Raw genomic sequence first — 57,671 nt, forward strand, 5'->3', positions numbered from 1 at the left:
GATGGGGAGATGGGGAGACGCGGGGAAAATTAATCATAGCTGATTGCTGGAATTGACATCTTTACAATCAAAGAAACCCGGATTTTGTTAGTCGTTACCCACCTTGAAAGGTATAATCTATGACTTTTGTCTTGACAGAATACTAATAATATGTTTGGTGCATATGTTCTGGCTTACAAAACAAAAGTCGTTAGTTCACAACAAAGACCAATAATCGCTAGACTAAATCATGTATTGTCAGCAAATATATTAACAATACAGCTAATTTTTAATGTGAGATAGCTCACTACTCCTATGGACGCAATTTTCATTCCGCAGCTAACTAAAGCACCTGAGCGGACAGAGGAAATTCAGGTTAGAGAGTTTCTGCCCGGATTGGATACCCTAACACCCGTGCGTGGTGTAATTCGGGTCAGACACTGTGGTAATTACTTGGAAGTCTTGGCAAATGCAGAAGCAATAATTACTTGTACTTGCAACCGTTGCTTGCAACAATTCAATCATCGCTTGGCTGTTGATACATCTGAGATTATTTGGCTGGATGAAACTGCCAACCAAGTTGAAGATTTACCCTTAGAACGGGAAGTGCCACTAGAAGACTTGGTAGAATCTCTATTGCCGCAAGGATATTTTCACCCCAGTGAATGGTTGTATGAGCAGATGTGTTTAGCAATACCCTTCAGACAATTGTGCGATCGCAATTGCCAGGGTATTGAAAGCACTGCTAACAATAAATCCGATAATTCTGCGGAGAAAACCGTGGATAAGCGTTGGGCTTCCCTGGAGGCATTAAAGAAACAATTACCAGGTTAGGTTAATACTTGACTGGGTGATACCAATTCTCCAAAAGAAAGTAACAGATGGTGACGCAAAGACGCGGAGATTTAGCTTATGTGTTGCCAGATTTTGGAGAAACGATATGAGGCGGGGATTGGCGGGACGGAGACTGACACCAGCAAATGCTTCATTCCATCTCCTACTCCCGCGTTTCTTCGCTTACACACCAAATATTTTATATCTCTGGTAGTACCCCATAAGCTGACGTGCAGCTAAATTGTATAAATGAAAAACATCAAGTTATTGTAGTGCGGGCATCTTGCCCGCGTCTAATATACAAGTTAAATGCGCCACAGCTTACCCCCAATGGGTATATGTAATTAGCACAATGTGGTAAATATTTTTATACTTTATATTAGTAGTATGAGGTAACATTTTAGTAATAGTGTCTCCTCACGCTTACCACCGTCAAAGGAATCGCGGTCAAGGAAAAAATGAGGTATATCTCTGGCAAACATTAAGTGAAATAGTATTACTTTTTACCCCCGGTCGCTAACTGGGGGTTTTTATGTTGGTGAATTAAATTAATTAAATTTAACGTGAGTTCTACATTTTTGTACTGCCTAAATTACGGCGAATGGGACTGATTTGTCACCAAATCGCCTATTCCTTTGGCTTCTATTTCTTCACCTGCGAGATTGTTGCTGACTGATGATGACACCCATTTTTCCAGAGCATCCTTAATAATACCTGCTACGGGTACAGCAATCAACAATCCTAATAAACCGCCAATGTAAGTGCCAACTAATAACGAAGTCAAAACCCAAATTGGGCGAAGTCCAGTAAAACTCCCCAAGAGACGAGGTGCGATCGCCTGGTCAATGAGTTGGTCGATAATAATAGATATGCTGAAAATTTTTATAGCTAACCAAATATCGTGGGAGGTAATAATTAAGCTGACAACAGTAAGACTAACAATATCGCCGAAAGGAATTAAACTACAAATGCCAATTCCTAAGCCGAAAATTAAACCGAATGGAACTCGTAAGATTAAAAAGAGAATTGTGAGGGAAGTACCCATTAGTAAAGCTATAATAACTTGACCAATCAGGTAATTTTGGAAATTTTTATGAAAGGATTTCTGGATTTTATCACTAATATTTACTGGTATTTTTTTAAATATCCCATTCCAAATTCTCTCACCATCTATGAGAATATAGAAAGTAAAAACTAAAATAACTAAAGCTTCGGAAACACTATCAAATGCCTCAATCAGAAAATCGATAATTTGATTACCGAAATACTGAAACTCATCAGGTAAACGGTCTGTTAACTGAGTGACTAAATGAGTCAAGTCGATTTTTAAACCATGAGTAGATGCCCAATTATTTAAATTCAATAATTTTTGTTCACTCGAATCAATCCAATGAGGGAGGACTTTTACCATTTCATTAAATTGCTCAAAAACAAGAGGTAAGATTGTAATACCGAGTGCGATCGCAATTATCAAAGTAGAGATAAAAACTAATCCAGTTGCATAACCTCGCTTCACACCACGTTGCTGGATTAATCTCACTGGATAGTTGAGTATAAATGCAAATAATGAAGCTAGGACAAAAGTTGTAATAATTGGTTGGAAATAATGAAAAAACTTGAATGCTAACCAGCCATTAAGAAATATCAAGGGAAACAAAATGACTATAATTAACCATTTTAGTAGTTGATTTAGTGAAGTTATCATAATTAAAATTCCAGCCAGCACACATATAAATTTACCCTAGCTTATTTATATTATAGGTTGTAAAAATATCAACACGTTATTTAAAGAAGCTTATTAATCAGAAACTTTTAGAGTCCAGCAAACCATTCGTAACCTTGGTCTTCCCAATAACCTTTGTACATAGATAAATTACTCACTAAAGTAATTCGAGTCACCCATTTACTTTGTTTGTAACCCAATTTTATTGGTGATGCTAATCGTAAAGGTGCGCCGTTATCTACTGGTAATGGTTCGCCATTTTTCTGATAGGCTAATAGAGTTTGTGGGTGTAGCGCTGACGCAATATCCCAACTCGAATAGTAATTGTCTCCCGATAAAAAATAAGCATATTTGACGCTGTCTTTTGGTTGAGCGAGTGCTACAATTTCGCGCAATCTAATACCTCCCCATTGTACGATCGCAGCCCAACCTTCAACGCATACATGACGGATAATCATTGAGGTGAAAGGTAATGCTTGAATTTCTGACATCTTCAAACTCAGAGGATTATTTACCTCACCATCAATTATTAAACGATATTTTTCTGTATCGATAATTGGTGTATCTCTAAAAGTATTAACAATTAATGCCTGGGGTTCGATTTCTGTAGCTGGAAATTCCGGGATTAATTTTTGCGGTTGCAAGATTAAGGATTCAACTTTTTGGTTGATTGGTTCGGAAAGTTTACCAACAACATCTTCAAATATTGGCGTACCACAACCAGTCAAAAGCAAGTTGATTCCTGATAAACCCGATATTTGTAAAAATTGACGACGTTTGAGTTGTAACGGTTTACGAATAATGCTCATAAAATTGCCAATTACCAAAACATTGACTCGGTTAGTTGCTCACCTCCAGCTTTCCAGCCAAGGTATGAGTGCAGTAGGGCAAAGATAATAACCATGGGAACTGTTGAAAAGTGGACAATGCGTAAGGCTTGCCAACTCCCAAAACAATCGACAATCCCCGGAAATTGTGCTGGCTTGTACATCCCTATACCTGTAAATATTGCCAGCAGCAAGATGGGAATAATGCTTGTATAAACGATACGATGCCATGCATAGACTAAGCGTTTGGGATTTTGGGTTTTTTGTAGCGCTTTGATGTCCTTTGTGCTGACAAATTTATGTCGCCAGCGACGAGTTACTAGTATGTAAATTCCATACCAAAGCAGGTTTAAGGAAAATGCCCACATAGCCGCAAAGTGCCAGTGTCTACCACCTGCTAACCATCCTCCTAATGTGAACAGGGGAAAAATATGTAAACCTTCACGCCCTCCAAATACTGGGTTTGCGTTATAAATTTGCAAGCCACTCGTAAGCATCACAAACAGACTAACGATGTTTACCCAGTGAAAAATTTTGGCTGCATAAGCAATTTTGGGAATTTTCTGAGTTTTGGGTGGAACTGTCAACATTAGGTACTGGGGGTTGGATATCCTGAAAAATTTATGAATTCGTCAGATGTGTCATTTGATCAGTTATATAGTCATAACTATGACAGAAATACTATGACAGAAATCAACATTTTATTGTCAGTTGATTTAGTTTTTTATTAAGCATTTCCTGAAATTATCAAAGCTGGGTTTAAACCCAGCTTTGTTTTCATAATAGATTTTGGGAATAAACCCACTAACGATAATTTATATTTTCAAATTGAAGATACATGAATTGATGAGTGGCAGCATCCCAGACTTTATTCGATAAAGAGAGAATAATCTTGCAAGACATAACTGTTCCCAGTTCATACTTCTCCGCAATTATTGACTCTATCGGTAGATCAAAAAGTGGGATGCACCCTGAATTAATTTACACCGGTTCTATCCATCTGGTAGTTATCTTTTAGCAATCTGATGTAAGTACGATAAGGGATATAGTGCAATGGATCATACCCGTTAAAACGGAGAATAAGCACGCAAGCCCAGGAATACTTACCTGCAATAATTGCTTTCAGAACTTCTTCAACTTGTTTATTATTCATGTCTTTTATATCTCGATATCGGGATTGTTTAATGTTTTGGTCATAGGGAACATTTTTATCTCAATTCACAGTTTATATATGGATTGGGATACTATTTCGCAATTTATTAAAAAAACTGTAAAGACTTCATAAAGTTTTTGTCAATTTATCATTAATATCGCTCTTTTATCTAAATAAAATTACTGATTAAAATAAGTATTCAAGTTATTTTTTTAATATCCGTTTCATTAGGGAATATTTTAATTGTTACATAGCTTACGCAAGCAATAAATGATGTTAATAAGCATCTTTATTGGAGATGGTAAATGGCAATTGTTTATAGAATTTACCTATTCAGAAAATATTATTTTTTTTCAAATTAAATTATTCTTTATTTAAAGATATGTTGCGTAATTACTGATACGAGCATGATGATTAATTCACTGAAAATCAATGTATTGCAGTAACATAAATGCTAGTTAGGACAATTCTTCTTTTCATTCCAATCAACTGATGACAGATGAATCTGAGATGGCAATTGCAAAAATGGCAGTCAAAATATGATGACTATTTATACTTTATGCTGACTGTATCATGCTAATCAGGAAAATCTTGAATAAATCTGATTTTGGAACTACTTAAAGTTAATAGCTGAATCAGTCTTTTGAGAAAATCATAGTTAAATAAAAAAGAGGGGTACAAGCCCTCTTTGAATTAGAATTGATATGACTATCTAATAGTAGAGTTTAAAAATATATATTTTTTAGTGCTAACAGCTTGCACGTTTTCTGAGATGAGAATATATCTTAGCTTCAGTGCCAATTTCAATCAAAAAATCACTACATTTGCCCAACTGTGATTTACAACTGAGTTTTCCGGGATGCTTAATTTCTAAACCCAAACCATTAGTTTTAGTGGCTGCTTTGGTGGTAAAAAAAGGTTCAAAGATGCGTCGTTGAATATGGGGCAGAATGCCTTTACCATTATCGGAAATGCGAACTAGAATTTTTTGTTTTTGAGGGATTTTTCCTTCCTTAGTCTTAACGTTAACTAAATCAACAATCAGTTCTCCTACCCCTCGTTCCATAATCCACTTCCAATCACCCGATTTTGTCGCAATTCTAAATTCAACTTCGTAAGTCGCTTCTATGTTTTCCAGAAACCTTTTTCTGACGTTAAGCAAATGTGGTAAGTCTTGTGGATGTATCAACCGTTCAAAAGCTTTATAGTTAGAGATTTCGGCATTTTCATCACCCAAAATACTTAGAGAGAGAGAATCATAATGGAAGTTGCCAGTCACAGGATTCCATTCCCACAAACCTAAACCATTTTTTTCTAACGCTATTCGTAACGCCGACTGCAATTGCTGCTTATCTTCAAGCATTTGAAGTGCAGATAATAGCCCTGGTTCTGTAGAGACTGGGGCGCATCGTTGTGAAGCATCAACCTCAAACTGTTGGGTAGCTGGTTCTTCGATGTGCATAGCTGCTGGTAGGATGGGAAAGATGTTATGTAGCTCTACGGGTCTTAGCACCCTGACAGTTAACAGGGAATATAGTGAAGAAAGTTAACCATTTGTTAACCAAAGCACAGTTTTTCCTGCATTTTAATGTCAGACACCAGAATCAATCGTGAACTGAAGTCACAAAAAGGTAAATGGACAAATGTAACTGTCTCGTTTTCTTAAATGTCAGGCTCAAACCCAAATAAGCTACATTACGTATATTCAAATTTGGAAATATCGGCAAACTATAGTATATAAATTAACAATATTCCTATTAATTTCTTGGTCTAGCAAGATTCAGTGAACGCTGAAATCGAGGCAATATAGATGTTTCATTGTTTAACTAAAAAGTCAAGGTTTTCTTGTAGTCTTTTGACAACAAGGACTAGTTTCCCAGTAATGCTGAGGCTACAGAACTGTTAATTGTTTTACTGCTGAACTTTTAGACAATCCGACAACAGAAAACCACAATAATAAGAACTAATGACTGATGACAATCGAAGAAGTCATATTGCTACTCAAAGCTAGCCTTCCAAATACTTTAACTCCACTTCAAGAGTTAGTTTTACGATCTTCATGGGAAGGTAAAACTTATACGAATATAGCTTTAGAAGCTCATTACGGTGAAGAAAGAGTTAGAAAAGTTGCCTCAAGTCTATGGCAATTCATGAGTGATTTTTGGCAGGAGCCAATCCAGAAATCAAATTTCCGCTATGTTCTCGAATCACGGAGTTTAAATAGAAGGCAGTATCAGTTGATTAAAGAGTTTAATCAAGCTACTAGTACGGTGTCATTAGAATTCCCTAGTGGTCCCGTATCAAAAGATTCTAACTTTTATGTATGTCGTCCGCCAATTGAAGAACTTGCTTGCAGTGAAATTACTGAGTTAGGTGGTGCTGTTTGTATTAAATCACCTAGAAAAACAGGAAAAAGCTCCTTACTTTTGAGGATTTTGGCACATGGGAATAATTTGGGTTACAGAACCGTGAGCTTGGATTTTCAGCAAGTTGATATCTCTATTTTTACTAACGCCAATACAGATAAATTTTTGCGTTGGTTTTGTGCTAACGTTAGTCGCGAGTTGGGCTTGGAGGCAAAACTTAACGATTATTGGGATGAAGATATGGGCAGCAAAGTTAGTTGTCTGATTTATTTTCAGGATTATTTACTGACATCGTTAGCAAATCCGTTAGTTTTAGCCTTAAATGAAATCGACGTAGTTTTAGAGCATCCAGAAATTGCCAGGGATTTTTTGACGCTGTTGCGTTCATGGTACGAGCAGGCAAAGTATCTAGAAATTTGGCAAAAGCTCAGGTTGGTAATGACTTATTCGAGTGAGATGTTGGTGCCTTCGCGGGTTACACATTCACCATTTAGTATTGGTTTGCCAATTAAGTTATTACCGTTTTCTCAAGCACAAGTAGAGGATTTAGCCCAGCGACATGGTTTAGATTGGCATGATGGGGATGAAGCCGATCGCTTAATGGCTATGGTGGGAGGGCATCCTTACTTAATTAGACTAGCGCTCTACTATCTAGTTAGCAAAGGGGGATTAGAAGGTAATTTGGAGCAACTATTGCAACAGGCACCTACGGAATCTGGTGTTTTTAATGAGTATTTACGAGAGTATGTTGTGCTTTTGCGTGGAGAACCTGAACTCGCAGCCGCTTTTTATGAAGTGATTACCGCCGATACTCCGGTAAAATTGGAAATACCGATCGCCCATCGCCTACAGAGTTTAGGGTTGGTGAATTTAGAAGCCGATTATGTTCACCCTGCTTGTGAGCTGTTTCGGCTTTATTTCCATGAACAGCTCAATTCTGGAGAATACGCTAGTCATGCTCGTATGGAGGAACTCCAACGCGAGAATCAGCGCTTACGGGTGCGGACAACTTTAGATGAACTGACACAACTGGCTAACCGTCGTTATTTCAATACCTATCTACAAATTGAGTGGCAACGTTATGCCCGCGAGAATGTCGCCAGATCATCGGAGGAACAAATCCCCATATCATTGATTTTGTGCGACATTGATTACTTTAAGATTTATAACAAAACCTACGGTGATATTGCTGGTGATGATTGTTTACGGAAAATTGCTAAAACTATTCAGAAATGTTTAAATCAGCGATTTGGGGGTAGTTTTTATGCCGCTAAAGGTAATTTGGATGCATCTAGTTCTGGGAGTATGGGAATGGAACATCAATCGGTACTGATTGCACGCTATAGTGGTGAACAGTTTGGAATAATTGTTCATGGTGATGCAAGTGTCGCAGTCAACACAGCGGAAAGTCTTCGCGAAGCTGTCAAAGAACTGGCAATTTTATGCGATTATCCAGGAATTGGTGGACTTCCTGCAACTGTGTTAACTATTAGTATTGGCGTTGCGAGTGTTATTCCCGATACTGATACTGAACCTGAGGCTATTACTATCGCAGCTGAAAAAGCCTTAAATTTAGCGAAACGTCGAGGACGCGATCGGGTTGTATTGGGTTAGGGATGAAGCAACTTTTTGATTGCCTCCTTCTTCTTGTATATTTACCTGTTTTTTGGAACACTAGCTTAGAGAAACATCAGTGGTGCGGAAAATTAAATCTTTATTTTTCCAGAAGGTAGATAAGTTAAGAATAAGTAACAATTATTACAGATTTAGGTTAAATATCTGTATTGACTATATGAGTACAGCATGATGTCAATCAAAGTAACTATTTCTGTTACTTGCTTTTGCTTGAAAGCCTGGCGATTCAAAAATTATTCATCTTGTCTGCTTGTACTTGTATGAATCTAATTGCTTCTTTTTTTTGATTACCTGCTGAACTTAAATTTTGCAGAATTATTATCGTACCACAATGAAATACCAGGTACTTGATCGTATTTTTAATAAACATCATACATCGCGTAAATTTGAGCGTTTAGAGATTGATGCAAATTTGCAGATTATTGATACTTCGGAACAAGTAGAGCGATTTGCGGATAATCCGATGGAAGTGATGTTAGGAAAAGATATCCGCTTAGGTTTTCCAGAATTTATTGGTTTAGAAGATGTTTTGATTTCCATCTTAGAAGGGAATCAAGATTTATTTGAATTGGAGGGAATCCGGCGCTGTTTAGATAATAAAGATGATTTATATATTGATATATATATTTTGAGAGAAACTAGTCACGAGGAAAAAGAAAATCGTCTGATTATTTTATTAGAAGATGTGACAGATATGATGCTCCTCAAGCAGAGAATTTCCCAAAAGTCCCATGAGACAAATCTGCTGTCGAGCGTTTTAGGATCATATAAAAATTATATGGATAAAGTTATCACTTCAATGGCAGATGCTTTGATAGTGACAACAAAATCTGGAGAAATTAAGAAAGTTAATCGGGCGACGCTGGAGTTATTTGGTTATAGTGAAGAAGAATTAATTAATCAATCTATTTCTATAATTATTGATGATAATCAACTCCTGCAAAAAGCTATTCAAAAATATACTGTGTTTCACAAATATTTCCAAAATGCAGAAGTAGTTTGTCGCACTAAAACCAAAGAGAAAGTTCTCGTTGCCTTTTCTTGTTCGGTAATTCCTAAAAAAATCGAAGGTTTAGAAGATATTGTTTATATTGGCAGGGATGTCACAACACGTAAACGTAGACAGCAGAGGCATTCTGCACAATATACAATTACAAGAATTTTATCAGAATCAACGAGCATAAAATTGGCGATGCCAGAAATTTTAAGGATTATTTGTGAAAGTTTAGGATGGGATTTAGGGGAACTTTGGACATCACATGAATATATTCCCAAATCAACATTACAAAATCACAGTTATCCCGTGCTTCGTTGTGTAGAAATGTGGTCTTCGCGTACCGTCTCTGTGCGAGAATTTAAGTTAGTTACTTGGAAAACTATATATCGTGCGGGCATGGGTTTACCTGGTAGAATTTGGACAATGGGTACGCCAATATGGGTAAGGGATGTCACAAACGATGTGGATGAGCGATCGCAATTTGCAGTCAAGGCGGGATTAAATGCTGCTTTCGGTTTTCCAATTTTAGACGATCGCCATACTTTTGGAGTCATGACTTTTTTTAGTCGGGAAGTACAACCCCCAGATATCGAATTACTACAAATGATGGTTTCTATTGGTAGTCAAATTGCAGAATTTATTAAACGGAAACATGCAGAGGAAGCGCTGTTAGAAAGCGAAGAAAGATATCGTGATTTGTTTGAAAATGCGAATGATTTAATTCAATCAGTCAATACCTATGGGGAAATTATCTATGTGAATCGTGCTTGGCGGGAAACATTAGGATATAGCGAACACGATATTGCGAATATGAATATTTTTGATATTATTCCTAGTGATTATCAAAAACATTGTCGCCAGATATTTTCCCGCGTTATCGCTGGTAAGAATTTTGAGTCACTACAAACGGCTTTTTTTACTAAAAATGGTGATAAAATTATTTTGGAAGGAAATATAAATTGTAAATTTGCAGATGGAAAACCTGTCGCCACACGTGGTATTTTCCGCAACATTACTCATCGCATCAGTGTGGAAAATGCCCTACGAGAACAACAAGAACAAACCGAACGTTTGCTACTGAATATTTTGCCGGAAACTATTGCCAATCGCCTCAAAATTCAACCTGGCAACATTGCCGAAGACTTTGCTAATGTATCAGTTTTATTTGCTGATATTGTGGGATTTACAGAGATATCATCCCAATTAGGAGCAATTCAACTCGTACAACTACTCAATAAAATTTTCTCAGCCTTTGACCGATTATGCGATCGCTATGGTTTGGAAAAGATTAAAACGATTGGTGATGCCTACATGGTAGTTGGTGGTTTACCGAACCGTAGTTCTAATCATGCCCAGGCAATTGCAAATATGGCAATCGAGATGCAAAATGCGATCGCCTGTTTCAACATGGAGAACCAACAAAATTTTAACATCCGCATTGGTATTCATAGCGGACCTGTGGTTGCTGGTGTCATTGGGATTAAAAAGTTTACCTATGACCTCTGGGGAGATACGGTCAATATTGCCAGTAGAATGGAGTCTCACGGGTTAGTTGGTCAAATTCAGGTGTCAGAAGATACATATAATCTCTTAGCTGATGAATTTACCTGGGAAAAACGGGGCGAAATTGAAGTTAAAGGTAAAGGGACAATGACAACCTATTTGTTGAAAGGAAGAGTTGCGAGTGGGGAAAAAGGAGAGTAAAGACTCCCCATTCCTCTATCTTTGATTCCTAACCAATTCCTAATTTCCCAGCTAAGGCAGGGGTTAGGGGTATTAGTGTTGCTACCATTAAAAATAATGCCAGCAAACCTAAAGCAGCGCGGGCATCATCCGGTTCACTAATCTCATTTAAGCTAGGACGCTCCAAATCCCTTTGCAAAAAGAATATCGCGATCGCCCAATACATTGCTAGAGGATTTCCCAAAGCAACTATCAACAATACCAGTAAGGTTGCAAAGGTAGTTCTACTAGCTATTTTACGTCCGTAAATTGCCTGAACAATACGTCCTCCATCCAATTGTCCTGCGGGCATTAAATTTAGTGCAGTGACAACTAAACCTAACCAACCAATCGCCACTAGCGGATGTATGCTAACTACCGATGCTTGTAAAGCGGAACCTAAAATAACTTTTGCCAAACTGCCAACTAAAATTGAACCTTGGAAAAATTGGCTCGGTAACTGAAACACACCACCTTGTGGTGATAGTAATAACCCCACTACCAACATAATTAGAGAAACAATTCCCCCGGTGGCTGGTCCCGCCAAGGAAATATCAAATAATACACTCCGATTCAGTAGTACGGATTCAAATCGGGTAATTGCTCCAAAGGAACCAATCTGTATAGCCGGGATAAAGAAAGGAAAACTCAAGCGCACTTGATAACGACGAGCAACCACCCAATGACCGATTTCGTGAGCTAAGAGGACACTAAATATACCAACTGCAATCGGTAGTGCTTGTTGGTAGCGTGAAGGTTCAGCGAAGAAATCAAAGCCCAGTAATAAACCTGAGGCTTCCACACAGGTGGCGACTGTGGCGATGAGTAATATCCCGGCAAATACCTTTTGTGGTAAGGTTGTCGCTAATGGGTCATTACGACTGGGGAGGACGATAACTACAGGTTTTCCTTCGCTACCCTCAACTAAAAACAAACGATATTTATCACCTAAACGTTCGTGCAAACTTTCAGTTAAGCGGTTGTGGATGGCTTCCGCTTCTCCTCGGAGATTGCCTTTGAAAATCGCACCTTCCTGGTAAGGTATGGTTTCCGTGGCAAAAAAGGTATCAATGCCAAAAATACCTTTGATTGCAGTCAAATCTGCATCGGGAATCGGAATCGGTTCCACTAAAACAGGGATAACAGCAGGTGAGTTCGGGTTTTCTGTAGTATCTGTTGCGGATGGATTATTTTCCGACAATCTGGCGGCTGCTTTTTGGCGCAAAATTGTCTCCTGCCCAGCCGCACGCAGTTGTCTGCCTAGGTAAACGTACAGCCCTGCGGAAGCAACCAGTAAAAACAGAATACCCACAATGTTTATATAAATCCCAGCTGCGAACAAGCCGAAGAATAACAGCCAGGGAGCCATTAATACAAGCGACTGCAACCAGGCTAAGATTCCTAGCTTACCAAAAGGTCTGGCGCGATAAAAGCCCCAACCCAAAATACCAACAGCGACAATCAAAACGATTGCGACTAAAGGAGTCTCTGACGTAGTAAACATCTTCCAAACCTTTGTTTTACAAGACTAAGCCTGAGTTAGTCATTTAATTAAAGACTATTAATTAATGTATGGCGAAACGGGGAAAGGGGGAAGGGGGAGAGGGAGAAATCGGAATGAATCATCGCAATCGAGAACTAACCGCTAGAATTGAAAATGGTGTTTTCTAGTGGGTAACGTGTCTGATTCTCTGTCATTGCGTGATAAGTATCTTGCTCTCATCGATGAAATCGTGGCGGCTACACTTCAGGGTAAGATTAGCTCTGCCGAACAGGTATATCAAATGCTGCTCAAGGGCGTGACTACCGATACGGGAGAGATTTTTGAGATGTTGTTGAGCGATCGCCTCAATTCGACTCAGCAACTGGTAAACTCAGAAAAGGATGAACTCAAACAAGCTAAGGCAACCCGTAGTCTGCGAGCGATTAAGACTATTCAAACCCAATGGCTGCGGGCTGAGGAAGAGAATAAAACCAGAGGAGCCATGGCTGCGGCGATTAGGGAAATTACGACTTCGGCTCCTGAAGAACAACTAGGGGTGTTTTTGCGGGTTATCGACCAAAATCACAAAAATCCTCTGAATTTACAACAAATTCAACAGCTAGCAAAATCTTTAAACCAGTACGCCCAGGCAGACTCTAATTTACAGCAAATTGCCAATGGAGTCATCCGTGGTGCTGCATCATGGCAGCGACTCCAAGAACATCTCGTCAGTTGGATGTACGAGCGTCAGGATACAATTGGATTTGGGGGAGTGCCAGGGGATAGTGGTCCTTGGGCAACTTGGGCAAAACAAGTCAAAAGCGAATTTCCAGAAGCCCTGTTTCGGACTTTGGCAAGGGAGGAATCGGTGATTGAATTTGCCGAGAGACAGCGTAATTTCAATATGGGTGATTGGGTAGAAGTTGCTATTATTTTGCAATATATTCAACGAGGTTTAGTGAATTGGTTTGACCAACAACCCTACAATATCAAGGCTGGTTCCAAACTATCAATATCCACCTTTTTGACATTTGCTGTCATTTGGAGCTATTTAGCAATTGGATTGCGAGCGATCGCGAATATCTATGGTGATGCCTCTTCGCAGGTAATGTTACAAATATTACGGACTTTTTCGCAAAAGCAGTATTTTCCCTTGTATGGTGGGTTATTTGCGTCATTTTCCGGCAGCTATTTGCGGAATGCCCTAGACTATCTCGATGAGCCATTACGTACAGCCGCAGGAACTCAAGAAAAAGCGAGGATTTTGACACTTTTAGGCTATTCACAACGGGCAATGGGACAATATGCCCGTGCCAAAGGATTTCACCAGCAAGCTTTGGAGATAGCCAGGAATGCGGGGGATAGAAGTTGCGAAATTGCTAACCTCAATCATCTCAGTCGCACCTGTGTCGAAGAGAGAGATTACAACGAAGCGATTGATTACAGTCAACGTGCTTTAATTTTCAGTCGTCAATCGGGAGATAAAACCGGGGAAGCGAATGCGCTGGTGAATTTGGGTTATAGCGAAGTCATGACAGCGCAGCAGCGAGAAGATGCGACAGCAGAAACCTATGAAATGGCGATTAATTATTTACAGCAAGGCTTGAAATTATCAGAACAGTTGGGTGATATTCAAAGTAAAGCTTTATGTTTGAGTAGTTTAGGAATTGCTTATCAAGTAGTCGGAGAATCACAAAAAGCGATTCAAAATTTAGAGAGTGCATTTAATACCGCACAGCTTTGTGGAGATTTATATTTGCAGGGTTTGAATTTAGCTAATTTAGCTGAAACAAATTACAGTCTGGCAAATTTTGAACGTGCGGTTTATACAGGTTGTTTAGGAATGTATCTACTCAATCAAATTTCTTCCCGCGAATGGCGTAAACCCGCTAGTTTATTAGCAATTTTAAAGGGGCAATTAGGAGAAGAAAGATTTCAAACAGCATTACAATCGAATCGTCAAAAAATGATTGCTGTAATTGGGGTAGATGGATATGATTATATTCCCCAATTATTGGAGATATTCCGCAATGAAATGTAGTTAAAATTATGATCAATAATGACTAATTTATATTATGATTTTAATGAGGCGATCGCATCAACTAATTCTTGGCGGGTATAGGGTTTTGTTAAATAAATATTCGCACCTTGTCGGATTCCCCATAAACGGTCAATTTTTTGATTTTTAGATGTACAAATAATAATCGAAATGTCTTTAGTTAATGGGTTTTTTCGTAACAACCGACATAACTCAAATCCGCTCATTTCCGGCATGACAACATCAGTAATGACGATATCCGGTGTTTCCGCAAATATAATTTTCACAGCCTCTTTAGCATTACCAGCTTTGAATATCTCGTAGCCAGTTCCATCCAAAAAATGGCTCATTAACTCCAACTGACTGGGAGAATCTTCGACAATCGCAATTTTCCCTAATAAAATCGCACTCATTTTTTATTAACCAAATTGCAGCAATGTTTTCTCACTAATTAGAACATAATCATCATTGACAATCAAATATCAACATCTAAATGACTAAAAATAATTTTGAGTAAATCAGCTTGTGTAAATGGTTTAGTTAAATATCCCGAAGCTCTGACAATTTTGGCTTTGGCTTTGTCAATTAAGCTGGTTCTGGCTGTCACCATAATTACTGGAGTATTTTGAAAATACGCATGTTTTCGCAACAGAGAACATAATTCATAACCATTTAAATTTGGCATTCCAATATCAAGTAGAATTAAATCAGGTTTAATCCGAATAGTCTGCATTAAAGCTTTCAAGGGATCATTAATACCAATAACATCAAAAAACTGATCATCTAAAAAATATTTAATCGCATTGATAATTGTCGGACTATCATCAATACACATCACTTTATAAATGCGTTGATTATTTGTTTTCCCTGATTGATGACTATTATTAGCATTATCTTTGGCATCATGCTGACTGTATGCAGGTGATTCTTCAGATTTATTTGCTGGAGTTCTGTAGTAACTAGGATTTTCTGTTCTTTGTTGGCATTTCTCAACTAAAGATTTTACGTCCAAATAACAAAACTTTGGCATTTTGCTAATAAAGCTTTCCCCCGTAAATTCATAACTACCTTCCGTTAAATTCAAGAATGCGGCGATGACTTCTAAAGATATTTCCTCTACAATTATTCCCGCTTGTATGGGAGTAATATATTTTTGATTTACTAACCAACAAATAGCTAAGTAATCTGGGTTTTCAATTGCTTGATTGTCAATTGCAGTCTCAAAGATTGTCCGTAGTTTTTTGTATGTTTCCCGATTGAGAGTCGGAATTTCTTCACTAAATAACTTTAATTTTTTATACAGTAAATCAAATGCCCTTTCCGAATAATTAGCATATACTAGTTTCCCTTTTTCAAAATATATCAGCCAAGATGTGGAAGCACTGAAAACTTGCAAGCAGCCAGTTTTTGGAGTGCTTGTCACCTGGTTTAAAATAAATAATGGCTGTATTTTCTGAAAAAATCTATATCTGCCAATTGGAAGTATTTGCATAGGAAAAAAGTATAGAAAAAGTTTTTTAAGAAAACCTAAATAGTTTTGTAGTTGATTTTAAATTCTGTTGGCAATTAATTTGCTTGATTTTATTGATATACATATCATCTCGCCATTAACTATTGCTTACATTCACATTACTACAAGTTATCAAAAAAAATAGCCAATAAGTGCAGATTCTGATGAAGAAGTCAATAACATTTTCACCTTCTTAATCAGTATTTGACTAAGAATTAATAGTAATAAATAAAACCTACAGTTACAAAAGTTGATATCTTTATATAAAAATTGATTATTCGAGAATGTAATTTATAAAACTTTCTGCAATTAATAGTTATTCTCTGAAAAGCTTAAGAATAGCTTGTTTTTCTTATTATTTATAGTACCCATACTGATTATAGATGTATAATATATAGATAGTGAGAATAAAAGAGATTGAGAAATTACTAGTAATAGCTGAAATGGCTGCATACCACCATTTTAAGGATTGAATTTGAGCTAGAATTGCCACAGTAATCTTAAATGCTACTTCTTGTATAAATATTGCCGTCCGCCTAGTTTTGGAAAATTAATTATAAATTTACACTCTCCTCTAAATATACTTCTATAGAAATGTCTTGAAGCTACAATTGTATAGACATATTCTGATACTACCAGATACGGTAGAATAAGTTGTTGCGTAATAACAGTGTATATTTCTTTTGCACAACTACTTAAATTCAGTGCTTTGCCAAAACAACGGGGAATGAGATTAGGATAACAGTGAACGAAATCAATTTATATGTAGAAGATAGTGGGGAAAGACTAGACCGTTATCTTGCCGACGAAATACCAGAGTTATCACGATCGCGCATTCAAAGTTTAATTGAACAAGGTTGTGTCCAAGTTAATCGCCAACCCTGTGCTTCCAAAAAAATCGCAGTTCAAGCAGGCGACTATATAGTTATCAATATTCCCGACGCAGAACCCCTCGAACTGCAACCGGAAAACATTCCCTTAGATATTCTCTACGAAGACGAACACTTAATCATCATCAACAAACCTGCGGGATTAGTTGTCCATCCTGCACCCGGACATCCTAACGGTACATTAGTGAATGCGGTGCTGGCTCATTGTCCCAACTTACCAGGAATTGGCGGCATCCAACGTCCGGGGATTGTCCATCGCTTAGATAAAGATACAACAGGTGCGATCGCAATTGCCAAAACTGAACAAGCACACCAACATCTGCAAGCACAACTCAAAGCCAAAACGGCACGCCGTGAATATCTCGGCATTGTTTATGGTGTACCCAAAACTGAAAGTGGCACAATTGATTTACCTATTGGTCGCCATCCAGTAGACCGTAAAAAAATGGCAATAATTCCCGTCGAAAAAGGTGGACGTGTTGCTGTCACCCACTGGCAAGTCAAGGAGCGTCTCGGAAACTATACCCTCATCCTATTTCAGCTAGAAACTGGACGTACTCATCAAATTCGCGTTCATAGTGCCCAGGATAATCATCCAATTGTCGGCGACCCTTTGTATAGTTCCGCACGTTCTCTGGGGGTAAATTTGTCAGGGCAAGCACTCCATGCCTGGCGATTGAGGTTGCAGCATCCCCTCACAGAAGAGTGGGTAGAAGCGATCGCACCACTACCGGAAGAATTTCTGAAATTGTTGGAAGTATTGCGGCGACGCAATAGTTAGGAAAATCCGGAAACATATCCAAGTTCTAAATCCCTTGTAAAACCTGGATTTCTTAATTGCGTAACTTGCTTCTCGCTCTGCGAGTATTGCGTAGCTTGCTTCTCGCTCTGCGAGTATTGCGAATTGCGAATTGCGAATTGCGAATTGGTATTAAGCCCTGGCGAGTAACGGAGCCGCCCCTAACAGCTTTTTCGTATATTCATGTTGGGGATTTTTGAAAATTTCCTTGGTATTACCAAGTTCGACGATTTTACCAGCATTCATCACCGCAATGCGATCGCACAAAAACCTCGCCAACCATAAATCATGGGTAATGAACAAGTAGGTTAACTCAAATTCCTCTTTTAATGCCAACATCAAGTCCAATACTTGCGACTGCACACTCGCATCTAACATACTTACAGGTTCGTCACAAATCAAGAGTTTGGGATGGGTAATCAAGGCGCGGGCAATGGCTACACGCTGCTGCTGCCCTCCAGAAAGTTCGGAGGCATAACGCTGATAGTAGGTTTCCGCAGGTACTAATCCCACCCGTTCCAACATCGCTAAAACTTGTTTTTTAGCTTCCTCCGGTGTCGCCATCCCATGAATTAATAAAGGATCACTTATATTTTGACCTACCGACATCGCCGGATTTAAACATGCATGGGGGTCTTGAAATATCATTTGGATTTGTCGTCGTGAGGCGCGCATATCTTGACGCGACAAATTCGTTAATTCTGTACCCAAAAATTCCACTTCACCACCAGTCGGGCGAATTAATTGCAGGATTGTCCGCGAGAGAGTGCTTTTACCACAACCGGACTCACCCACTAAGCCGAGAATTTCCCCCGGATACAATTCCAAATTAATGCCATCGACAGCTTTAATTGTTTGTCCTTCCGCCTTAAAGAAACGTTCAATCAAATTCGGCTCGATCGCATAATGTTGTTTGAGTTCCTTGACTCGGAGAATTGGCTGTGAGGATTGGGGCGTAATACCCTCTGCTTGCACAATATTGTCAGCGCTAACTTCATCAATCGATTGGATGTGTAATGCTGCTTTGAGTAGTGATTGTGTATATTCGTGTTGAGGATGGCGAAAGACAGAATCGGTAGCACCCGTTTCCACCATTTTCCCAAAATACATCACACCGATGCGATCGCAATATTCGGCAACCATCGCTAAGTCGTGGGAAATCAACAGCAAAGCCATATTCTCTTCGCTGCAAAGTCGGGTAAGCTCCTGCAAAATTTGTGCGGAAACTGTCACATCCAAACTTGTGGTCGGTTCATCGGCAATAATTAACTTTGGACTCAGTAGCAAAGCTAAAGCGATCGCTACCCGTTGTCGCATTCCCCCACTAAATTCATGGGGATACTGGTTCCAGCGATTTGCGGCGATGTTCACCTTTGCTAGCGTGGCGATTGCCTTCTCCTTTGTCTCCTTGGTTGATAACTCCGGTGCATGTGCCTTAAGAGTCTCCAAACAATGGTTGCCAATAGTCATCAACGGATCAAGTCTTGTCATCGGGTCTTGGAATACCAGTGCCGCTACCTCACCCCGAAATCTACGCATTTCATTGGGCGTTAAATCCAAAACCGACTTACCCTGAAAACTAATTTTCCCCTCAATCTGCGAATTCGCTGGCAGTAAGCGCATTACCGCCCGTCCTAGGGTTGACTTCCCACAACCCGACTCACCCACTAATCCCATTCTTTCACCGGGCTGTAGCGCAAAAGACACATTATCAACAGCCCAACTTGGTTCTTCGTGACTACGTTGGGGGTAAGCTATCCGTAAATTTTCAACACTAAATAATGGTTCTGGCATATTTGGTTAATGATTAATGGTTAATTATTAATGGGCATAGAGCATGATTGAGCATAGCTCATTGACTATTAGCCAAAAACAAAGAAGTAATTAATACTCAGTGCAATTGTTAAAATACTGTATCAGATTAGATTACAGATGTTGGCAATAATGGTAAAACTACACCATTGATTACTGTTCACTGCCTATGACAGCTTCGCAATATTTTATGAGAGTGATCATGCGATCGCCAATGATTTTTAATCTCGTATCAATAGTTGCAGGTTTACTAGCACCAGCTAAAAAATTAATATCAATCTCCAAAAGCCGCAATTGCTTGTTGATTTCGGTACAAAACATCTGTTCTCGCGATGCATTACTAACAAAAGGAACAATCTGTTCCTGAAAAAATTGTTGTAATAATACTAGACGCTGCCGAATTTCAGCTACAGTTATCTGATTAGTCGCAACATCTCGGCGTACTTCTGCAAGTAGCGTTGCCAGTGTATGATATTTATCCTGATTTAGAGACATCCAATGTTTATTGAGATAATATTAATGACAAGAAAAATTTTATTCCGCAATCATCTCTTATTTTTCCCCCAAAGTTAGATGCCTCAGAAACTAATTTTGGGGCACAGTTTCTTATTTATCAGGTAGCAAAACAATGATCCCCGATTCTCACACTGAATAATTGACTTTAAAACCGAATTAATATACCACAAAATCGCGACTACTTTGTTCTTTAAGGTAGAGACGCAGTTCATTATATTTATCTATCATCGGAAGCTACATCCCCTTGCTTCCTGCATCTATCCCAATCACCGATTTCCTCAAACCCGATTATATGAGTGGCTTACTAGTTAATACCCCTATCGATATCACCCTCCCGGATTGGCTAAAAGATTGTTTCAAAAAGGACTCATCCGCACCAAATCCAGAACCAGGAGAAGAGCGAAGGTCATGCGATACAGAATTAATCTGTAGTGCATTTAGATTTGCCTATGAATTGCATCAGGGTCAATATCGCAAATCGGGCGAACCTTATATTTGTCACCCCGTTGCAGTCGCCTGTTTATTGCGCGACCTTGGAGGTAGTGCTGCTATGATAGCAGCTGGATTTTTACATGATGTAGTGGAAGATACAGAAGTTACAATTGAGGAAATTGAACAGCGATTTGGTGCCGAAGTTAGACGTTTGGTTGAAGGTGTCACCAAGCTTTCAAAAATTAACTTTAAAAGCAAAACAGAGAGTCAAGCCGAAAATTTTCGACGCATGTTTTTGGCAATGGCGCAAGATATTCGCGTTATCGTTGTGAAGCTAGCCGATCGCTTGCATAATATGAGGACTTTGGAATTTATGTCCGAAGAAAGCCGTAGACGCAATGCTTTAGAAACCAGAGATATATTTGCTCCCCTAGCCAATAGACTGGGGATTTGGCGTTTTAAATGGGAATTAGAAGATTTAGCTTTTAAGTATTTAGAACCCGATGCTTTTCGCGAAATTCAACAGCATGTTGCCGAGAAGCGGGTGGCGCGAGTTGACCGATTGAAAAAGGTTTCCGATGATTTGCGATCGCGTTTAGTAGAAGCCGGAATTCAATGCACCGATATTAGCGGTAGACCAAAGCATCTTTACAGCATTTATCAAAAGATGCAACGTCAAAATAAAGAGTTTAATGAAATCTATGATTTAGCAGCTTTAAGAATTATCGTTAATACTAACGAAGAATGCTATCGTGCTTTAGCAGTGGTTCATGATGCCTTCCGTCCCATTCCCGGACGTTTTAAAGACTACATCGGCTTACCGAAGCCAAACCGCTATCAATCACTGCATACAGGCATTATTAGTCCTTGGGGCAAACCTTTAGAAGTACAAATTCGCACCTTGGAAATGCACCGCATCGCTGAGTACGGGATTGCCGCCCATTGGAAATACAAAGAAACAGGTGCTTCCACCAGCACTATCACCACATCTGATGAGAAGTTTACATGGTTGCGGCAGTTACTCGAATGGCAGCATGACCTCAAAGATGCTCAAGAATACCTCGACAGTATTAAAAATAATCTTTTCGAGGACGATATTTATGTTTTTACCCCCAAAGGTGATGTTGTTGCCTTAAGCCCAGGTTCAACAAGTGTCGATTTTGCCTACCGTATCCATACCGAAGTCGGTAATCACTGTGCTGGGGCAAGAGTCAACGGAAAAATGATGCCATTGTCAACACGCTTGCAAAACGGCGATATTGTTGTCATCATGACGCAAAAAAACAGCCATCCCAGCTTAGATTGGTTGAACTTTGTCGCCACATCCGCAGCCAAAAACAGAATTAAACAATGGTATAAGCGATCGCGACGCGAAGAAAACATTGCCCGGGGGCGGGAAATGTTGGAAAAAGAATTGGGGAAAGGCGGTTTGGACAACATGCTCAAATCTGAACCCATGCAAGCCGTAGCAGAAAAATGTAACTACCACAGCCCAGAAGATTTAGTTGCGGCTTTAGGTTATGGCGAAATCAATCTCAACCTGATCTTAAATCGCTGGCGAGAACTCATCAAGGGACAAGAACAGGTAGTTGTGCCAATGCCAAATCTGCCCACCAATGCCCCCAAAACCCGCGATATCACTCCCGCATCCTTCCGCCCTAGCGATTCCCCCATTGTTGGTGTTGAAGGCATGATGTATCACCTCGCAGGCTGTTGTACCCCCATCCCCGGAGAAGAAATCATCGGTGTTGTCACGCGGGGACGGGGAATTACAATTCACCGTCAAGGGTGCAGTAATTTAGATAGCATCGATTGCGATCGCCTCATTCCCGTCAGATGGAATGCAGGTATGGAATACAATAGTCGTCCGCAGACATACTCTGTCAACGTCCAAATAGAAGCACTAGACCGTGTTGGGGTACTCAAAGACATACTCTCCAGACTCAGCGACCAAGGTATTAACGTGCGTCACGCCAGTGTGAAAACGGCAACTAACCAGCCAGCGCTAATTGACTTGGGAATTGAAATTCGTGATAAAAACCAATTAGAGCATGTCTTCGTCCAGATTAAAAAAATGAGCGATATTTTGAATATTCGTCGTATCGGTCAAAATGACGAGTAAGTAAAGGGTAAAGGGTAAAAGGTAAGAAAACAGGATGTTTATCGTTCATTGCCCTATACCCATTACCTAAATTCCTAATTTGATAATTTCCTGCTTCCCGTATTTTCGAGATAGTGGGGAAAAATCTATTATCAATGGGTTTTTCCAGATTCAATAATGGTCTGCTTATTTCCGCCGCGCTGTACTAGCCAATCATTTGCTCACAATTATTAATCGTACATTTGTATTGTCATATTTATTTATCTAATTAATAGCATTTAGTATTAATACTATTTAAACTTCCAACACCACCCTTGTATGACGCTTGTTTACAACCCTTGTGTTTTAGTAATTGAAAGCGACGACAGTTTAGCAAATCAACTTTCTTTTGATTTGCAAGAAGCGGGATACGAAACAGTCATCGCCCATGATGCCCCAAGTGGCTTGCAGTACAGTCGTGAGCGCGAACCAGCTTTAATTGTAATTGACCGGATGTTATCTGGCGAATCAGGGCTTTCGTTATGCAAAAATATTCGCGGTACAGGAATGCGATCGCCTGTTTTAGTATTAATGGCACGGGATACAGTAGATGATCGCGTTGCTTGTCTCGAAGCAGGGGCTGACGACTATTTTCTCAAACCTTATCGTGCTGAAGATTTTTTAAATTTAGTTCGTCTGTATCTGAAACCCGAAGTTGATACCACCGAACAGTTACGCTTTGGTGACTTGGTTCTCGATATTGCCACCCGTCGCGCAATCCTCAACGGACGAGCAATTGATTTGACAATGAAAGAATTTGAACTGTTGAAGTTTTTAATGGAACACCCCCGCGAAGTCTTAACTCGTGAACAAATCCTGGAAAATGTCTGGGGTTATGACTTTATGGGCGAATCAAATGTCATCGAAGTTTATATTCGTTACTTGCGCCTCAAAATTGAAGATGAAGGTCAAAAACGTCTGATTCAAACTGTGCGTGGTGTCGGTTACGTTTTAAGGGATTCTTAAATTTGGACATGGGGTTTTGGCAGAGGCATAAGCTACAGGTCTGATTCGGTTACTTTGGCTTGCCCAGATAGTGGATATTGCTAATTACCCATCAGACCTCATACCCTTACATACCCATACCCCTACACCCTTTTGCCCCTAGTCCCTGTTGGCGACAATAAATTTACACTGCAAGCACAAATAATTACAAACAAAGATGTACAATCGAAATTCAAAATCATAACTTGAAAATCATGTCGCGCTTGTTACATTTGTTTCCTCTAATGTTAGTAGTTATGCTAGTTGGTTGTACAACCCCGACTACTGCCAATCCACCCACTACTACACCTAGTATTCAGCCCTCAGTCCCAGTGATAACAAATACTAATAGGGGTCAACAATTGCCAATTTCTGCTGTAGCAGTTATACCTAGTGGATTCACTATTCAATTAGAGGTAGCTAAAACACCCCAGCAACAAGCAATGGGTTTGATGTACCGACCGGCATTAGCAAATGACCGAGGTATGTTATTTAAGTTTCCCTCCCCACAGCCTGTTCGTTTCTGGATGAAGAATGTACCTGTTGCTTTAGACATGGTTTTCCTTTATCAAGGTGTCATACAGGATATTACAGCTGCGGCTCCTCCCTGTGCGAAAGAACCTTGTCCTACCTATGGACCTGATAAATTGGTTGACCAAGTGATTGAACTACGTGCTGGTCGTGCTGCCGAACTTAGCCTGAAAGCTGGCGATCGCATTGAGATCAAATATCTTACACTTAAATCAAAAAAGTAAAGACAAGGTTAAAAATACTGCATTCAACTACGGTGTTTCTCGGAGATATAAACATACCTATAAAATAGTCAAAAAGCTTTGTAGGAACTAAATTTTTCATCCAATACCTGAATTTTTCTCGGATAGCCTTGTAAAAAAGTTTATTTTATAGCTAAGATTTGATATACTTCTATTCATTCAAATCGAATCCAACTATTTTCAAGGCGAAGATTGTAAATCAAGCACTGAGTAGCAAAAAATCTTCCTTTTGGTGCACGAGTAACGAGTAACTAATAAGCGAAGATAATGCTATGAAATCTTTGATACTACAGATGAGATAGATTGAATAAGTTAATCTAATAATTTTAATAAGTTTTGCCTATATTGCGGCTGGCAAGCGTTATCTAATTTGTAAGAGTTAGGCAGTGCGCTTGTCCAAGTTCGGGTATAAATTTTGGACAACGTCAAAAGATTTATTTCCGTAATTTTTGCGGAATTTGCTTAAAGCCTTTGGTTTGATATAGATACATTAACTCTGTGGTGACAGATGAAATACTGGCAACTGAATCATGAATAAGAACAAGTTGATATATGACAATACACACGACCCAAGGAGGTGAGCTACAAATGTCATCAACGACATACTCTCGACTAATTCATTTTTTACAAGAAGATTTGGCGATTTCATCAGCATCTATTGCCGTCGCACTTCGTCATAGCCAGCAAGACCCAGGTCCATTACCGATGATTCTCTGGCAGTATGGTTTAATTACTCTCGAACAGTTAGAACAGGTTTACGATTGGCTGGAAACAGCCGCATAGCTTTGAACCAATAGATTTCCAAGAACACAAACCGCGATCGCGAAGTGGGTTGCAGAAATAGCACAGAGTCGTCATTTGACAATTTTCAATCCAAAAGATATCTCATCTGGAAAAGTTGACTTGATTTAGGAGGATTTAACCAATGTTGTATAGACTCCACCTTTGGCAACGACAGGTAGATTGGGGAATTAGTTGTAGAAGTTTAAGTTTCATTAAGAAAAAAGTAAAAAGCGGGTTGAAAAAATCAACCCGCTTTTTGAGTTTATTTTAGTTGTCCGATTATCCGCTTCACTGCATCTGTTTGTTGTATTCTAGTACAGCACAGCGTAAATAAGGCAACTATTAATTTGAAGGAAAAAGCTTATATCTCAAGATTTTGAGCCTTCTGCTTCCTGCCTTCTTACTTCTGCCTTCTTATACTAGGCATTTAGGCAACCTCATCTCATTCACTGCCAAGACCAGATACAAAATATAATTTTTCTATCGGAAAAAGCTGGTAATCACCCACAGCAATATGAAGGTAAACACAGTTGAAAATTGATTACCGGAAATGTGAAGTAAAGCAACTTGTGGTAAAAAGCTGACTAACAACCCACCAGCCACTAAACCAATCACTAACCCCGAAAAAGTCCATAAAACAGATCTACCGAGGCTATTTTCTTTACGATTTAAGAAAAATACGCTCACCCCAACTCCCACCACCAAAGCCAACTGTAAAGCTTGGTCTCCGCCTGCACGATAAAATAAGGCGATCGCACTCAAACCCAAATACCAAACCAAAGGCAAAACCACATCACCAGTTGTTGGCTTATCCAACATGCGAGCAAACCACTTAGATGATTGCTCATGACGCGGCAAACTTTCTTGTGGGGCAGACTGCACAAGACGCTCAGGAAAGCGAATACGTTCTGGCACCTTAATTTTGCCTTCTTGGCGCATCCGCAAGCGATCCATTAAAATCGCATCGTAGGCAATTTCAATTACCTCCAAGCGCTTAACATCACCGTTGTACTGTTCGAGAAGACGAGTACGATGATTTTGAATTTCTTCAAAGCTAGCGTCTTCCGACACCCCAAGTTGTTCGTAGGGATTTTGATCGCTCATGGGAATCAATCACTTTAGCCTTATTTTTTAGAGGCAATTAAATTTAAAAACAAAACGAATGTAGGAAATTTAGATTTTTATGACTCAAAAATCACTTTTAGCTAATGTTCAGAACCTTTAGTTTCGCTCTCAATATGAAAAAATCGCCTTAATCTCTAAGATGTTAAAGCTTGATTGTTTTTGCAAGTTGAAGACCTTACTTTGATCCTGAAACATAGTCATGCCCTAACTGGAATAGTAGCACGAGTCCATCCTGCCAGACTGGTGGTTCTAACTATAGCTACTTTAACATATTGCTATAACTCAGTGTATCCCCTCATGTCGTTGAGGGATTGGGGCTTTAATCTAGAATTTGAGATAACAATACCTAAAAGGTGAATATTGTGAAATATATATCTTTGATTTTTTCGGTATGGCTACTGACCGTACCTTAGTTAAACTTGAAAATAATAAACGTACTAATCATTTGTAGCATCGAGCTGCATATCGATTTAAAATTAAAGCGTTTTAAATTACCTAGTGACTAGAATAACCTACAGTGTTCTAGATTACTATGAAGATACAGTTAAGATTCGAGCATCCGCCAGATAAATTACATCTTGGTATTGCTCCTAAATCCAGATCATATCTAGAAATTATCTAGAAAATCAGGGATTTTGTGTCTTAGCCTTGTAGATTCTTATGACTCCAAAGCGAACATCGTTCCCATTGGTACGGTCAAATCGCGAACTTAATCCTATAATTTTTGTGCAAAGTGATGGTCATGGCTCCCGCCAAGATTCTTGTTGTTGATGACGACCCTGCGGTTCGGAATTTAATTCAACGCTTTCTCAGCAAGCAAAGCTACCAGGTAGAAGCAGCCGAAGACGGTAAGTCCGCACTTGCCTTGTTCGAGCAATTCAATCCCGATTTGGTCATTTTAGATGTAAATCTACCAGACGTGATTGGTTTCAACCTCTGCCAAGAGATGCAAAGCCGCAATGGTGTTTTTGTATTAATGCTGACTAGTCGCGCCGATGAAGCCGATAAAATTCGCGGTTTCTCTAAAGGTGCTGACGATTATCTCACCAAACCATTTGGCTTGGGAGAATTGGAGGTTCGGGTGGCTGCGATCTTAAAGCGCCAGCGAGTAGTTACTACTGCCGAACAAAAGCGGCTTGTATTTGAGAAGTTGATGATTGATCCTGTGAGACGTGAAGTGACTCTCAATACTCAGCCTGTACTTTTAACAGCTTTGGAATTTGACCTGTTACATTTTCTCGCCAGCCATCCTGGTCGTGTTTGGCGTAGAGCTGAACTGATTCAGGAAGTATGGGATTATGAATATGTTGGCGATCAACGGGTTGTTGATGTTCATATCGGTCAAATTCGCAAAAAAATTGAAGCTGATGCCAGCCAGCCAGCGTTAATCCAAACTGTACGTGGTGTTGGATATAAATTTGAATGTCCTGCTCAAGTACCGTCTGAAAAATCCGTTATTTAAGCATTGCAGTTGCAATTGTCGTCAATTTGCAATGCTAAATCTGGATTCAGTCAAAATAGTTACGTTCCATTCAATATTCTTGTGGTTCAGCCGCCGCAAACAAACAGCTTGTGAAAAACTTTTAATTCAAGTCTAGTTCTAACTACTTAGCAGAATTCACAGTCCTGTGCTCATCTTTTATCGTATAGAGTAAATTTCTATACAGATTCAAGAGCTAGGTTTTAGGGAATAGTTAAAGATAGCTATCATACCATCATCTACATAACTAGTTAGTCTCAGTTACTGATAGTTTTAACTACATTAAGTCTGACTGTAACCTGAATATTCTAGGCAAGTTTCCACAGAATTGGCTTTTCTTTCGGCTTGTGAGTAGTTGAATTCATATTCACACTCCAGGGTTGTTTTTGCTGCTGTTGTATGTGTCGGTTTTCAGGGTGCTATCTTGCTGGCGAGGAATTACATCGGTTAGTTACATCACCATAAAAGAAGATAATAATTATTATCGATTTAGATAAAAACACAAATGGGGTACTCTTGGGAGTGCCCCATTTTGATTTATTGATTGATTAGTTTATTGAAATTGAAGCAGCACCAACATTACGGAAAATCAAGCTAAAAATATAAAATTTAGCAAAGTCAACTAGATATTAGAAGTGCTGAATTAGGAACAGTGATTTAAGAATTGGCGGTATTTTAGGAGTGCTGAAACAGCGTTTCCAGATAGACGCGGGCGCAAGAGCGATCGCTTTCACCATTCTGAAGTAAAAACAGCGACAAAGCCGCCGTTAATACTCGGTTTTGATCCCAGTCAGGATGAGCATCAAGGTAAGTCTTGAGGGATTCGTGGAGGGTTTCCGGAATTTCTGTAAATAAGCTAACTGTTGCGTTCATACCAAGGTTCTCCATTGAAGTCCATCAACTTTTTGTTCCTTGCTTGTAGCCTGTTGTGTGGCAAAATCCAAACTTTCTTCCTCTGCGGTTTTTTGTGGCAACCGTAATCGTAAATTTACACAGCGACCCAACGGACTAAAAATGCAAGCCGATTTATTGTGCGGCAAGAGGGGGGAGGTTTGTCAATGCTGCGAAATGTTACAAGAGAATTTATAAAGAATAAATATTTACGTAACAATAAGCTCTTTAGCCCTATTTATTTTACTTTACTTTACAAAAACTCAGTATCTCGCAGCAAATACCTGTGGATGAGGGCAAATCCCCAGTAAGAGACAAACAGCCGATTGAACCGTAAAAAGGCTGTGGAAAACTATCAAATATCTGTGGAAATCTTGTGGAATGGGTGAGGAAAATTTGAGTAAATAATAAGAATTACAAAAACATAACTTTTATTTAACGTAGCCATAGTCAAACTTATATTTTCAGTAGCAAGTTGCGATCGCACTCAATTCACAACAACCGATTGTGAAGACTGATAACTAGATTCATGATTACTGTTTTCACGCAGATATATATATTACCAACTAATATCAGTAAACTGGCAAACAACTTCTCGTTCAAGGCAGCGTGTGAGGACTGGAAGAACAGCCAAACAAAATGTAGAAACGCGATCGCGTTTCTACAAATAATCTTTACACTTTGGCTGAGACGGCACGTTGCAGGTTCGCAAAGGCACGATTGTAATCCAAAATAGCTGTGACGCGATTACCTTGAGCGCGGGTGAGATCATTCTCCGCAGCGATGACATCGGTTTGCGTCCCAACTCCAGCTTGAAACCGTAGCCTTGCCAGTCGTAATGCTTCCTGTGCTTGCTCTACAGCTGCTGTTGCTGTTTGTACATTTTCTAAATTCGACTGCAACTGCGCGTAGTATTGTTCAACTTCAAAGCGAATTTGGTTACGTTGGTTAGTGAAATTACTTTCCGCGATCGCAATATTAGCTTTTGCTTGGGATGCTTGGGCTTTTGCTGCACCTCCATCGAAGATATTCCAGCGTGCTTTCACACCTACTGAATAACCATCGGTAACGCCAGTATTATCGTTATATTGGTCTAACACATCATAGGTTGCAACTAATGCTACTTGTGGTCCTAGTTGTGATAGAGCGAACTTGCGTCTTTGTTCACCGATATTGCGTTCAGCTAGCCTTTGTTGCAATTCCTGGCGATATTGGTAGGCATTGACAATGCTTTCCTCCAAGGATTGCTGCCACAACCCGGCAATTTTGACTGATTCGGCGGTACTGATATTGACTGTTTGTGGCAAATTTAACAGCGACACTAATTGTCTTTGGGAAATTTGCTGGCGGGAACGCGCATTGGTGTAATCTTGTTGGGAATTAGCTAAATTAACTTGCGATCGCAAAACATCAAATTTAGTGCCAACTCCCGCCCGTTCCAGTGCTTGAGCATCCCGTAAACTGGCTTGAGCATTCTCCACCGCCGCCGCCGAAATCCTTAGTTGTTCATCAGCAGCTTGTAAGTCATAGTAACGACTGGTGACGCTAAGACGTATTTCTTGAAACCTTGTCTCGACATCCAACTCGCTAATTTTCACTCTTTCTTTGGCTTCGCGAATACTTGCCGAACGACGACCAGATGTATAAATGTTGTAGTTAATCTCCGCCTGCCCGGTAAATGCAGTTCTGGCTTTATCACTACCAGGAGGAGCTATACCCGAATTAACAGATAAACTATCTTGAGCAGATTTACTTTCTGTGAGGCTACCATTTATACCAAAGGTTGGATAGAGTGCGGCTTCAGCTTCCTTTAAACCTGCACGACTACGTTCTAATTCTAAAATTGCAGTTTTTAATTGCGGGTTGCTGTTACGGGCAATTTCTAGTGCTTGTTCGAGAGTCAGAGGTTGATTTTCCTGAATTTGCACTTCTTCTGGTTTACTGGGAACCAGTAAAGGAGAGGAATTCCCTTCATGCCGATGTTTTTTATCGTGATAACCAGATTTTTTCTCAGAATTGCGAGAAGGCTGCAATTTGATTGGTTGCTTTTTCGGCTGTAACTTCTCTCCCTCAACATGAGAATTTTTTTCGGCATCGGGAGAATTTTTGAGTTCTAATACCTCTCTTTGAGAAGGAGATTTTTCGTGAGGGGGTTTTTCTGGTTGCTTAGTCGCATTGGCAACAGACAAAGAAGCAGGAGGAACTGGAATTACGACAGGTAGTAAATCTGCCGCTTTGCCTGGGGATGTAGTGTTGGCAGGGTTTTCCCCTAAGTTCTTCTGCACCACCGATAAATTCTTAGCCTCAGCCCCTTGAGCTGATGTGGGGATACAAATTGCGATCGCAATACTCCAAAATAGAAACTGGGGAGCAAATGCAATCCTAGAAGAATGCAGAAGAAATCTAGAAAAATTCATATCTGGTGCTTTGTAGAGGTATGTCAGCAATTGGTGCAAAACAGATTTGAACGAACTTCAAGGAATGCAAAATTTTTCCAAGCAACGACAAACTTGGAAAATCAAATCAAAAAAATTACATCAATCTGTTAACTGGTTTGGAGCGATGCACAAACAAGAGGCGACAAATAATAAGCTAATGTCAACTGATATGCTTAACTGTTAACCATTAACCATTAAGCATTGTTGCTATTTTGCTTGATATTAGCTAGCGCATTTTGTGGATATCAACACACATAGCTAAATTTATTTAAGTCTATATTTAGCAAAGCCAGACTTTCCATTAAATTTTTACTGTGAGAAAGAATGGAAATTAGTGATTGCAGAAGATACGCAGAAGTAATACCAATTTTCCAAAAGAAAGTAACAGACGGTGATGCGGGGACGCGGAGATACGGGGACGCGGAGATGGAGAGACGAGAAGATGGAGAGACGCGGAGATTTAGTTTATGTGTTGCTAGATTTTGGAGAAATAATATAACAATTATCTTTTCCCTGCTGTCATTACGTCTTCATCTTCACCAGATATGTAACATTTTGCTGTCGTCAATAGCTGAGATAGTTTAAGCTAGCTGAAAGATTGTTTGATTTTGTGGCAATAGAGGGGGTACTGTGTCAAAAAAAACTGGTTTAATTTCTCTCTTGGTTGTCTGTAGCTTGTGGGTGATGCCGAAAACAGCTTCCGCACAAGCACTGATACCTCATACCGTGCAACTAGATGCAGCGAAACTAGAAAAACAAGGTTTAAGCCTAGCTCAAGAAGCAGCTTCATTAGGGCAGTTTCAACAATATGAGTTAGCTTTACCACGAGCAAAGTTAGCATCACAACTTGCACCTAAGAGCGATCGCGTTTGGTTCCTTTTAGGCGGTTTATACCTACAAACCAAAGATTATAATAATGCGATCGCATCCCTCAAAAAAGCTCAAGGACTGAACCCGAAAAATGCCGATGTCCAGTTTGCCCTGGGTTCGGTACATTTCCAACAGCAAAAATATCTAGAAGCCAGCAACTTCTACATCGCTGGTTTGAAATTAAAGCCCAACGACCCCGAAGGATTATTTGATTTAGGCAATGCTTATTATATGCTGGGCAAATTACCCGATGCGATCGCTCAATATAATCAAGCGATCGCTCAAAACAAAAAATTCTGGCCCGCCATTAATAACATAGGTTTAATTAAGTACGAACAGGGTGATACACAAACAGCTGTCAAACAATGGCAATCGGCTGTTGCCATAGACAAACAAGCGGCAGAACCTTTAATGGCATTAGCTGTTGCTGCCTATACCAGAGGAAACCAACAACAGGGTATTGCATTAGGCGAACAAGCACTTCGCATCGATAGCCGTTATGCTGACTTAGATTTTCTCAAACAAAATCTTTGGGGTACACGCCTACTTAGTGACACCAAAAAATTCATTGAGTTACCACGCATTCAAGCTGCTATTCAACAACGTGACAGTCAATCTGCCCCTAAACAGTAGGAATTAGGGGAGACATCAACATCTCAGGATGTTAATCTCCATGTCTCTCCCCCTATTCCCTATTGATTTATTACACACAAAATAGTACATATATATTGTAAAAATAGAAAGCAGTAGTCCGATAGGTTTTTGGGCTACTGCTTCTTAAGCAAGATGTGACTTGGGAGGATATCAGTACGACATTAGTTTCAGAATTAGTTTCAGAAATTTTGACTTAATCTTGCGATCTCAGTTGAAGTTACTAATACTAAGTGTTGTTTTGGGGTAAGAGTGCCACGATTTGGTCAACAAACTGTTGATGATCAACAACAGGTTTAGAGATGTAGCCATCCGCACCACTCTGTTTGAGAAAGCTCTCGCGATCGCCTTCCATTGCATGTGCTGTCACCAAAATAATTGGCAAGGAAGATGTTTGTGGATCGGATTTCAACATTTGTGTAATTTTGATACCATCAACAGACTTGCCTTGGTACACACTCCGTGACAAAGAAACATCCATCAAAATGATGTCAGCTTCTCCCGCTTGGGCAATTTTCATGACCTCTTCCACATTTTCCGTATGTTTGACATCCAAGCCGCCCCGCTTGGTCAAAATTTTGGAAAAAACGCGAGCATTAATTAGATCGTCTTCGACAATCAGAACAGTTTTCATGAGCAATTCGCTTGTTAAGGTGAAGGGGGATGACCGCCTGATTGAAACAGTCACGATCTCCTTGTTTATTAATCCATATGTTTCCCCGTCATCAAGGATAATACTACTGCTTTTTATCCTTTAAGTATCAAAATTTTGTGTTTAAGCACAATTCATCCGCTATGCTGTGGTTCAATAGTGCTTAATTTCAGCCCTTTTCTGACTCAATTGACAGCTTTCTGTGTAGTTAAATTTCAGGTAACAACTCATGGCAAAACAGTTAAACCTTCTCTCTACGGGACAGGTAATCACCACAGCCCTGCATACTGAGATGCAACGGTCTTATCTTGAATATGCCATGAGTGTGATTGTCGGGCGAGCGTTACCCGATGTCCGCGATGGCTTAAAGCCTGTTCACCGTCGTATTCTATACGCGATGCATGAACTTGGTCTGACCCCAGAACGCCCTTATCGAAAATGTGCCCGTGTAGTTGGGGATGTGCTTGGTAAGTACCACCCCCACGGTGATCAGTCGGTTTACGATGCTTTGGTACGGTTGGTGCAGGATTTTTCTTGTCGTTATCCCCTACTGGCTGGACACGGAAACTTTGGTAGTGTGGATAACGACCCTCCGGCGGCGATGCGATACACGGAAACTCGTCTTGCAGCTATCGGTCATGAGGGGATGCTGACGGAAATTGGTGAGGAAACTGTCGATTTTATTGGCAACTTTGATAACTCACAGCAAGAACCCACCGTTCTACCAGCGCAATTACCATTTTTAATTTTGAATGGTTGTGCAGGGATTGCTGTCGGCATGGCAACCAATATTCCGCCCCATAATTTGAATGAAATTGTCGATGGCTTGATTGCGCTCATTGATAATCCGGAGTTAACCGATGAAAAATTGTTTACATTCATCCCAGGTCCCGATTTCCCCACAGGTGGTGAAATTGTCGGGATTTCTGGGATTCGGGAGGCTTATACTACGGGTAAGGGTAGTATCGTCTTACGCGGAATTGCTAAAATTGAAGAAGTGGCTGGAGCTAAAGGCAAAAATCGTCGCACAGCAATTATTGTCACCGAATTACCATATCAAGTTAATAAGGCTGGTTGGATTGAAAAAGTTGCCGAACTTGTGAACCAAGGACGGTTGAATGGAATTTCCGATATCCGCGACGAAAGTGATAGGGAAGGTATGCGGGTAGTTATTGAACTCAAACGTGATACTAATCCCCAGGAAATTTTGGGAAACCTCTACCACCAAACGGCACTGCAAACGAATTTTGGGGCGATTCTGTTAGCGATTGTGAATGGGCAACCTCGACAACTGAGTTTACGAAATCTGTTACAAGAATTTTTAGATTTTCGTGAGCAAACTCTTAGTCGCCGCTATCGTTACGAGTTGGGTAAAGCTGAAAATCGTGCCCATTTGGTGGAAGGATTACTCCAGGCTTTAGGGAATTTAGATGAAGTCATTACGATTTTGCGCCAAGCACCCGATGGTAGCACAGCTAAAATCACCCTCATTAGTCGCTTGCAATTAACTGAAGTCCAAGCCGATGCTATTTTAGCCATGCCTTTGCGTCGCCTCACTGGTTTAGAACAGCAAAATCTCCAACGTGAGTTTGACGAACTTTCCCAGCAGATAGCCAATTTGCGGATATTATTGAGCGATCGCAAGGAATTACTCAAGTCCCTGAAAAAAGATTTGCGTAGCCTCAAACGTAAATTTGGTGATGAACGTCGCACTAAAATCATCACCGAAGAAATTCGGGTACAGCGCAAAGGCATCAAGGGTGAAGGTGATGAGGATGATGAGAATCCCAAATTCAGAACCCAAAATCCCAAATTAGATGCGCCTCCCGAAGATGCTATCCTCGAACTCACCCATCGTGGTTATGTGCGACGCAATCAACCCAATGGCAAAAAATCAAAAGTCGATCACAGTGCTTCCGAAAACGACTTTACTCTGCTGACAACCCCAACTAACACCCACAAAGAATTATTAATTATTACCACAGGAGCTAAAGTCTATCCCATTAGTGTCGGAGACATCCCCCTTTCTACTGGACGCAACCTTCGAGGCACCCCACTCATTACCTTATTAAGTAACACCGCTCGAGAAGCAACCGAAGGTATTCTTACCCGCTTCATGCAACCAGAAAAACCTGAAGGCGAGATGATTTTGCTGACGAAACAAGGACGCATCAAACGCTTATCTTTATCAGAGTTTACTACCCTTACCCGTCGCGGCATCACCATTACAAAACTTAAGGAAGATGACGAATTATTACAAACTCAGTTTACAAACACTGGAGAACAAGTAATTTTAGCTAGTTCCGGTGGACGTTTATTGCGAATAACGGTGAATGAGGAACAACTGCCAATTATGGGACGCACCGCAATGGGCGTGCAAGGAATGCGTTTGCGTCTCAACGAAGCAATGGCTGGCTGTGTTAGCTTTAAAACCGCAGATAAATTATTACTAGTCACCCGACAAGGATATGCCAAACAACTACCAGTAAATAATTTGCGATCGGCTAACCGGGGTGATATTGGCATTCAGGTTTGTAAATTTACCAATAAAGCTGACGCTTTAGCAGGAATCACACTCTTCAATCCAGAATCAGAAGTCGCATTAATTACCAATCAGCAGCGAGTAGTGCGTTTGGCGCTGAATACCGTCACTGCATCTGGTCGCGATAGTCTGGGTGAAAGTGTTATCCAACTGAACCGGGATGAAAAAATTATCTCTGTTGTTGAAATACCGTAAATCAAGTAATTAAAGTCGCAAAATATGCAATAAAAGAGAAGATAAGCTGCGATGCATCTAATTTGTATATAAGACGCGGGCTTTCCGTCCCCGGAGTTTTCCGTGAAGAATATCTCCCCGGAAACTCCTCTCCGCACTACAATTACAATTATTTTGAGTTTTTGACTTATATGATTTACCTGCACATCAGCTTAGTTCGTGTTGGTGGGCAGAGGGGAACTATTTAGCCTGACTAGAAAGCTTTCATATTATGCCCGATTGAATGCTGATTGATTAAGACTGACACGGAGACTTAGAGACGCGGGGAGGCGGAGAAATTTTAATTGTAGTGATTAGCCGGACTGGATATCAGAGATGTAATTTCTTCGAGACTTTGATGCCTGAAGTTTGGCACTAGCACAGATTATTGAAAGTGGCTATCAATAAATATGATTAAATTTGCAACTATCATCAATATATAAATACATAATTAATGTGTAAATACATGTAACAACTAGCAAAAGTTTGTTATATTAATTTACATAAGGGTTACAAAAGTTAACTAACCAACTTTGGAGTAATAATTATGTCGAACACAACAACAACAAATGTCAACGCACCCGTAGTACAAGATCGTAATGCTTGGCGCTGGGGTTTTACTCCACAAGCAGAGATTTGGAATGGTCGTTTGGCTATGATTGGTTTTGTTTCTGCTGCCTTAATCGAACTGTTCTCCGGTAAAGGATTTTTACATTTCTGGGGTATTCTGTAGATTTTTGCAACGCTAATTTCATAAATACCTGATGTTGATATTTAAACCTGGGAAGAAATGTGCCAATCTTCTCAGGTTTTCAGTTTTTGATATAAATTGCCAAGTTCTGCAAAAATAAAAAACCTGAAAATGCTTTCACATTCGCAGGTTACAGATTACTTTTTATTGTTAGTAGTGGATTAATAATTAAGATTACTAAAAATAGTATTCATTTTTTAGCCACTACTCATGATAACTATTTATCGAATATATTCTTTCAAAACGCTGTTACGGTTCGGGTGACGTAACTTACGCAATGCTTTGGCTTCAATTTGACGGATACGTTCACGGGTAACGTTGAAGATTTGACCGATTTCTTCCAGTGTCTTCATCCGACCATCATCTAAACCGTAACGCAAACGTAGGACATCACGTTCGCGAGGGCTGAGGCTGTCAAGAACTTTTTCTAAATCTTCACGAAGTAAATTCTTAGAGACTTGGTCTTCAGGAGTTTCACCATCAGACTCAATAAAATCACCCAAACGTGAATCTTCTTCTTTACCAATAGGAGTTTCCAAGGAGATAGGTAATTGCGCTGATTTGGCAATAAACCTTAACTTCTCAATGGTCATTTCCATGCGGGTAGCTATTTCTTCTTCTGTAGGTTTGCGACCCATTTCTTGGGAAAGCAATTTGGTTGTTTTCTTAATCCGTGATATAGTTTCGTACAGGTGTACTGGCAAGCGAATAGTACGAGATTGATCTGCGATCGCTCTTGTAATTGCCTGACGAATCCACCATGTTGCGTATGTAGAAAATTTATAACCTTTTTCGTGGTCGAATTTTTCAGCAGCGCGAATCAAGCCCAAGCTACCTTCCTGAATTAAATCTTGGAAGGATAAACCGCGATTCATATATTTCTTGGCAATTGAAACCACAAGGCGCAAGTTTGATTGCACCATTTTATCTTTTGCCCGACGACCGATGTGCAAGCGATAGCGGAATTTCGGTAATTCATCGCCTACTGCTTCTGCCCACTCACTATCTCTCGGATCACGGTCTAATTGCTGGCACAATTTTTCTCGAATTCTTTCTAATTCGAGTAAGTCGGCAATTTTACGCGCTAACTCAATTTCTTCATCAGCCCGAAGTAAACGAATCCGACCAATTTCTTGTAAGTAAAGACGAATTGAATCTTCTGTATAATGCTTCTTCTTAGTTTGCGTACGACGGCGAGATTTGGCGGCTTTGCCAGACTTAGCATCCTCCTCATCCGAGGATGGTTCTAAGAACTCATCCATTTCACCATCGTCGCCAAGCAGTAAGTCCTCTTCATCGTCTATTAAGAGTGCTTCAAACTCGAAATCAGGCTGACTTCCAACTTCTAGTTCAGGCTGATAGATATTTTCGAGTACGTTGTTAGCCTGGTTCATGCCGCGTTCCTCATGCTCCTTGCAGAATCAATTATGCTGTTTTAAGCTAGCTGACCTGTCATTACCCGCTAGGGATTTATGACTAATTTAACCTAAGATATATTCGGAAGTTATACGTGTTTTCGGGAGATAATCTGGTAAAAAATTTACAATTTATACCCAATCACGTCCTGGGACTAACTACTAGCCAACTACTAGTTAGTATTCAGTGCTTCCTCAAGTTTCTATTGTGACTTTAATTGCTGCAACAAGTTCCATTTGGTTCTGTGTTTTGCAATCAAAAAATGTCGATAGAACTTCTCCATCTGATGCAAGTGCAATTAAATGTTGCTTGACAACATCAATTACAAATAAATAGCCAGTTACAGACTATTCTCGGTAGAAAAATTACTACTTCATGCAAAAAATATCTTCCCAAGGGATATTTTTTTGTCAAGGCTGTTTAGATTGTAGCCTGTTTCACAAAAATTGCACTGTTTTTGTGTAATATCCATGAAGTAATTAAGTAAAGTAAAGCCTGTGTCACCAATAATAAATTTAATGCGGTGGTCATACACTTGAATTGTGGCAAAAATTTGATGTAATCACAACGATATTGTTGTTACTTTCAAAGATTCCGTACACTTAAAATTCTGTCTGATTCAAGTAATTCTCCAAAGCACTATTTGTGTGGTAAGTGGGTATGTTCTGCTAACCGGGAGGGGAAGCCTTATTGCACTCATTTTTACAGGGAAATGTATGGGTTTGTGAGTGGACAATTGTCATTTTCGTTGCTGGGGTTTACTCACTCATGGAATCTACAGGGAAATTTAATTGAAATATGGGAAAGTGTTTTCCTCAATTTTTGGCTGCGAAACAGCATTTATTACCCTTAACTATAGATGCCCTTGGTGAAGGTTCACCCTGACTTACAGCTTCCCGCACTGGAATTTTGGCGCAAATTAGCTGAATCTGCCACAGGCACTTAATTTTGTTTGCTGAGTCTTGTTTTCTTCAAGTGACTCGACTTGAGATGTGCCAACAACCTGGGTACATCATTTAAATTCGGATGGAATCTACCTTTGGGCGGATTAATTTAACTTTAGCTTATTTAATTTGAGTCGCACGCAAGCGTACTACTGAAATGTCACCCTTATGAGACTTGACAAACTGTTCTTATTGTATACAAAGTATTTTAATCAATTCAAAAGGGATTTAACACTCAGGAGTACCAATATTAGCTCACCTAATACAAAAATGCATAGTGCGATCGCAAAATTTCCACGAAAAACCTAACTTTAAGAACTATTTTAGCGGTTCATTATCAAGACAACGATTGAAATTTTACATTTTTGCCGCAGTTTCTAGCTTTTAGCGGTAGCGAGTAGGCAAGGAAGAATTTTTGTCGCATTTATTCCCCAGCAGCCATAGGGATGGAAAATCTTGACTCGGTTTCTACTAAAACTCGCTTTTCGCCAATTACACTTGCATGGGTTGCAACTACAAATCCCACTGTTACAACTGTTTTTTCTCTTTTAGTGACTCTTCGACTTCTGAGGTTGTTGTAAATATAGAACTAGAAAATAGAGTAGACGACTACATTGATGGTTCTTTCTCCCATGTGTCGCTAAAGCATGGGCGCGTTTGAATAAATAATGTTAATTTTTGTTGCGAGACTGGAACTCTCTGGAGATGAGGCGGAGAGATGTTAGTGAAGAGAGGATTCCAACAAAGATGATTGTAAAATTTGCTTCAAAAAATGTGAGAAAATGTTGAAATATTCTCATGAGTTCTGAAAGCAGTTGGCGATCGCAATCAGTATTGTTATTTTAAGGCTAAGAGTACCTAAGCAGTTTTAAGATTGTTTACAGTTTCACGGTTCAATGGATTCTGATGAAGAGGCTATTTATAAAGTGAGTATTAGCTTTCTCTCCATGTCATGAAGCTGATTCTCATCACAAAACAAGTATGATGATGCGTTAAATCCAAGAAACTGGGTTTATTTAGCCTAGTGGTTGAGCCTAGCCGCTAAGAAAGACGGTTTGAGAAGATTTTTGAGAAAAAACTCTAGGTCAAAAATATTTGTCAACATCAATACTTGACCAAATTCAATTTGGAGAGGTAAACTACAAAGCAAGTAGTGGAACCAAAGTGGAACCAAAATTATGTTTACTCAGCAGCTATCTCTACAACTAGTTTCTAGCCTTCTACTTGGGCTAGTGCTGCTATGTATGGAAATTTAACTTTAATCACATACCGATGTTTCTTCAAGCATAAGCGATAATTCCTGAAGCAAGTTTGGGAAATTGTCCCTCATGAACCTTTAATATTATTGGTGCTTTTGCACCTACCTAATTCGTCTGTATGTCAGCGCTGGCAGTATTTTTTAGGTAATAGAGAAATATTTTACCAATTGAGAAAATATTGAGGGATGACAAGCATTCACCTCTAGCATAAATCCTTGCGATCGCAATTTTTGAGAAATTGTCTAATTGCTGTATTTAGCTTCCCAGCGATGATTCTCAAACCTAATAATTAATATCAAATATCACGTTCTGCTAATCACTTACAATTAAAATTTTTCCGCGTCCCCGCGTCTCTAAATCTCTGTGTCAGTCTTAAATCATAAGTATTCAACTGGACATTATATAAATACTACTTCGGAGAGATTTTATGCAATTTTATCTAACATTCGAGGCATTGCTGCGACTATGTTTGGGTTGTCAGATGTGGATTTTGTGGCAACCTGGCAGCCCATTTATTAATCGTCAAACTTAATCATCAAACTTTTGCGAAGATTCCCCATCTTCTCGATATTTTGCCGCAATTCCTCAAACCAAAACACAACATGAAAAAATTAGGAAACAACGAACGTGTTGACAAATCCAGAAAAGAAATATCGTCAATTTGCAGCAATTAACTTAGTAAATCGCACGTGGGTAAATCAAATAATTTCCCATCCGCCAATTTGGTTGAGTACAGACTTACGTGATGGCAATCAAGCATTGATTGAACCAATGAATATTGAACAAAAGTTACGAATGTTCAATTTGTTAATTAAGATTGGTTTCCAAGAAATTGAAGTTGGTTTTCCTTCTGCTTCCCAAACCGATTTTGATTTTGTCAGATGTTTGATAGAGCAGCAATTAATTCCCGATGATGTCAAAATTCAAGTCTTGACTCCCGCACGGGAAGAATTAATTTGTCGCAGCTTTGAAGCGTTAAGGGGAGCAAAACAGGCAATTGTACATTTATATAATGCTACTTCACCAGTATTTCGTCGTACTGTATTTAATTTAAATCAAGAAGGAACCATTAATTTAGCAGTTGCCACCGCTAAATTATTTCAAGAACTGGCAGCAAATCAACCGGAAACCAACTGGCAATTTCAATATTCTCCCGAAACATTCACAGCAACCGAACTCGAATTTGCTAAACTGATTTGCGATCGCGTTTTGGATATTTGGCAACCGACACCAGCAAACAAAGCAATTATTAATCTCCCGGCAACAGTGGAAGTCTCGACACCAAATATATTTGCAGATCAAGTAGAATGGATGCATCGCCACATCAATCGTCGAGATAGCATAATTCTTTCTGTTCACACACACAATGATAGGGGTTGCGGGGTTGCGGCGGCGGAACTGGCACAAATGGCTGGTGCCGAAAGAGTTGAAGGATGTTTGTTTGGCAATGGAGAACGTACCGGAAATGTTGATTTGGTGACGTTAGCATTAAATTTATACACCCAAGGGATTCATCCTGGCTTGGATTTCTCCGATATCAATGAAGTCGCGCGCATTGTTGAAGATTGTACCCAGTTACCAATACATCCTCGTCATCCTTACGTAGGTGATTTAGTCTTTACTGCTTTTTCGGGTTCGCACCAAGACGCAATTAAAAAAGGTTTCGCAGTTCAAAACTCCGATACATTCTGGGAAGTACCCTATTTACCACTTGATCCAGCAGATGTTGGTCGTAGTTATGAATCAATTGTGCGGGTAAATAGTCAATCTGGCAAAGGGGGTATCACCTTTTTACTGGAACGTGACTATGGTTTCACCTTACCTCGCAGGTTACAAATCGAATTTAGTCGAGTTGTCCAAGCTGTTATGGATGCGAGTGGCAAAGAATTATCTGCCAGCGAAATTTGGCAATTATTCGAGCAAGAATACTTAAAAGAAAGAGAATTTTTGAAATATATATCGCATCAATTGTACTTATCAGAAGATGGTACACAAATGTTGTCTGCTCAATTACAAATAAGCGATCGCTATCTGACGATTCATGGTAAAGGAAATGGTCCAATTGATGCTTTTGTAATGGCTTTAGCTACTCCCACAAGTAGTATCGAATTGGGTTTAGCCAGGGATTTAAATTTGCAAATTCACCACTATGAAGAACATTCTCGTCATTTTGGTAGCAACGCCGATGCAGTGGCTTATGTCGAAATTAATAGCAATCTGGGGACAGAGACTTTACATGGCGTTGGCGTTCACTCTAATATTGTCACGGCATCTTTAATGGCGATTACTAGTGCTGTCAATCGAGTCTTAGCAGCCAACAATGTATATATTGAACAAAAACAAATTAAACAATTCAATCATTCAGAAAGTTGTCAAAAATTGACTTAAATGACACTCAATGTGTGATAATCTTGCATCTAAATTTTGACTAGGGATAAGCTCGTAACCCTTTTGAGTCATTAGTTGAGATGGTGATACCTACCCTTCGGGAACCTCTTCTACCAATTCACAATTCACAATTCGCAATTCGCAATTCGCAATTCGCAATTAAGAAATCCTGATTTTACAAGGGTTTCAGAATTTGGATATGTTTCACGATTTTAGTGAAATGGTATTCGAGGAGCGGTGGGCTTCGCCAACATATCACCAACTTTTATCTGTAGTAGTAGGGTATTTTAGTGTTAACTCTACTACTACTAACTAAGTAGTTAAAAATGAAATTGTTTGAATTGTAGTTTACATCACTTTATATTTATTTATTGGTTTTGAGCAGCAGACGTAAAAGAAAAATTAATCAAATAAATTTTCCAAAAATGTTTTTACGGTGTCTTTGCTTGATATATTTGTAACTAACTTATTCCCTGTTAAAGATTCGGTTTAAAATGTATGTCTGCTATCTATCAATTCCCTGAAACCTCTGCTAAAGCTGCAACACAGGTATTTTCACGTCGTGCTTTAATCCCAACGGGACAAAAAAATCTTTGGCATATCCAGAGCGGAATAGTAAGAACTATTACCTATCTTGAAGATGGAACTGTTGTGACTCTGGGTGTTTGGAGCGCAGGTGATGTTGTCGGAGATGCCTTATCAGCAATAGAACCATATATCATTGAGTGCTTGAGTTCAGTTGAAGTTACACCATTTAGTTTGGGACAAAATCATCAGTTAATAGAGACTTTAACCTCTCATATTGAGCAAACAGAAGAATTAATGGTAATTCGCAGTCAGAAAAGTATTGATGCGATGCTCATGAAGTTATTGGGATGGTTGGCGAAAAAATTTGGTAAAACCATTGAAAACGGCAAATTGATCGATTTACGTATTACTAATCAGGATATTGCTGATATGCTAGGTCCAACCCGCGTGACTATTTCCCGTGCTTTGACTCAATTGGAAGAACAAGGAGTTATCAAACGTCTTCCTTTGCACCGTATTGTATTATGTGAAGAAGAATTTTTGGGTTGTGCAAGTTGAATAAATTATCGGTATGGGGGCACAGGAATCTCGTGTCCCTTTCTGCTATGTCGAGCAACAAAAATTATGGAAGCAGGTTTTTGCGATTGAGGACAAATTGGCTCTCGGCATTCTCAGATTGAGAATAGTTCAGATGGTGTGGAAATGAAGTAACTATTGATGTTTACTTCAAACCCTGCAAATATATGATTTGTTCCCATCTGTATTTATGCTGATATGTTGCTACTTAAAGATGAATCTGAGTCGCTTTGAGGATATGGTAAGTAATCAATAGTTGGGTTAGTGCTAGCGGGTAGCTTTGCAAAGTTTCGCCAGTAGTTCCAGAGATTTTACCAAGTTCAGGATTTGCCTCGCGATCGCATATACTCTTGAGATGGGGCATATCCGAACAAATAATTTGTTCTAACTTGTTCACTTGTTCTAATGTCGCATGACCATCCACTTCCAAAACATCGACAGGTTTACCCATATCTCGATCCAATTCTAAGCGAATTGCCGAACTCAAATTTCCATTTCCCGATGCTAAAATCTCAGTAAAATCAGGGTGGGGAATTGTCGGACGCAACACCAAACGCACGTTTAGATTCCCGTTTGCTTCTTCTAGTTCCGAACTGGGAGGATAAAAACTGACAACAATATCAGACCATTTCCTTTGAGGACGAATATACGCCTCCGAATCCGGTTCGCGCTTCTCTAACTCTTGTAAAACTTGCTCTTCACTATAACCCCGTTTTTGGGTATCACGTTTTACTTTCCACTTTGCCCGTAATTGTTCGGGAGGTGCCAAATACACCTTGATATCGTAACAATCCCTTGCCCCGCGAGTCGAATAACCTAACAATCCCTCAATAATTACAAATTTACTGGGTTTAATATACTCTGGAGCTTCAAAAGTTCCTGTTTTATGGCTGTAAATCGGTTTTAAAATTGGCTGTCCCATCCGCAGTTGTGATAGATGCTGCTGCATAATATCAAGATAGTTGCAGTCTGGATGTAATGCTGTAATACCTAATTCTGCCCGTGAAGTGCGATCGTACCTATGATAATCGTCCGTACAAATCACTGTCACATTTTCTACTCCGAGTACCTGAGCAATACCCTTTGTCAGAGTGGTTTTGCCCGCAGCACTATCACCAACAATACCAAGTATGATTGGACGGCTCATTAATCCCCCCGAAAGAATTCAGAAAGTGAAGTGATGAATTGTATTTTAGTTTACTAAATTTTTGACAAAAATAAACATCCCTCAACTAGTATGAGATTGCTAGTCTAGCCCTTATGCAACTAAAATTCTCTATGAAATCGCGGATAATCAAGCATTTTTCGCTACTCGCAGTCTTTGTATATTTTTCTTGCTATTTAAATAAAGATTTACTAAGAAGAATTGTTCTAGCTTCTACATCCAGAAAAACCCATGGGTTGCTTTCGATACCTCAATATCAAAGTTACATCTTTTCTAGCAACGAGTTCTCTACAAATAAAAATATTACGTTTGCAGTTTCTCACAACTTGTAATAAAAATAACCCAGTTGCAAAAAAAAGTTTATTTATCTTGAAGATAAAAATAGGGAAAAATACCTTAAGGAATGTGGATTAAATGAAGAACAAAAGTAGGGTGCTGTTAGCGGAGGGTAACACACCATTTTAAATCAAATCTAAAGTTGTAGCTGATGAAGCTTTCATTCCTAAGCGTAATGATGCTTCAAATATTCAAAAGCTGCTTGAGTTGAATTAAAACTACCAATTACACGTGGGGCTGTGCTATGAGAATCTTTTTGATACTTCCAAACTTTTAGATAGTAGCCAGTAGTATCTGTTGTGTTCCAAAGTTCATATTTGTAATTACCACTGATACCTTTATTGACTAATGAGTCATCAAAACTTGTATCTGGAGAATTAAGTAAATTTAATGTTCCTAAAAAAGTTAGTATCATAGCGATTTTTCAACATTCTACTAAAAATATTCTACTTCTTTTGTGATAACTTTTTTCAGAATAAAAATTATAAATATTAGTTATTTTCAATGTGAAGACATCTAGAATATTTAGCAACTTCCAATAGTGAAAATTTCAATATTTGTACAGTTGCCTAACTCCCAAAATTATTATATGTATCTAGAAGTAAAAATGCTTTGTCTTAAGTGGTTTGGGTAATAACAAGGAGTCAAGAGGCAAATTTAAGTAACAACACAAAAAAGTGATACATTCAACAGTGTTTATCTGTAAGTTCATCATCAAACTCTCCAATGCAAACTATCCTTTTTCTTTGCACAGGTAACTACTACCGTAGTCGCTTTGCCGAACACTTCTTCAATCACTTAGCACGTAAACAAGAACTAAATTGGCGAGCTGATTCCCGTGGATTAGCCTTAGAACGTGGTAGCAAAAATATAGGGGCTATTTCTCATTATGCAAAATCAGCGCTAGCAGCACATGGAATAATATTAACCAATCAAGAAAGATATCCCCAAGCTACATTACTAGAAGATTTTCAAAAATTTACCAAAATAATTGCGATCGATAAATCAGAGCATCATTCATTGATGCTAGAAAGATTTCCACAATGGGTAGAGAATGTAGAGTATTGGTTAGTTCACGATATAGATAAAACTGCTGCCAATCAAGCTTTAGGAGAAATTGAAATGAATATTATGCGAATAATTACAGAATTGAAAAATTGATATCATATCAAGTCAGGATCATCAAAAATAAATCATAATTGATTAATTTGTCTTCCCGTTAAACCAAACAAAAAGTCTTTAAACAGACTTGATATCAAACCAAACAAATTAACCATAACTCCAAGACACAATGCTGAAACATATCGATCTAATCCAATTCTCGACGACCTTCTAAAGCACGTGCTAAAGTCACTTCATCCGCATATTCCAAATCGCCACCAACAGGTAAACCAAAGGCAATTCGGGTCACTTTCGTAAATGGTTTGAGAAGCTGACCGATATATAAAGTTGTTGTTTCTCCTTCGACACTGGGACTGATAGCCAAAATCACTTCTTTTGGCTGGTCTTTACTGACTCGTCTGACTAGAGCTTGGATAGTCAATTGTTCGGGACCAATGCCATCAATTGGGGAAATAACTCCTCCCAACACGTGGTATTTTCCTTTAAATTCGCGAGTTTTTTCTAACGCAATCACATCACGAGAATCGGCGACAACACAAAAAGTACCATTATCACGATTACTGTTGCGGCAAATTTCACAAACAGGTTCCGCAGAAAGGTGAAAGCATACTTGACACAAGCCGACTTGTTTTTTAGCTTCCACAAGTGCTTGCGCCAATGCTTCAATTTCGGCTTCGGGGCGTTTGAGTATGTGCAAGGCTAAACGTTGGGCAGTTTTAGGACCCACACCTGGTAAGCGTTGCAACTGTTCGATTAATCGAGCAAGGGGACGTGCGTAAACCGTAGTTCTATCTCCCGTATATTTGTACTTCAATTATGATGACATTCTTGGAGAGTTTTGGCTTGTTAATTTTTTGTTTTTACCATTTTAGTTTTTGGACTCAATTTTCTAATCCCGGTTTTTTGTTCCATTGATACTTATACCCCATCATCCGGGAATACTAGACCTAGAAATTTTGAGGATTTAGAGGTATGCTTGCTACTCTTGTAAATATTCCCGGATATAGTGTTAGCGAAGAGATCTACAACGGATCGAGAACATCAGTTTATCGAGCATTTCGAGAAAATGACAATTTACCTGTAGTTATCAAACTGCTGAAAAACTCTTATCCCAGCTTTAACGAACTCGTACAATTTCGCAATCAGTATACCATTGCTAAAAATCTCCACTATCCCGGAATCATTCAAACCTATAGCCTAGAACCGTTCCAAAATGGCTATGTTTTAGTTATGGAAGACTTTGGAGGAATTTCTCTCAAGGATTATTTTGTTAAGAATTGTGTCCCGTCGATTGGTGAGTTTTTACAATTTGCGATCGCTCTCTGCAATACTTTAGATATACTCTATCAAAATCGCATTATCCATAAAGATATTAAACCCAGCAATATCTTAATTAACCCTGAAACTAAACAAGTTAAATTAATCGACTTTAGTATTGCATCATTATTACCCAGAGAAACCCAAACCCTAGTTAACCCCAATGTTTTAGAAGGAACACTAGCTTATATATCTCCAGAACAGACAGGGAGAATGAATCGAGGAATTGATTATCGCACAGATTTTTATTCCTTGGGTGTGACATTCTATGAATTACTCACAGATGAGCTACCATTTCAGTCTAATGATGCAATGGAATTGGTACATTCTCATATTGCTAAAATTCCCCCATTAATAAATGAAATTAATCCAGATATCCCCTCAGTTATCTCAGAAATAGTCAGTAAACTGATGGCGAAAAATGCTGAAGATAGGTACCAAAGTGCATTAGGATTGAAATTTGATTTAGAGAATTGTTTACATCAGCTAAAAGAAACTGGTACGATTAAAGGCTTTGAAATAGCCCAGAGAGATTTGTGCGATCGCTTCATAATTCCTGATAAACTTTATGGCAGAGAAGCCGAAGTATCAACCCTCCTAGAAGCATTTGAGAGAGTCAGTCAGGGTGCGACGGAAATGATGCTTGTTGCTGGGTTTTCAGGGATTGGTAAAACAGCAGTTGTCAACGAAGTACATAAACCAATTGTCAGACAACGAGGATATTTTATCAAAGGCAAATTTGACCAATTTAACCGCAACATCCCCTTCTCTGCATTTGTCCAAGCATTTCGTAATTTAATGGGGCAATTATTGACTGAAAGTGATGTGGAAATTCAGCAATGGACAAATAAAATATTAGAGGCTGTTGGTGAAAATGGACAAGTAATTATTGAAGTTATTCCCGAATTAGAAAATATTATTGGCGAACAACCAGCAGCAGTAGAATTATCAGGAACAGCAGCACAAAATAGATTTAATTTATTATTTCAAAAATTCACCCAAGTTTTTACGACACCTGAACATCCCTTAGTAATATTTTTAGATGATTTGCAATGGGCGGATTCAGCATCGCTGAAGTTAATGCAGCTATTAATGGCTGATACCGGGTATCTTTTCATTATTGGTGCATATCGTGATAATGAAACGGCACTTGCTCCAAGCCAGGAAACCTGTCCAACGCAGTGCCTCGTCAATCCTGGACATCCATTATTATTGACATTGAGTGAAATCCAAAAGACACAAGCAACAATTAACACAATTACTTTAGCACCACTTAGTCAAGTACAAGTAAATAAATTAGTTGCTGACACACTCAAATGTTCAGAAGAAATCGCACGGAATCTTTCTGTATTAATCTCTCAGAAAACTCAGGGTAATCCATTTTTTGCCACCCAGTTTCTTAAAGCATTATATCAAGAGAATATCATTCACTTTGATCTAGTATTAGGCTGTTGGCAATGTGATATCGCCCAACTAAAAACTCAAGCGCTTACAGATGATGTTGTAAGTTTTATGGTTGTTCAATTGCGAAAATTACTGCCAGAAACTCAATATATATTGCAGTTAGCAGCTTGTATTGGTAATCAGTTTGATTTAGCAACTTTGGCTATTGTTTTAGAACAATCAGAGGTTGAGACTGCGACGAATTTATGGGAAGCATTGCAAGAGGGATTGATTTTACCAATTAGCGATGTTTATAAGTTTTATCAAGGCGATGATTATCAGCAATTAGCATTATCAAATAATCATAAACAATCAGCTAAATATAAATTTTTACATGACAGGGTACAACAAGCTGCCTATTCCCTGATTCCTAACGATCAAAAACAAACTACTCACTACAAAATCGGACAACTGCTGCTGCAACAAATTTCTCCAGACCTTAGAGAAGAGAAAATTTTTGAAATAGTTAATCAATTAAATTATGGGACTGCTTTAATTACCCAGCAAAATCAACGAGATGAATTAGCAGAACTGAATTTAATTGCTTGTCGCAAAGCTAAAAATTCTACCGCCTATCAAGCCGCAGGAGAATATGCCGCAATCGGATTATCGTTGTTAGAAGAACAAGCTTGGCAACGGCAATATGAAATGAGCTTGTTGTTCCATGAATTAGCGGCAGAAATTGCTTCTTTGTGCTGCGAATTTAAATTGATGGAGCGATTAATTGATAGTGTGATTGAGCAAGCGCATTCTTTGCTAGAAAAAGTCAATGTCTACTGCATTAAAATTCAATCTTATGTCTTTCAAAATAAACCAGTCGAAGCTTTGGATATTGGACAGAGACTCCTGCATCAGTTTGGGGTTATTTTTGCCAAATCACCCACACCAGTAGATATTCAACAATCAATTCAAGAGATTAATGAACTAATAGAAGATAGAAAAATTGCCGATTTATTTGATTTGCCTGTCATGACAGATCGGCAAGTGTTGGCAATTATCCAGATTGCCAATGCTCTCATCCCCCCAGCTTACAACTCCGGTTCTATTTTGTGTCCATTACTGATTGCGTTGTCAGTTAAATTATCCATTCAACATGGAAATACAATCATTTCTGCATTTGCTTATGCTAACTATGGATTCATTCTCTGCAATCTTTTAAAAGATGTAGATGCAGCTACAGAATTTGCCCAATTATCACTACAAATAATCTCAAAATTTGACGCTAAAGCTATTAAACCAGAAGTGCTTTTAGTGTTAGGAGGTTTTATCCTGCACCGCAAATCTCACATCAAAGATATCCTCCCACTGTTGCAAGAAAGTTATATGATTGCTTTAGAAGTTGGCAGCACAACCTTTGCAGGATATCATGCCCGTACTTTTTGTAACGCTGCTTTGTGGAGTAATCAACCGCTTGTCACCTTGGAGCAGGATGCTCGTGCTTACTACAATGGCTTGATGCAACTCAATCAAGTGGGACTAGCTAATCACTGTCGGCTTTCTTGGCAGTCTGCACTCAATTTACTCAGTTTTGGTGAACATCCTTGTATTTTATCTGGGGAAGCTGTACAAGAGACGGAACTTCTGCCGCAGTTAATTTCTGATAATGATGTGAGTGAGTTGTGTGTTTTCTATTCATATAAACTCATGCTCTGCTTTTTGTTTGGAGAAATTGAACAAGCGCAAAATCATGCTATTGAGTGCAAAAACTATTTAGTTGCGGCTCAGGGACTAGTATACGAGCCGTCATTTTATTTCTATGATTCTTTGATTGCTGTAGCAACTTTGAACTTGCAATTACAAGAAGTATCAGAAGTATTACAACGGGTAGAGCAGAACCAAACTCAGTTAAAACACTGGGCACATTATGCGCCAATGAATTATCAACATAAAGTTGATTTGGTAGAAGCAGAAAAATATCGAGTGTTAGGACAAAAAGCTGAAGCTATCGAGTTTTACGACAAGGCAATTTCCCTCGCCAAAGCGAACGAATATATCCAAGAAGAAGCTTTAGCTAACGAACTGGCGGCTAAATTTTACCTTGACTGGGGTAAAAGTATCGCTGGGGAATATATGATAAACGCTTACTATGCCTATGCACGTTGGGGTGCGAAAGCCAAAGTCGCTGACTTGGAACAACGCTATCCGCAATTACTTGCTTCCATATTAAAGCAAACCCGTTCTCCCCTTTCCATTAACGAAACTCTGTTCACTTTGGGAAGTGTCACCTGTACTAGTTCTTCGAGCAGCATCTCCGATTCTCTAGATTTAGCTACCATTCTCAAAGCCTCACAAAACCTGTCTAGCGAAATTGAAATTCAAAAACTACTTGCATCGTTGTTGCATATTGCGATCGAAAATGCAGGGGCTGATAAATGTGTGTTAATGCTATTTCGAGATGATTTTCAACAGGATATTCAAGATCATCAACTGCTGATCAAAGGTTTCATCACTGGGGGAACAGAACCAGTTGTGTTACAGAACATTCCTATTGAAGAAAGTGAAGAAATTCCATTAAAGCTGATTTATAAAGTTCAACATGAAAGGCAGACTGCTGTGCTAGCGGATGCTAGAATAGATGCGATTTTAGCTAATGATTTGTATATTATCCGTCAGCAGCCGAAAAGCGTTTTGTGCAGTCCTGTTTTAAATCAAGGTAAGTTCCTCGGAGTGTTATACCTAGAAAATAATTTAGTTACAGGGGCGTTTACAAGCGATCGCATCGAACTATTGAATCTACTTTGCGCTCAAGCTGCAATCTCGCTCGAAAATGCTAGGCTCTACCAAAAAGCCCAACAAGCATTGCAAGATTTACAACAAGCACAATTACAAATTGTTCAAAGTGAAAAAATGTCAGCTTTGGGTAATTTAGTAGCTGGGGTAGCCCATGAAATGAATAATCCTTTGGGTTTTATTGCTGCTACTCTCAAACAAGCTCAACCAACGATCGCTGATTTGAGTGAACACATCAAATTGTATCAACAAACTCTCCCAAATCCCGGCGAAGAAATTCAAGACCATGCTGAAGAAATTGACTTAGATTATAGCTTAGAAGACTTGCCGAAGATGATGAATGCAATGGTCATGGCGTGCGACAGATTAAAAAATATCAGCACCAGCTTAAGAACTTTCTCCCGTGCTGATCAAGATTATAAAGTCCCATTTAATATCCATGAAGGCATTGACAGCACCATCTTAATTCTCAAACATCGACTTAAAGCTAATGAGCAACGTCCAGCGATTGAGGTAATAACTAATTACGATAATTTACCCCAAGTTGAATGTTTCCCTGGACAATTAAATCAGGTATTTATGAATATTTTGGCGAATGCGATCGATGCATTAGAAGAGTCGAATGCCGGACGAACTTTTGCAGACATTCAAGCCAAACCTAACCGCATTACCATAACCACTTCAGCCGAAAATTCTCTAGTAAAAATTGTGATTCTGGATAATGGCAAAGGGATGAGTGAAGAAGTTAAACAAAAAATATTTGACCATTTATTTACAACAAAAGCTGTCGGTAAAGGTACAGGTTTAGGTTTAGCTATAGCCAGACAAATAGTCGAACAAACTCACAATGGCAAGTTGAGTTGTCATTCTATCTTTGGTAAAGGTACTGAGTTTGTGATGGAAATTCCTGTATTTTAAAGTCATCAATTCGGGGAGCCGGAAAGCTCCCTAATCTCCAGGAAGCGGGCTAGAGAGTCATCACTCCAAAAAGCTAATTTACACATTTGGGATGCTCCCTCAATTCGTAGATAATTGTTGAGAAAATCCTGCTAACAAATCATCTTGACGAATATTTGGGCTATTTCCCCAGGAAAAACGTAACCCTGAGTAAATTTCAAGCATTTTCACCCAGGGTTGCGTATTTATTTAGCTTTCGTTAATTTCTCTTTTCTGGGGTTCTTTACTCCTCCAGAGAAGTACCTTGTTTCTAACCCATTTCCAGTCGAATCAAATCCTAACAAATTAATCTATATTTGTGTATCTAGTGTGTGTCTAGTCCGTCTTCTCAGTAAATAGTCTCAAACTTGCTTCAACAGATGCTTGAACAAGTTATCTTTTACCATCATCTGGCGCATTACTTCTAACAAGAATGTTTGGGCTTCTTCTTGGCTCAAGCTTTGAATTTGTTCTTTTAAAGTTTGCAAACGGAACTGCTGCTCTAACGTCAATTCAGTGGGGAAGTTCATTTATTAACTCCTATTGGTGACTGAATTGCTTGCACCAACTCGTATTCAGCAAATATATGCTGACTGCTATTACTAGTGGTTTTGCAATTTCTACTAGTTTAACAGATAGATTAGTATATTGTCTACTTTGTCAAGCTATGAGAGTTCATGGCTACAAAAATTTACAATTTATCTGAGATGGATCTGAAGGAATTAAAAGCTTGAAACGCAATTACGGATAGTTGTAATCTTAAGTATTACAGTTACAAAAATAAAAAAGTTAACAATAGCGTTCTTGTAGACTAAGAGTTAGGAGCTAAAAACTTAGATGAATGCAATGGAATTTTTTCAGCAAAGTGCTGGCAGATGGAAGTCTTCGCGGGTAACACATCACCTTGCCTTCAAGCGCTCCGAGACTGGAGAATCAGAAATTTTAGTAGAAACACTAGCTGCGGACGATCCAGAAATCATTGAATTGTGCCAAATGCACAATATCGATCCAACTTTATCGATTGGTGGTTCGCGGGTGCGGTGGTTAGGGACGATGGCTTGGGATAGAGAGGGGGAGGAAAACCACGAGGGTAAAACAGTATTCGCAATTGTTCCTGATGCTGACAATGCTCGTCAAGGTAAGTTATTGCGTGAACGCGGCTATGCGGAAATTATGCCTGTAGTTGGGCGCTTTCATCTAGATGAAGAAGATGGACTAGTTTTAACTACCGATTACGAAACCATGAGTTCGATTGAGCGATTTTGGTTTTCCGGTACAAATATGCGGATGCGAACCAGTACAGTAAAGCGATTTGGCGGTTTTAGCACTGCTTCCTATTGTGTTGAAAGTCGTATTGATGCTGAAATTGAAGGTGTCTCTGTAGAAACTGTAAGTGCGACACCTCAATTAGCTTCAGTTTTAGGTTGGTAAATCTTCAAAATAAGGGTGGGAAGAGGAGATGCAGAAATCAGACAAAAACTTCTTTCTTCCCTTATTATATTTCCTTTGCTTATTTTTTTTCTATTGACCAATGCTCAATGATGCGTATACTCGCGGTGTAGAGTACCTAAAAATGGTGCAGCGTTTAGCGTTGCAGCCGGAGATGGTGGATGTGCTAGAGCCTACATTTACGACATTGAGTACAACATTGAGTACGACATTGAAAATGAGCGATCGCGAATTCACTCTCCAAGAATATCGTATTTCCATTTGTAACTGGATTGGTCAAAATATTTATACTGTCAATGCCCAACTAAATACTTATTTACAAGTTTGTCATGAATGCTTCCATCCCCAAGAACGACGTAATATCAGGATTTTTGCCGTACCTCTCGCCCATTCACTGGGGATTGATGGGTTTTGTAATATTTTAATTAATCCCACCACTATACTTATCGATGTAGGTCGAGTTGCACCTACCGATTGGCTAGGGATAGTTGCCCACGAGTATGCCCATGCACACTTAGGTTTATCTGGGCACAATTATCAGTTTGCTAATATTCTTTGTCATTTGTGTTTGGGGCTTGGTTTAGAACCGCCAACTTGGGAAGCGACAACAATGGAATCAAGTTTGCGAAGTTGGCCCTATTGTCAATCTACTACTAATCCCTTAGCGTTTTGGATGGGGGAAGCTTAGTTGTAATTTACTCGTATCGGCTCAAAATTTAATTTTTGCAATCACTAATTTTTACCCACCGAATAATCACCCAGAACAAATCAGCAAAACTTCATTCCCAACACTAAATTTTTATCCGGCTGTTAGCGGTTAACAGTTAATCATTGATTTATAGCTGTTAACTGAATAAGGAAGAATCATGATTCAGAAGTTAGCGATTAGTAATTATTTGTCAATTGGTATTCTCCCATGTCAACCGTCAATGAGAATTCCCAATTGATTTTGATTTCGGAATGCTAACTCATGAATACTTATAAACCAAGATTTTTCCCCTCGGTTCTAAATTTTAGTGCGCGGAGAATCTTTAATATGGCTATTCCTCTACTAACATATTCGCCCAGTTCGCAAAACCAGCGTGTTGCAGCTTATGAAGTCCCTGGTGACGAACAACCAAGAATTTTTACAACTGATAATTTGCTTTCATCTGCTGATATGGATGTATTAATTGCAGCAGCATATCGGCAAATATTTAACGAACAACAAATGACTGTTTCTTCACGTCAAAAAACCTTAGAGTCCCAACTGAAAGCGGGTCAAATTACTGTACGTGATTTCATCCGTGGACTAGCAACTTCGGATATATTCCGCACCAGAAATTACGATACCAATAATAACTACAGATTTGTCCAAATGTGCCTACAGCGAATTCTTGGACGCGAAGTTTATAATGAACGGGAAAAGTTGGCATGGTCAACTGTATTAGCAACAAAAGGCTTAAAAGGTTTTATTGATGATTTGCTCGCTAGTGAAGAGTACATGAGCAACTTTGGTTATAGCACTGTTCCTTTTCAAAGAAGGCGAATTTTACCCCAACGCGATCGCGGTGAGTTACCATTTGCACGGATGGCACGTTATGATTCCTATTATCGCGACCAACTACCGCCAGGCTCTATTTACCGTTTTTACGACACAGTGAAGCCATTTAATTTACTCACATTCTTGCGGGAAACTGACCTGACACCCGCAGTCGGAGTCTTGTTATTATTTGTAGGCATTGCCACAATCACTTTACTAATCAGCTATGGATTAAATCCGGCTGCTTAGGGGAAAGGGGAAGGGGAGAAGGGTAAAGGTAAGGTGACAATAACAATTCTGAACTCAGCACTCTTTACTTCCCCCCTCAGCACAGCCTACATGGGGAAAGCAGACATAACATCATAGAGATTCCTTCTCCTTACCACCACCTCTACTGAACTTAATTTACTCCTCACCTAGTAGTAAAGTTTCGTTAATTTTTATCAGAATAGTTGAGTGAAGCTTCACCAACTCATTTAAGATATTTCTTAATAAAATAAGCATAATTCCTTAAAAACTGCCGCAAGGACAGTGATGGAGTTTGAGCTTAGTGATGATGAAAACGTCATACCCAGTTAAGGATATGATGATAAATGCTTCACACTTAAATTAATTTTAATTAACCTCACGGGGGTTCAATAGTGGCATTACCTCTACTAGAGTACGCACCGAAAAGTCAGAACCAGCGTGTTTCTGGCTACGATGTAGGAAATGACGACCAGCCTAGAGTTTTCTCGACTGACAACTTGTTGTCTTCGGCTGATATGGGTAATCTGATTGAGGCTGCTTATCGTCAGATTTTCTTCCATGCGTTTGCGTCCGATCGCGAAACATTCCTCGAATCTCAACTTCGCAACGGGCAAATCACCGTGCGCGATTTTATTCGGGGATTATTACTTTCAAACACTTTTAAGAAAAGCTTCTACGACCTGAACAACAATTATCGTTTTGTTGAACAGTGCGTACAGCGTGTCCTGGGACGTGATGTCTACAACGAACGCGAAAAGATTGCTTGGTCTATCGTAGTTGCAACTAAAGGTATTCGTGGATTTGTTGACCAATTGCTTGATAGCGAAGAATATTTGAGCAGCTTTGGCTATTCCACAGTTCCTTTCCAACGTCGTCGCAATCTTCCTGGACGCAGTGAAGGTGAATTACCTTTCAACATCAAGTCTCCGCGTTACGAAGGCTACACCCGCGCGAAACTGGGCTTCCCCCAAATCATCTGGCAAACCGAAGTTCGTCGTTATATTCCTCAGGACAAGAAACCCAAAGCAGGCGATCCTGCAAACTTCTTGGCACTGGCGCAAAGTCTTGGTCCTATTGGTAACAATCCCCAACGACTTTCACCTTTCAATGTTGACATTGAAAAAGACGTTCCTTACCGTCAAATAGCTGGCGTTAGATAGAGACGCAAGTAGTACCTACCTAATATCTATTTAATTGGTCATTAGTCGTTAGTCAAGGGTCAAGAGTTCAAAGTTGAAATATTTCGACTTTAGGCTTTGGGCTTAGGGCTTGAGACTAATGA

At 39.3% G+C, this 57,671-nt stretch carries 41 protein-coding genes; 22 read left to right on the top strand and 19 right to left on the bottom strand.

Annotation, left to right across the window (positions count from 1 at the left end):
* Nucleotides 1-294 precede the first annotated feature (294 nt).
* Nucleotides 295-813, top strand: coding sequence for a YceD family protein (locus VB733_RS06970; protein ID WP_323339361.1), 519 nt, complete (start codon nucleotides 295-297; stop codon nucleotides 811-813).
* Nucleotides 814-1,405: 592 nt separating this feature from the next.
* Here VB733_RS06970 and VB733_RS06975 read toward each other — a convergent pair.
* The 5 genes from VB733_RS06975 to VB733_RS06995 form a co-directional block, all read right to left on the bottom strand.
* A complete protein-coding gene (locus VB733_RS06975) occupies nucleotides 1,406-2,518 on the bottom strand; it encodes an AI-2E family transporter (RefSeq protein ID WP_323339362.1) in 1,113 nt (370 codons plus the stop codon).
* Between the two features lie 107 nt (nucleotides 2,519-2,625).
* A complete protein-coding gene (locus VB733_RS06980; RefSeq protein WP_323339363.1) occupies nucleotides 2,626-3,345 on the bottom strand; it encodes a molybdopterin-dependent oxidoreductase in 720 nt (239 codons plus the stop codon).
* Between the two features lie 11 nt (nucleotides 3,346-3,356).
* The gene (locus VB733_RS06985) at nucleotides 3,357-3,953 is read right to left on the bottom strand and encodes a cytochrome b/b6 domain-containing protein (RefSeq protein WP_096615422.1); all 597 of its coding nucleotides are present in this window, start codon (nucleotides 3,951-3,953) and stop codon (nucleotides 3,357-3,359) included.
* Nucleotides 3,954-4,339: 386 nt separating this feature from the next.
* Nucleotides 4,340-4,549, bottom strand: coding sequence for a HetP family heterocyst commitment protein (locus VB733_RS06990; RefSeq protein ID WP_323339438.1), 210 nt, complete (start codon nucleotides 4,547-4,549; stop codon nucleotides 4,340-4,342).
* A 715-nt stretch (nucleotides 4,550-5,264) separates the two neighbouring features.
* A complete protein-coding gene (locus VB733_RS06995; RefSeq protein WP_323339364.1) occupies nucleotides 5,265-5,978 on the bottom strand; it encodes a PAS domain-containing protein in 714 nt (237 codons plus the stop codon).
* Between the two features lie 511 nt (nucleotides 5,979-6,489).
* On the opposite strand from VB733_RS06995, the gene VB733_RS07000 reads away from it, so the two are divergent.
* A complete protein-coding gene (locus VB733_RS07000) occupies nucleotides 6,490-8,496 on the top strand; it encodes an AAA-like domain-containing protein (RefSeq protein WP_323339365.1) in 2,007 nt (668 codons plus the stop codon).
* 352 nt (nucleotides 8,497-8,848) lie between these two features.
* Nucleotides 8,849-11,218, top strand: coding sequence for an adenylate/guanylate cyclase domain-containing protein (locus VB733_RS07005; protein WP_323339366.1), 2,370 nt, complete (start codon nucleotides 8,849-8,851; stop codon nucleotides 11,216-11,218).
* 28 nt (nucleotides 11,219-11,246) lie between these two features.
* Here the strand turns inward: VB733_RS07005 and VB733_RS07010 are convergent, their stop codons facing one another.
* Nucleotides 11,247-12,740: a site-2 protease family protein gene (locus VB733_RS07010; protein WP_323339367.1), complete on the bottom strand. Its 1,494-nt coding sequence runs from the start codon at nucleotides 12,738-12,740 to the stop codon at nucleotides 11,247-11,249.
* Nucleotides 12,741-12,915: 175 nt separating this feature from the next.
* Here VB733_RS07010 and VB733_RS07015 point away from each other — a divergent pair, with 175 nt between their 5' ends.
* On the top strand, nucleotides 12,916-14,760 hold the full coding sequence (locus VB733_RS07015; RefSeq protein WP_323339368.1) for a tetratricopeptide repeat protein: 1,845 nt from the start codon (nucleotides 12,916-12,918) through the stop codon (nucleotides 14,758-14,760).
* Nucleotides 14,761-14,792: 32 nt separating this feature from the next.
* Here the strand turns inward: VB733_RS07015 and VB733_RS07020 are convergent, their stop codons facing one another.
* Entirely contained in the window at nucleotides 14,793-15,170 is a 378-nt protein-coding gene (locus tag VB733_RS07020) for a response regulator (protein ID WP_323339369.1), read from the bottom strand.
* 62 nt (nucleotides 15,171-15,232) lie between these two features.
* Nucleotides 15,233-16,249 carry a response regulator gene (locus tag VB733_RS07025; protein ID WP_323339370.1) on the bottom strand — a complete coding sequence of 339 codons (1,017 nt, stop codon included), beginning with the start codon at nucleotides 16,247-16,249 and terminating at the stop codon, nucleotides 15,233-15,235.
* A 762-nt stretch (nucleotides 16,250-17,011) separates the two neighbouring features.
* On the opposite strand from VB733_RS07025, the gene VB733_RS07030 reads away from it, so the two are divergent.
* A complete protein-coding gene (locus VB733_RS07030; protein ID WP_323339371.1) occupies nucleotides 17,012-17,938 on the top strand; it encodes an RluA family pseudouridine synthase in 927 nt (308 codons plus the stop codon).
* 150 nt (nucleotides 17,939-18,088) lie between these two features.
* Here VB733_RS07030 and VB733_RS07035 read toward each other — a convergent pair whose 3' ends face one another.
* The gene (locus VB733_RS07035; RefSeq protein ID WP_323339372.1) at nucleotides 18,089-19,750 is read right to left on the bottom strand and encodes an ABC transporter ATP-binding protein; all 1,662 of its coding nucleotides are present in this window, start codon (nucleotides 19,748-19,750) and stop codon (nucleotides 18,089-18,091) included.
* A 171-nt stretch (nucleotides 19,751-19,921) separates the two neighbouring features.
* Nucleotides 19,922-20,263: a heterocyst frequency control protein PatD gene (patD, locus tag VB733_RS07040; protein ID WP_323339373.1), complete on the bottom strand. Its 342-nt coding sequence runs from the start codon at nucleotides 20,261-20,263 to the stop codon at nucleotides 19,922-19,924.
* A gap of 313 nt (nucleotides 20,264-20,576) precedes the next feature.
* Here patD and VB733_RS07045 point away from each other — a divergent pair, with 313 nt between their 5' ends.
* From VB733_RS07045 to VB733_RS07060, 4 genes are all read left to right on the top strand, one after another.
* Nucleotides 20,577-22,838 carry a bifunctional (p)ppGpp synthetase/guanosine-3',5'-bis(diphosphate) 3'-pyrophosphohydrolase gene (locus VB733_RS07045; RefSeq protein WP_323339439.1) on the top strand — a complete coding sequence of 754 codons (2,262 nt, stop codon included), beginning with the start codon at nucleotides 20,577-20,579 and terminating at the stop codon, nucleotides 22,836-22,838.
* 297 nt (nucleotides 22,839-23,135) lie between these two features.
* Nucleotides 23,136-23,822 carry a response regulator transcription factor NblR gene (gene nblR, locus VB733_RS07050; protein WP_323339374.1) on the top strand — a complete coding sequence of 229 codons (687 nt, stop codon included), beginning with the start codon at nucleotides 23,136-23,138 and terminating at the stop codon, nucleotides 23,820-23,822.
* Nucleotides 23,823-24,055: 233 nt separating this feature from the next.
* Nucleotides 24,056-24,595, top strand: coding sequence for a DUF192 domain-containing protein (locus VB733_RS07055; RefSeq protein ID WP_323339375.1), 540 nt, complete (start codon nucleotides 24,056-24,058; stop codon nucleotides 24,593-24,595).
* Nucleotides 24,596-25,165: 570 nt separating this feature from the next.
* A complete protein-coding gene (locus tag VB733_RS07060) occupies nucleotides 25,166-25,396 on the top strand; it encodes a DUF2949 domain-containing protein (RefSeq protein ID WP_323339376.1) in 231 nt (76 codons plus the stop codon).
* A 480-nt stretch (nucleotides 25,397-25,876) separates the two neighbouring features.
* On the opposite strand, the gene VB733_RS07065 is transcribed toward VB733_RS07060, so the two are convergent.
* Complete coding sequence (locus VB733_RS07065; protein ID WP_323339377.1) at nucleotides 25,877-26,500, bottom strand: CPP1-like family protein; 624 nt, start codon at nucleotides 26,498-26,500, stop codon at nucleotides 25,877-25,879.
* A gap of 763 nt (nucleotides 26,501-27,263) precedes the next feature.
* On the opposite strand from VB733_RS07065, the gene VB733_RS07070 reads away from it, so the two are divergent.
* Nucleotides 27,264-27,983, top strand: coding sequence for a response regulator transcription factor (locus VB733_RS07070; protein WP_323339378.1), 720 nt, complete (start codon nucleotides 27,264-27,266; stop codon nucleotides 27,981-27,983).
* A 693-nt stretch (nucleotides 27,984-28,676) separates the two neighbouring features.
* On the opposite strand, the gene VB733_RS07075 is transcribed toward VB733_RS07070, so the two are convergent.
* Nucleotides 28,677-28,874, bottom strand: a complete 198-nt coding sequence (locus VB733_RS07075) for a DUF2811 domain-containing protein (protein ID WP_096615438.1) — start codon at nucleotides 28,872-28,874, stop codon at nucleotides 28,677-28,679.
* A gap of 692 nt (nucleotides 28,875-29,566) precedes the next feature.
* Nucleotides 29,567-31,309, bottom strand: a complete 1,743-nt coding sequence (locus VB733_RS07080) for a TolC family protein (RefSeq protein WP_323339379.1) — start codon at nucleotides 31,307-31,309, stop codon at nucleotides 29,567-29,569.
* 345 nt (nucleotides 31,310-31,654) lie between these two features.
* On the opposite strand from VB733_RS07080, the gene VB733_RS07085 reads away from it, so the two are divergent.
* Nucleotides 31,655-31,915: a hypothetical protein gene (locus VB733_RS07085; protein ID WP_323339380.1), complete on the top strand. Its 261-nt coding sequence runs from the start codon at nucleotides 31,655-31,657 to the stop codon at nucleotides 31,913-31,915.
* 45 nt (nucleotides 31,916-31,960) lie between these two features.
* Nucleotides 31,961-32,833 (top strand): tetratricopeptide repeat protein, encoded by an 873-nt coding sequence (locus tag VB733_RS07090; RefSeq protein WP_323339381.1) that lies wholly within the window; start codon nucleotides 31,961-31,963, stop codon nucleotides 32,831-32,833.
* A 247-nt stretch (nucleotides 32,834-33,080) separates the two neighbouring features.
* Here the strand turns inward: VB733_RS07090 and VB733_RS07095 are convergent, their stop codons facing one another.
* On the bottom strand, nucleotides 33,081-33,485 hold the full coding sequence (locus tag VB733_RS07095; RefSeq protein WP_323339382.1) for a response regulator: 405 nt from the start codon (nucleotides 33,483-33,485) through the stop codon (nucleotides 33,081-33,083).
* 247 nt (nucleotides 33,486-33,732) lie between these two features.
* On the opposite strand from VB733_RS07095, the gene gyrA reads away from it, so the two are divergent.
* The gene (gene gyrA / locus VB733_RS07100) at nucleotides 33,733-36,240 is read left to right on the top strand and encodes a DNA gyrase subunit A (RefSeq protein ID WP_323339383.1); all 2,508 of its coding nucleotides are present in this window, start codon (nucleotides 33,733-33,735) and stop codon (nucleotides 36,238-36,240) included.
* A gap of 565 nt (nucleotides 36,241-36,805) precedes the next feature.
* Nucleotides 36,806-36,991, top strand: a complete 186-nt coding sequence (locus tag VB733_RS07105) for a chlorophyll a/b-binding protein (RefSeq protein ID WP_096615442.1) — start codon at nucleotides 36,806-36,808, stop codon at nucleotides 36,989-36,991.
* A gap of 239 nt (nucleotides 36,992-37,230) precedes the next feature.
* On the opposite strand, the gene rpoD is transcribed toward VB733_RS07105, so the two are convergent.
* Nucleotides 37,231-38,403 carry an RNA polymerase sigma factor RpoD gene (gene rpoD / locus VB733_RS07110; RefSeq protein ID WP_096615443.1) on the bottom strand — a complete coding sequence of 391 codons (1,173 nt, stop codon included), beginning with the start codon at nucleotides 38,401-38,403 and terminating at the stop codon, nucleotides 37,231-37,233.
* 2,852 nt (nucleotides 38,404-41,255) lie between these two features.
* Between rpoD and leuA the strand changes: the two genes are divergently transcribed.
* Together leuA and VB733_RS07120 are read left to right on the top strand one after the other, a co-directional pair.
* Complete coding sequence (leuA, locus tag VB733_RS07115; protein WP_323339384.1) at nucleotides 41,256-43,016, top strand: 2-isopropylmalate synthase; 1,761 nt, start codon at nucleotides 41,256-41,258, stop codon at nucleotides 43,014-43,016.
* A gap of 498 nt (nucleotides 43,017-43,514) precedes the next feature.
* On the top strand, nucleotides 43,515-44,102 hold the full coding sequence (locus VB733_RS07120; protein WP_323339385.1) for a Crp/Fnr family transcriptional regulator: 588 nt from the start codon (nucleotides 43,515-43,517) through the stop codon (nucleotides 44,100-44,102).
* A gap of 226 nt (nucleotides 44,103-44,328) precedes the next feature.
* On the opposite strand, the gene VB733_RS07125 is transcribed toward VB733_RS07120, so the two are convergent.
* Together VB733_RS07125 and VB733_RS07130 are read right to left on the bottom strand one after the other, a co-directional pair.
* On the bottom strand, nucleotides 44,329-45,267 hold the full coding sequence (locus VB733_RS07125) for a phosphoribulokinase (RefSeq protein WP_323339386.1): 939 nt from the start codon (nucleotides 45,265-45,267) through the stop codon (nucleotides 44,329-44,331).
* 520 nt (nucleotides 45,268-45,787) lie between these two features.
* Nucleotides 45,788-46,036, bottom strand: coding sequence for a hypothetical protein (locus VB733_RS07130; protein WP_323339387.1), 249 nt, complete (start codon nucleotides 46,034-46,036; stop codon nucleotides 45,788-45,790).
* A 311-nt stretch (nucleotides 46,037-46,347) separates the two neighbouring features.
* On the opposite strand from VB733_RS07130, the gene VB733_RS07135 reads away from it, so the two are divergent.
* On the top strand, nucleotides 46,348-46,782 hold the full coding sequence (locus VB733_RS07135) for a low molecular weight phosphatase family protein (protein WP_323339388.1): 435 nt from the start codon (nucleotides 46,348-46,350) through the stop codon (nucleotides 46,780-46,782).
* A 148-nt stretch (nucleotides 46,783-46,930) separates the two neighbouring features.
* Here VB733_RS07135 and recR read toward each other — a convergent pair whose 3' ends face one another.
* Nucleotides 46,931-47,488, bottom strand: coding sequence for a recombination mediator RecR (recR, locus tag VB733_RS07140; protein ID WP_323339440.1), 558 nt, complete (start codon nucleotides 47,486-47,488; stop codon nucleotides 46,931-46,933).
* Nucleotides 47,489-47,715: 227 nt separating this feature from the next.
* On the opposite strand from recR, the gene VB733_RS07145 reads away from it, so the two are divergent.
* A complete protein-coding gene (locus VB733_RS07145) occupies nucleotides 47,716-53,151 on the top strand; it encodes an AAA family ATPase (protein WP_323339389.1) in 5,436 nt (1,811 codons plus the stop codon).
* Nucleotides 53,152-53,531: 380 nt separating this feature from the next.
* Here VB733_RS07145 and VB733_RS07150 read toward each other — a convergent pair whose 3' ends face one another.
* Nucleotides 53,532-53,699 carry an NblA/ycf18 family protein gene (locus VB733_RS07150; protein ID WP_323339390.1) on the bottom strand — a complete coding sequence of 56 codons (168 nt, stop codon included), beginning with the start codon at nucleotides 53,697-53,699 and terminating at the stop codon, nucleotides 53,532-53,534.
* Between the two features lie 307 nt (nucleotides 53,700-54,006).
* On the opposite strand from VB733_RS07150, the gene VB733_RS07155 reads away from it, so the two are divergent.
* The 4 genes from VB733_RS07155 to VB733_RS07170 all read left to right on the top strand — a co-directional run bounded on the left by VB733_RS07155 (nucleotide 54,007) and on the right by VB733_RS07170 (nucleotide 57,549).
* The gene (locus tag VB733_RS07155; RefSeq protein WP_323339391.1) at nucleotides 54,007-54,600 is read left to right on the top strand and encodes a phycobiliprotein lyase; all 594 of its coding nucleotides are present in this window, start codon (nucleotides 54,007-54,009) and stop codon (nucleotides 54,598-54,600) included.
* 100 nt (nucleotides 54,601-54,700) lie between these two features.
* Nucleotides 54,701-55,306, top strand: a complete 606-nt coding sequence (locus tag VB733_RS07160; protein ID WP_323339392.1) for a hypothetical protein — start codon at nucleotides 54,701-54,703, stop codon at nucleotides 55,304-55,306.
* Between the two features lie 348 nt (nucleotides 55,307-55,654).
* Nucleotides 55,655-56,389 (top strand): phycobilisome rod-core linker polypeptide, encoded by a 735-nt coding sequence (locus VB733_RS07165; protein WP_323339393.1) that lies wholly within the window; start codon nucleotides 55,655-55,657, stop codon nucleotides 56,387-56,389.
* Nucleotides 56,390-56,781: 392 nt separating this feature from the next.
* Nucleotides 56,782-57,549, top strand: a complete 768-nt coding sequence (locus tag VB733_RS07170) for a phycobilisome rod-core linker polypeptide (protein ID WP_323339394.1) — start codon at nucleotides 56,782-56,784, stop codon at nucleotides 57,547-57,549.
* Nucleotides 57,550-57,671 lie beyond the last annotated feature (122 nt).

This window comes from Calothrix sp. UHCC 0171 (assembly GCF_034931845.1).
In the GTDB taxonomy this organism is placed as follows: Bacteria; Cyanobacteriota; Cyanobacteriia; order Cyanobacteriales; family Nostocaceae; genus Brunnivagina.

Bases quoted from the DNA above. Each gene is read 5' to 3' on its own strand.
- VB733_RS07095 (WP_323339382.1), bottom strand. From the start codon at position 33,485: ATGAAAACTGTTCTGATTGTCGAAGACGATCTAATTAATGCTCGCGTT.
- VB733_RS07160 (WP_323339392.1), top strand. From the start codon at position 54,701: ATGCTCAATGATGCGTATACTCGCGGTGTAGAGTACCTAAAAATGGTG.
- nblR (WP_323339374.1), top strand. From the start codon at position 23,136: ATGACGCTTGTTTACAACCCTTGTGTTTTAGTAATTGAAAGCGACGAC.
- VB733_RS06980 (WP_323339363.1), bottom strand. From the start codon at position 3,345: ATGAGCATTATTCGTAAACCGTTACAACTCAAACGTCGTCAATTTTTA.
- VB733_RS07135 (WP_323339388.1), top strand. From the start codon at position 46,348: ATGCAAACTATCCTTTTTCTTTGCACAGGTAACTACTACCGTAGTCGC.
- VB733_RS06985 (WP_096615422.1), bottom strand. From the start codon at position 3,953: ATGTTGACAGTTCCACCCAAAACTCAGAAAATTCCCAAAATTGCTTAT.
- VB733_RS07120 (WP_323339385.1), top strand. From the start codon at position 43,515: ATGTCTGCTATCTATCAATTCCCTGAAACCTCTGCTAAAGCTGCAACA.
- VB733_RS07065 (WP_323339377.1), bottom strand. From the start codon at position 26,500: ATGAGCGATCAAAATCCCTACGAACAACTTGGGGTGTCGGAAGACGCT.
- VB733_RS06995 (WP_323339364.1), bottom strand. From the start codon at position 5,978: ATGCACATCGAAGAACCAGCTACCCAACAGTTTGAGGTTGATGCTTCA.
- VB733_RS07145 (WP_323339389.1), top strand. From the start codon at position 47,716: ATGCTTGCTACTCTTGTAAATATTCCCGGATATAGTGTTAGCGAAGAG.
- VB733_RS07155 (WP_323339391.1), top strand. From the start codon at position 54,007: ATGAATGCAATGGAATTTTTTCAGCAAAGTGCTGGCAGATGGAAGTCT.
- VB733_RS06970 (WP_323339361.1), top strand. From the start codon at position 295: ATGGACGCAATTTTCATTCCGCAGCTAACTAAAGCACCTGAGCGGACA.
- VB733_RS07000 (WP_323339365.1), top strand. From the start codon at position 6,490: ATGACAATCGAAGAAGTCATATTGCTACTCAAAGCTAGCCTTCCAAAT.
- VB733_RS07105 (WP_096615442.1), top strand. From the start codon at position 36,806: ATGTCGAACACAACAACAACAAATGTCAACGCACCCGTAGTACAAGAT.
- VB733_RS07010 (WP_323339367.1), bottom strand. From the start codon at position 12,740: ATGTTTACTACGTCAGAGACTCCTTTAGTCGCAATCGTTTTGATTGTC.
- VB733_RS07070 (WP_323339378.1), top strand. From the start codon at position 27,264: ATGGCTCCCGCCAAGATTCTTGTTGTTGATGACGACCCTGCGGTTCGG.
- patD (WP_323339373.1), bottom strand. From the start codon at position 20,263: ATGTCTCTAAATCAGGATAAATATCATACACTGGCAACGCTACTTGCA.
- VB733_RS07080 (WP_323339379.1), bottom strand. From the start codon at position 31,309: ATGAATTTTTCTAGATTTCTTCTGCATTCTTCTAGGATTGCATTTGCT.
- VB733_RS07020 (WP_323339369.1), bottom strand. From the start codon at position 15,170: ATGAGTGCGATTTTATTAGGGAAAATTGCGATTGTCGAAGATTCTCCC.
- VB733_RS07005 (WP_323339366.1), top strand. From the start codon at position 8,849: ATGAAATACCAGGTACTTGATCGTATTTTTAATAAACATCATACATCG.
- VB733_RS07035 (WP_323339372.1), bottom strand. From the start codon at position 19,750: ATGCCAGAACCATTATTTAGTGTTGAAAATTTACGGATAGCTTACCCC.
- VB733_RS07165 (WP_323339393.1), top strand. From the start codon at position 55,655: ATGGCTATTCCTCTACTAACATATTCGCCCAGTTCGCAAAACCAGCGT.
- VB733_RS07150 (WP_323339390.1), bottom strand. From the start codon at position 53,699: ATGAACTTCCCCACTGAATTGACGTTAGAGCAGCAGTTCCGTTTGCAA.
- VB733_RS07045 (WP_323339439.1), top strand. From the start codon at position 20,577: ATGAGTGGCTTACTAGTTAATACCCCTATCGATATCACCCTCCCGGAT.
- VB733_RS07130 (WP_323339387.1), bottom strand. From the start codon at position 46,036: ATGATACTAACTTTTTTAGGAACATTAAATTTACTTAATTCTCCAGAT.
- gyrA (WP_323339383.1), top strand. From the start codon at position 33,733: ATGGCAAAACAGTTAAACCTTCTCTCTACGGGACAGGTAATCACCACA.
- VB733_RS07025 (WP_323339370.1), bottom strand. From the start codon at position 16,249: ATGCAAATACTTCCAATTGGCAGATATAGATTTTTTCAGAAAATACAG.
- VB733_RS07060 (WP_323339376.1), top strand. From the start codon at position 25,166: ATGACAATACACACGACCCAAGGAGGTGAGCTACAAATGTCATCAACG.
- VB733_RS07085 (WP_323339380.1), top strand. From the start codon at position 31,655: ATGGAAATTAGTGATTGCAGAAGATACGCAGAAGTAATACCAATTTTC.
- VB733_RS07075 (WP_096615438.1), bottom strand. From the start codon at position 28,874: ATGAACGCAACAGTTAGCTTATTTACAGAAATTCCGGAAACCCTCCAC.
- VB733_RS07125 (WP_323339386.1), bottom strand. From the start codon at position 45,267: ATGAGCCGTCCAATCATACTTGGTATTGTTGGTGATAGTGCTGCGGGC.
- rpoD (WP_096615443.1), bottom strand. From the start codon at position 38,403: ATGAACCAGGCTAACAACGTACTCGAAAATATCTATCAGCCTGAACTA.
- VB733_RS07055 (WP_323339375.1), top strand. From the start codon at position 24,056: ATGTCGCGCTTGTTACATTTGTTTCCTCTAATGTTAGTAGTTATGCTA.
- VB733_RS06975 (WP_323339362.1), bottom strand. From the start codon at position 2,518: ATGATAACTTCACTAAATCAACTACTAAAATGGTTAATTATAGTCATT.